General features: G+C 53.5%; 46 protein-coding genes, 1 tRNA gene and 2 pseudogenes (1 of these 49 running past the window's edge). 33 read left to right on the top strand and 16 right to left on the bottom strand.

The window, feature by feature from the left end; translation table 11 throughout:
- Both ACYQ15_RS21605 and ACYQ15_RS21600 read right to left on the bottom strand, forming a co-directional pair.
- Positions 1-334: hypothetical protein (locus tag ACYQ15_RS21605; protein WP_459939525.1), on the bottom strand; the 334-nt coding region annotated here is incomplete at its 3' end.
- Between the two features lie 41 nt (positions 335-375).
- Positions 376-600 (bottom strand): hypothetical protein, encoded by a 225-nt coding sequence (locus ACYQ15_RS21600; RefSeq protein ID WP_459939524.1) that lies wholly within the window; start codon positions 598-600, stop codon positions 376-378.
- A 35-nt stretch (positions 601-635) separates the two neighbouring features.
- Between ACYQ15_RS21600 and ACYQ15_RS21595 the strand changes: the two genes are divergently transcribed.
- The 3 genes from ACYQ15_RS21595 to ACYQ15_RS21585 all read left to right on the top strand — a co-directional run bounded on the left by ACYQ15_RS21595 (position 636) and on the right by ACYQ15_RS21585 (position 7,502).
- On the top strand, positions 636-3,341 hold the full coding sequence (locus tag ACYQ15_RS21595) for a PD-(D/E)XK nuclease family protein (protein WP_459939523.1): 2,706 nt from the start codon (positions 636-638) through the stop codon (positions 3,339-3,341).
- On the top strand, positions 3,338-6,487 hold the full coding sequence (locus ACYQ15_RS21590) for a UvrD-helicase domain-containing protein (protein ID WP_459939522.1): 3,150 nt from the start codon (positions 3,338-3,340) through the stop codon (positions 6,485-6,487). The genes ACYQ15_RS21595 and ACYQ15_RS21590 overlap by 4 nt, the downstream gene beginning before the upstream one ends.
- A gap of 175 nt (positions 6,488-6,662) precedes the next feature.
- On the top strand, positions 6,663-7,502 hold the full coding sequence (locus ACYQ15_RS21585; protein WP_459939521.1) for a GIY-YIG nuclease family protein: 840 nt from the start codon (positions 6,663-6,665) through the stop codon (positions 7,500-7,502).
- Positions 7,503-7,572: 70 nt separating this feature from the next.
- Here ACYQ15_RS21585 and tnpA (ACYQ15_RS21580) read toward each other — a convergent pair whose 3' ends face one another.
- The gene (tnpA, locus tag ACYQ15_RS21580; RefSeq protein WP_459939634.1) at positions 7,573-7,923 is read right to left on the bottom strand and encodes an IS66 family insertion sequence element accessory protein TnpA; all 351 of its coding nucleotides are present in this window, start codon (positions 7,921-7,923) and stop codon (positions 7,573-7,575) included.
- Between the two features lie 448 nt (positions 7,924-8,371).
- On the opposite strand from tnpA (ACYQ15_RS21580), the gene ACYQ15_RS21575 reads away from it, so the two are divergent.
- Complete coding sequence (locus ACYQ15_RS21575; protein WP_459939520.1) at positions 8,372-8,809, top strand: PD-(D/E)XK nuclease family protein; 438 nt, start codon at positions 8,372-8,374, stop codon at positions 8,807-8,809.
- A gap of 289 nt (positions 8,810-9,098) precedes the next feature.
- Here the strand turns inward: ACYQ15_RS21575 and ACYQ15_RS21570 are convergent, their stop codons facing one another.
- The 6 genes and pseudogenes from ACYQ15_RS21570 to tnpA (ACYQ15_RS21545) form a co-directional block, all read right to left on the bottom strand.
- Complete coding sequence (locus tag ACYQ15_RS21570; RefSeq protein WP_459939519.1) at positions 9,099-9,491, bottom strand: helix-turn-helix domain-containing protein; 393 nt, start codon at positions 9,489-9,491, stop codon at positions 9,099-9,101.
- An 11-nt stretch (positions 9,492-9,502) separates the two neighbouring features.
- A complete protein-coding gene (locus tag ACYQ15_RS21565) occupies positions 9,503-9,805 on the bottom strand; it encodes a type II toxin-antitoxin system HigB family toxin (protein WP_459939518.1) in 303 nt (100 codons plus the stop codon).
- A gap of 123 nt (positions 9,806-9,928) precedes the next feature.
- A pseudogene (locus ACYQ15_RS21560) lies at positions 9,929-10,873 on the bottom strand (ADP-ribosylglycohydrolase family protein).
- Positions 10,874-11,173: 300 nt separating this feature from the next.
- The gene (gene tnpC, locus ACYQ15_RS21555) at positions 11,174-12,760 is read right to left on the bottom strand and encodes an IS66 family transposase (RefSeq protein WP_459935680.1); all 1,587 of its coding nucleotides are present in this window, start codon (positions 12,758-12,760) and stop codon (positions 11,174-11,176) included.
- Between the two features lie 70 nt (positions 12,761-12,830).
- Positions 12,831-13,184 (bottom strand): IS66 family insertion sequence element accessory protein TnpB, encoded by a 354-nt coding sequence (gene tnpB / locus ACYQ15_RS21550; protein ID WP_459935681.1) that lies wholly within the window; start codon positions 13,182-13,184, stop codon positions 12,831-12,833.
- Positions 13,181-13,528, bottom strand: a complete 348-nt coding sequence (tnpA, locus tag ACYQ15_RS21545) for an IS66 family insertion sequence element accessory protein TnpA (protein WP_459935682.1) — start codon at positions 13,526-13,528, stop codon at positions 13,181-13,183. The genes tnpB and tnpA (ACYQ15_RS21545) overlap by 4 nt, the downstream gene beginning before the upstream one ends.
- Before the next feature lie 73 nt (positions 13,529-13,601).
- On the opposite strand from tnpA (ACYQ15_RS21545), the gene ACYQ15_RS21540 reads away from it, so the two are divergent.
- From ACYQ15_RS21540 to ACYQ15_RS21505, 8 genes are all read left to right on the top strand, one after another.
- Positions 13,602-15,788, top strand: coding sequence for an ATP-binding domain-containing protein (locus tag ACYQ15_RS21540; RefSeq protein WP_459939517.1), 2,187 nt, complete (start codon positions 13,602-13,604; stop codon positions 15,786-15,788).
- Positions 15,788-17,422: a DUF7017 domain-containing protein gene (locus tag ACYQ15_RS21535; RefSeq protein WP_459939516.1), complete on the top strand. Its 1,635-nt coding sequence runs from the start codon at positions 15,788-15,790 to the stop codon at positions 17,420-17,422. Before ACYQ15_RS21540 ends, ACYQ15_RS21535 begins: the two co-directional genes overlap by 1 nt.
- A gap of 351 nt (positions 17,423-17,773) precedes the next feature.
- The gene (locus ACYQ15_RS21530; RefSeq protein ID WP_459939515.1) at positions 17,774-19,321 is read left to right on the top strand and encodes a type I restriction-modification system subunit M; all 1,548 of its coding nucleotides are present in this window, start codon (positions 17,774-17,776) and stop codon (positions 19,319-19,321) included.
- On the top strand, positions 19,318-20,631 hold the full coding sequence (locus ACYQ15_RS21525) for a restriction endonuclease subunit S (protein WP_459939514.1): 1,314 nt from the start codon (positions 19,318-19,320) through the stop codon (positions 20,629-20,631). Before ACYQ15_RS21530 ends, ACYQ15_RS21525 begins: the two co-directional genes overlap by 4 nt.
- The gene (locus tag ACYQ15_RS21520; RefSeq protein ID WP_459939513.1) at positions 20,628-21,326 is read left to right on the top strand and encodes an AlbA family DNA-binding domain-containing protein; all 699 of its coding nucleotides are present in this window, start codon (positions 20,628-20,630) and stop codon (positions 21,324-21,326) included. Before ACYQ15_RS21525 ends, ACYQ15_RS21520 begins: the two co-directional genes overlap by 4 nt.
- Positions 21,323-22,057: an ATP-binding protein gene (locus ACYQ15_RS21515; RefSeq protein ID WP_459939512.1), complete on the top strand. Its 735-nt coding sequence runs from the start codon at positions 21,323-21,325 to the stop codon at positions 22,055-22,057. Before ACYQ15_RS21520 ends, ACYQ15_RS21515 begins: the two co-directional genes overlap by 4 nt.
- Entirely contained in the window at positions 22,054-25,779 is a 3,726-nt protein-coding gene (locus ACYQ15_RS21510) for an HsdR family type I site-specific deoxyribonuclease (protein WP_459939511.1), read from the top strand. Before ACYQ15_RS21515 ends, ACYQ15_RS21510 begins: the two co-directional genes overlap by 4 nt.
- 55 nt (positions 25,780-25,834) lie before the next feature.
- Positions 25,835-26,431 carry a hypothetical protein gene (locus ACYQ15_RS21505; RefSeq protein ID WP_459939510.1) on the top strand — a complete coding sequence of 199 codons (597 nt, stop codon included), beginning with the start codon at positions 25,835-25,837 and terminating at the stop codon, positions 26,429-26,431.
- A 9-nt stretch (positions 26,432-26,440) separates the two neighbouring features.
- Here ACYQ15_RS21505 and ACYQ15_RS21500 read toward each other — a convergent pair whose 3' ends face one another.
- Positions 26,441-26,524 (bottom strand): DUF4113 domain-containing protein, encoded by an 84-nt coding sequence (locus tag ACYQ15_RS21500; RefSeq protein WP_459939633.1) that lies wholly within the window; start codon positions 26,522-26,524, stop codon positions 26,441-26,443.
- A gap of 139 nt (positions 26,525-26,663) precedes the next feature.
- Between ACYQ15_RS21500 and ACYQ15_RS21495 the strand changes: the two genes are divergently transcribed.
- A complete protein-coding gene (locus ACYQ15_RS21495) occupies positions 26,664-28,490 on the top strand; it encodes an IS1634 family transposase (protein WP_459935669.1) in 1,827 nt (608 codons plus the stop codon).
- Positions 28,491-28,553: 63 nt separating this feature from the next.
- On the opposite strand, the gene ACYQ15_RS21490 is transcribed toward ACYQ15_RS21495, so the two are convergent.
- From ACYQ15_RS21490 to ACYQ15_RS21470, 5 genes and pseudogenes are all read right to left on the bottom strand, one after another.
- Positions 28,554-28,631: a DUF4113 domain-containing protein gene (locus ACYQ15_RS21490; RefSeq protein WP_459939632.1), complete on the bottom strand. Its 78-nt coding sequence runs from the start codon at positions 28,629-28,631 to the stop codon at positions 28,554-28,556.
- Positions 28,628-28,876: a DinB/UmuC family translesion DNA polymerase gene (locus ACYQ15_RS21485; RefSeq protein WP_459939509.1), complete on the bottom strand. Its 249-nt coding sequence runs from the start codon at positions 28,874-28,876 to the stop codon at positions 28,628-28,630. Before ACYQ15_RS21485 ends, ACYQ15_RS21490 begins: the two co-directional genes overlap by 4 nt.
- 50 nt (positions 28,877-28,926) lie before the next feature.
- Positions 28,927-29,060, bottom strand: a pseudogene (locus ACYQ15_RS21480) (Y-family DNA polymerase); the annotation flags it as partial.
- Positions 29,061-29,107: 47 nt separating this feature from the next.
- Complete coding sequence (locus tag ACYQ15_RS21475) at positions 29,108-29,803, bottom strand: DUF6946 family protein (protein ID WP_459939508.1); 696 nt, start codon at positions 29,801-29,803, stop codon at positions 29,108-29,110.
- Positions 29,804-29,831: 28 nt separating this feature from the next.
- The gene (locus tag ACYQ15_RS21470) at positions 29,832-30,161 is read right to left on the bottom strand and encodes a LexA family protein (RefSeq protein ID WP_459939507.1); all 330 of its coding nucleotides are present in this window, start codon (positions 30,159-30,161) and stop codon (positions 29,832-29,834) included.
- Positions 30,162-31,557: 1,396 nt separating this feature from the next.
- Between ACYQ15_RS21470 and ACYQ15_RS21465 the strand changes: the two genes are divergently transcribed.
- The 13 genes from ACYQ15_RS21465 (at position 31,558) to ACYQ15_RS21405 (ending at position 43,166) form a co-directional block, all read left to right on the top strand.
- Entirely contained in the window at positions 31,558-32,868 is a 1,311-nt protein-coding gene (locus ACYQ15_RS21465; protein WP_459939506.1) for a tyrosine-type recombinase/integrase, read from the top strand.
- Between the two features lie 98 nt (positions 32,869-32,966).
- Complete coding sequence (locus tag ACYQ15_RS21460) at positions 32,967-33,722, top strand: hypothetical protein (protein WP_459939505.1); 756 nt, start codon at positions 32,967-32,969, stop codon at positions 33,720-33,722.
- Positions 33,723-34,173: 451 nt separating this feature from the next.
- Positions 34,174-34,323 (top strand): hypothetical protein, encoded by a 150-nt coding sequence (locus ACYQ15_RS21455; protein ID WP_459939504.1) that lies wholly within the window; start codon positions 34,174-34,176, stop codon positions 34,321-34,323.
- Between the two features lie 23 nt (positions 34,324-34,346).
- Positions 34,347-34,757: a hypothetical protein gene (locus tag ACYQ15_RS21450; protein ID WP_459939503.1), complete on the top strand. Its 411-nt coding sequence runs from the start codon at positions 34,347-34,349 to the stop codon at positions 34,755-34,757.
- Positions 34,758-34,770: 13 nt separating this feature from the next.
- The gene (locus ACYQ15_RS21445) at positions 34,771-35,313 is read left to right on the top strand and encodes a hypothetical protein (protein ID WP_459939502.1); all 543 of its coding nucleotides are present in this window, start codon (positions 34,771-34,773) and stop codon (positions 35,311-35,313) included.
- 25 nt (positions 35,314-35,338) lie between these two features.
- The gene (locus tag ACYQ15_RS21440; RefSeq protein WP_459939501.1) at positions 35,339-35,695 is read left to right on the top strand and encodes a hypothetical protein; all 357 of its coding nucleotides are present in this window, start codon (positions 35,339-35,341) and stop codon (positions 35,693-35,695) included.
- A 109-nt stretch (positions 35,696-35,804) separates the two neighbouring features.
- Positions 35,805-38,357, top strand: a complete 2,553-nt coding sequence (locus ACYQ15_RS21435) for a phage/plasmid primase, P4 family (RefSeq protein WP_459939500.1) — start codon at positions 35,805-35,807, stop codon at positions 38,355-38,357.
- A 505-nt stretch (positions 38,358-38,862) separates the two neighbouring features.
- Positions 38,863-39,474: an ERCC4 domain-containing protein gene (locus ACYQ15_RS21430; protein ID WP_459939499.1), complete on the top strand. Its 612-nt coding sequence runs from the start codon at positions 38,863-38,865 to the stop codon at positions 39,472-39,474.
- Positions 39,413-39,733: a hypothetical protein gene (locus ACYQ15_RS21425; protein ID WP_459939498.1), complete on the top strand. Its 321-nt coding sequence runs from the start codon at positions 39,413-39,415 to the stop codon at positions 39,731-39,733. Before ACYQ15_RS21430 ends, ACYQ15_RS21425 begins: the two co-directional genes overlap by 62 nt.
- Positions 39,734-39,761: 28 nt before the next feature.
- Entirely contained in the window at positions 39,762-40,262 is a 501-nt protein-coding gene (locus ACYQ15_RS21420) for a hypothetical protein (RefSeq protein WP_459939497.1), read from the top strand.
- Complete coding sequence (locus tag ACYQ15_RS21415) at positions 40,240-41,667, top strand: phage terminase large subunit (RefSeq protein ID WP_459939496.1); 1,428 nt, start codon at positions 40,240-40,242, stop codon at positions 41,665-41,667. Before ACYQ15_RS21420 ends, ACYQ15_RS21415 begins: the two co-directional genes overlap by 23 nt.
- A 204-nt stretch (positions 41,668-41,871) precedes the next feature.
- The gene (locus tag ACYQ15_RS21410) at positions 41,872-42,651 is read left to right on the top strand and encodes a hypothetical protein (RefSeq protein ID WP_459939495.1); all 780 of its coding nucleotides are present in this window, start codon (positions 41,872-41,874) and stop codon (positions 42,649-42,651) included.
- Between the two features lie 299 nt (positions 42,652-42,950).
- A complete protein-coding gene (locus ACYQ15_RS21405; protein ID WP_459939494.1) occupies positions 42,951-43,166 on the top strand; it encodes a hypothetical protein in 216 nt (71 codons plus the stop codon).
- 92 nt (positions 43,167-43,258) lie between these two features.
- Here ACYQ15_RS21405 and ACYQ15_RS21400 read toward each other — a convergent pair.
- A tRNA-Arg gene (locus tag ACYQ15_RS21400) sits at positions 43,259-43,335 on the bottom strand.
- A gap of 302 nt (positions 43,336-43,637) precedes the next feature.
- On the opposite strand from ACYQ15_RS21400, the gene ACYQ15_RS21395 reads away from it, so the two are divergent.
- The 7 genes in view from ACYQ15_RS21395 to ACYQ15_RS21365 are tightly spaced (at most 34 nt apart) and all read left to right on the top strand, a layout consistent with a single transcriptional unit that may run on beyond the window.
- The gene (locus tag ACYQ15_RS21395; RefSeq protein WP_459939493.1) at positions 43,638-45,596 is read left to right on the top strand and encodes a HEAT repeat domain-containing protein; all 1,959 of its coding nucleotides are present in this window, start codon (positions 43,638-43,640) and stop codon (positions 45,594-45,596) included.
- Positions 45,593-46,447, top strand: a complete 855-nt coding sequence (locus ACYQ15_RS21390) for a CheR family methyltransferase (RefSeq protein WP_459939492.1) — start codon at positions 45,593-45,595, stop codon at positions 46,445-46,447. Before ACYQ15_RS21395 ends, ACYQ15_RS21390 begins: the two co-directional genes overlap by 4 nt.
- Positions 46,448-46,465: 18 nt before the next feature.
- Positions 46,466-46,882: a PilZ domain-containing protein gene (locus tag ACYQ15_RS21385; protein WP_459939491.1), complete on the top strand. Its 417-nt coding sequence runs from the start codon at positions 46,466-46,468 to the stop codon at positions 46,880-46,882.
- 5 nt (positions 46,883-46,887) lie between these two features.
- On the top strand, positions 46,888-47,655 hold the full coding sequence (locus ACYQ15_RS21380; protein WP_459939631.1) for a ParA family protein: 768 nt from the start codon (positions 46,888-46,890) through the stop codon (positions 47,653-47,655).
- Positions 47,652-48,368, top strand: a complete 717-nt coding sequence (locus tag ACYQ15_RS21375) for a chemotaxis protein CheW (protein ID WP_459939490.1) — start codon at positions 47,652-47,654, stop codon at positions 48,366-48,368. The genes ACYQ15_RS21380 and ACYQ15_RS21375 overlap by 4 nt, the downstream gene beginning before the upstream one ends.
- Positions 48,369-48,377: 9 nt before the next feature.
- Positions 48,378-48,743 (top strand): response regulator, encoded by a 366-nt coding sequence (locus ACYQ15_RS21370; protein WP_459939489.1) that lies wholly within the window; start codon positions 48,378-48,380, stop codon positions 48,741-48,743.
- A 34-nt stretch (positions 48,744-48,777) separates the two neighbouring features.
- Positions 48,778-50,701, top strand: the 5' portion of a protein-coding gene (locus ACYQ15_RS21365) for a chemotaxis protein CheA (protein ID WP_459939488.1). It continues 980 nt past the right edge of the window; 1,924 of the gene's 2,904 nt are visible here — the first part of the coding sequence; its start codon is at positions 48,778-48,780; the stop codon falls past the right edge of the window.

Raw genomic sequence — 50,701 nt, 5'->3', positions numbered from 1 at the left:
GCCGAATAATCTCCATCTGACTTTTCGCTCCTTCCGCGGCCCCGGTCATGCCACCTGACGTCCCGCCAACAGCCGCCCCCATTCCGGCGAACTCCCCTGCACGTCCAAAATATGATCCGACAACAAGTCCAAGCAGAGCACCGGCTCCGGCACCGATAGCGCCGCCGACTACTGTAGATGTCGCCGGTGAAACCTGTCTCGCATAGTTCTGGCAATCCCGCAGGTCCGCTTCATACTGAGCCGAGTTGACTCCCTGCATGTCCACGATGGGGCGGTAGGTTGCGCAGCCGGTCAGCATCAAGAAAGAGATCATAATAATCGTGGCATTTCGCATAACATCCTCCAGGGTTATGAAGATCTGTTTGTGGTATTGCCTCATCCGATTACGGCTTCCAGACGTACAGTTGAAAATGCCACGGTCTTTATTGACGGCATATGAAAACCATAGACCCATGCTGTTCCAGAAAATGGAACAGCGGCAATATTATTTTGTCCAATAGTTGCAGGATGATGAATAGTATTCCAAAAAACGGAATTGTATGGCGAAATCTTTGTTGGACTTTTCTTGAGGAAAGATACATCAAACAGATATTTGATCACTCCTGACATCCATAAACCCTTGCCTGGAGGCGTTGATGCAAATTGTCCTTGGCCATGGCTTTGACACAGGCGCATATCCTGACGCGCTGGAAGACAGTGAGGCAGTGGCCGGAAAAGTTGTCGTCGGTCCGACGGGGTTGCTTTCGATCCTGGAAATCAGGCTCGGGCTGAAAGGTCCTTCAGTTCACCCCGCTGTGCGCATCGGCCAGTATCTGGCCCGTCTCCGAGTGGCGGACAACGGGGAGCGGTTCTACTCCAGATCCTTTGAAGCGGATGCCTGGGCCACGGCCAATGAACTGCTGGGTTGGCGGGATGCTCTCGTCTTTGGCGGGTGGAACGGGAGGCCCATTCACGGCATGTCCGGTCGCCTCGCGGATCTGGCGGATGTGGAAAGCCTGGGCCAGCCGGAGCTTGCTCCAGGACTTGGCGAACGACTGAAGAGCATTGAGGCGGCCCTTTGCGGAGCCACGGCAGCACAGCTTGGCTTCAGCAGTCTGACACTGGCCGATCCGGAGCAAGAATGGCCCGATCCATGGCGGAACCTCTTTCGGTCCCTCAGCCAAGCTGAGGTCGCCAGAACCGTACTGGAGCCGGATTTTCCGGATGCTTCCGGCGATCTGGGGGCTTTGCAGCGGGCCTTTCATGCCAATTCCGGCTCGGGAGGAACAGTTGCCGGTGACGGCAGTCTGCTGCTCATTGCGGGACAAACCGAGACGGAAGCTGCCGAGGCACTGGCGGAGTGGCTGGCGGCGGACAATGAGGCCAACAAGGACGTGCTGATCATCAAGGGCATGGGGAGCAGGCTGCTGGACGAGGCCTTGCATGCCAGGGGGCTGCCCCGCCTGGGCAGCGACTCGGGGTCCCGGTGGCGGGCCGCGTTGCAGGTGCTGCTCCTGGCACTCAAGAACGCCTGGCTGCCGGTGAATCCGCAACTGCTTCTGGAAATCCTGACATCGCCCAGTTCGCCTATTCCATGGTGGGCCGGGCGGCATTTCATCAATGCTCTGCAAAGTCATCCCGGAATCGGCGGCGAACTGTGGATCAAGGCCAGGGAAACGGCCGTGCAGGAGATGCAGGCTCGCCTGGAGCAGGAAAAATTGGCTTCTACCAAGGCCGCGAAGAAGATGCGGGAGTTTCAGGCCAATCTGGATTTTTGGCTTGGTGGTCGGCGTCATGACCCGCAAACCGGCATGCCTGCCAAGGAAGCGCGAAGAATCTGCGCCGAAGTGGCCCGTTTGGCGGCCTCCAGGGGCGGACACTCGGGAGATCCGCTTCTGGTTGCGGCCATGAGCCAGGCCATGAATCTGGATGAGGCCATCAAGGCTTCCAGCCTGGAACAGATCACCCGGCCCCAACTGAAGCGCATGGTTGATGAAGTGCTCCAATTCTCAGGGACGACTCCCGGCATGGAAGCCGAGGCAGCCTCGTGGCGCAGCGTGAAGTATCCGGGCCAGATCTGGTCGCCGGCAAAGACCATTGTCTGGTGGCGGTTCCTGGACCAGGCCCAGTCCCGCGCCGCACATATCTGGACTCGGGCCGAGCAGAAGGCCTTGGCGGATGCCGGGGTGCTTCTGGAGGAGATGAACCGGCAACGGTTCCGGCAAGCCAGATCCTGGAGACGCCCGGTGATGTTGGCCGAACATCAACTGATCCTGGTCATGCACCGGACCGAAGCCGCGGACAAGACGACCATGCACCCTCTGTGGGATGAGATCAGGCAGGCTGTCGCACCTGAAGAGGCCCACGAACGAATCATTACCGTGGAGGCCGGGCTCTTGCGCACTCGTGAAAGCATGAGCTTTCTTGATCCGAGCTCCAGACTGATCCGCAGGCGAAAGCTTGCTCCTCTGCCCCTGCCGCGGCCCAGACCCGAATGGAACATTCCCACGAACACGATCAGCTTTCGGGCGCGTGAATCCGCATCCAGTCTGGAGATGCTGCTGGGCTGTCCTTTGGCGTGGGTGCTGAACTATCCCGCAAAAATCAGAATGGGCGCGCTGCTTTCCCTGCCCAAGGAGGCGCAGTTGACAGGCATCCTGGCCCATGCGGTGGTTGAACGCCTCTTCAAGTCTACAGGCCGGTGCGACCCGGCATTGTCGCGCAAACAAGCCGAACTGATTTTTGAACAGCTTTTGCCGGAAATGGCCGCCGGGCTTCTGCAGGACGGGCAAGCTGTGGAGCGCCAGCGCAACCGCGAACAAATCTCCCATGCGGCAGCCGCCCTGGCCGGCCTGCTTGATCAGTGCTGCCTGACGGTGGAAGGTTCAGAAATTTTCGTTACCAAGGCCAGCAGTGAGTTGAACACGGAGTTCGGCGGTTTCCTGGATCTGGTCCTGAAGAGCGGCAACGGGGAGAAGGTCATTCTCGACCTGAAGTGGAGCAAGACCAGCAAGTATAGACGCGAGGAACTCCAAGCCGGTCTGGCGCTGCAACTTGCCGTCTATGCCTGGCTGCTCGGAGAGACCGGCAAGCCGCTTCCCGCGGGATACTACATGCTGTCCCAGGCGGAATTGCTGACTTCGGACACCACCTGCTTTCCGGGTCAGACAGCGGTTGAAGGACCTTCCTTGTCCGATGTCTGGACATCCCTTGTTTCGCAAATCCGTGCCGCCATGACCACACTGGAAAATGGTCAGGCCCTGGCTCCTGGAGCCGAGCCTGACGCCGATCCGAAGCTCAAGTCCTGCACGTTTTGCCGTTATCCAAGCCTGTGCGGCGCACGCCGGGAGGTGGAAGCATGAACAGCGCCATTGAGATCGTCAGCGCCAGCGCGGGGTCCGGAAAGACTTACCATTTGACCCATGAACTGCAAAAAGCCATTGAAAACGGTGTCCGGCCCGAGGCTGTTCTGGCCACCACGTTCACCAAGAAGGCCGCTTCCGAACTCACTCAGCGGGTCCGCCAACTGCTGCTTGGCAGCAACTGGGAAGCGGCTCAGGGCGTTCTGGACGGCTATGTGGGCACGGTCAATTCCGTTTGCGGCAGACTACTGCGGGATTTCGCCTTTGAAGCTGGACTGAGTCCGGATCAGGAACTGATCCCGGAGGACGACGAAATGTCCGTGTTCAAGGCCGCTGCCGACCCTGTCCTGGAACGGCATGCCGCCATTCTGACGCCCCTGGCCGAAAGGCTGAGCTTGGAGGATTGGACAAAGGTCGTGCGCAGCGTGATCACCCAGGCCAGGGCCAATGTGCTGTCGGAGGCCGACCTGGCGAGTTGCGCGGACAGGTCCTGGCAGGGGCTCAAGAACGTCTTGCCCGAGCCGCTTGGCGACGATCAGGAGACACAGCTCGACGATGAGTTGCATCGCTGCGTGGCTACGTGCGTGACGCAACTCGAGAGCGGATGCGATGCCACGAAGACGACCAAAGGCGTTCTGGATTACCTGAAGGCAGTCCAGTCCAGGATAAATGCCAAAGGCCGGCTGACCTGGTGGGACTGGGCCAAACTCTCCAAGCTCAAGCCGGCCAAGGCCAGCGAAAGCACCGTCGCGCCCGTCATTCAGGCCGCCTCCATGCACGAATGCCACCCCAGGCTGCACCGGGATCTGGAACAATACATCAGGGCAATCTTCGCCTGTGCCGGCGAGGCCATGCAGGCCTTTGCCGATTACAAGCGCAGCGAAGGGCTGATCGACTATGTGGATCAGGAATCCCTGACCTATCAACTTCTGGATGATCAGGAAGTGCGCAAGCGGCTGGCTGAATTCCTGGACATCGTTTTCGTGGATGAATTCCAGGACACCAGCCCCATCGAGCTTGCCGTGTTTTTGAAGCTGGCGCAGTGCGTGGACCGGTCCGTTTGGGTCGGGGACCAGAAGCAGGCCGTCTACGGTTTTCGAGGCACGGACCCCCTGCTCATGGACGCTGCCGTGAAAAAGCTCCTGGATGCCGGACGCCCGCTCATACTCGAGGAAAACTGGCGGTCCCGTCCGGCTCTTGTCGAGTTCACGAATCATGTTTTTTGCCCGGCCTTCGAAGCCAAGGGTTTTTCAGCGGACCGGGTCCGTCTGAATCCGGTGCGTGCGGCGCATCCTGAACAAGCGCTGGCCCTGGAAGTCTGGAATCTGGACAGCAAGAAGCTGGATCATGACTATGCCTGTATCGCATCGGGCGTGGCGGCGCTATTGTCCGAGCCGGAGCAGTACATTGTCGAGGACCCGTCGACTAAGACGTTGCGCCCCTTGCGCGGCGGGGACATTGCCGTGCTCTGCCGCAAGAACGACGTCTGTCTGGAAGTGGCGAACGCACTGGAGCGATTGGGTGTCCGAGCTGCCACCAAGCGCTGGGGGCTTCTGGATACGCCGGAAGCAATTTATGCCATGGCTGCACTGCGCTATCTGGTAGACCCCAGAGACACCCTGGCCGTTGCAGAGTTGCTGCACTTCAGCGGCGAACTGGACTGGCTGAACCGCTGGCTGACCGAGGAGAACTTCTGGAAAAAGTGTTCCCCGGTCTCGGACCTGAATGATCTGCGGCAAATGCTCCCGAAGCTGACTCCCTGGGAAACGCTGGACTTGGCCATTTCGGCATCCAGGGCGGAAACCATTGCTTGCCGTTGGGGAAGGGTCGAGGTCCGGCTGGCCAATCTGGACGCTCTGCGTGGACTGGCCAAGGGGTATGAAGACATCTGCATGGCCAGGCGCACCCCGGCCACTGCCGCGGGCCTGGTGACCTACCTCGTTCTTGAGGTGAAAAAGAGTCCTCTGGATCTTCAAGGCCAAGGCGTGGACGAACATGCGGTGAACGTGATCACCTATCACAAATCCAAAGGATTGGAGTGGCCATTTGTGGTTTTGGCTGAACTGAACTGGTCGCGGGAAGTCAATCCGTTCAATGTCAGCGTGACGCCCAATGAGCAAGGCTTTGACCCGCTCGCTCCCCTGGATGGGCGTTGGATCAGGTACTGGCCCTGGCCCTACGGCAAGCAAAGTAAGAATGTCGGCCTGGATCAGCGGGTGGAAGGATGCGCGGAATCGATCCAGGCTCAGAACGAATTCTGGGCCGAGGAGGCCAGACTGATGTACGTGGGCATGACCAGGGCCAGGGACTATCTGGCATTGGCGATCAGGGCCGACGGCAAGAGCAATACGGCATGGCTGGATATCCTCAAAGATAGTGAAGACAATCTCATCCTGGATTGCTCTGACGAAGAGAAAAGGTCCATTCGGTGCCGCAACCAGGAGTTTGCGGCTGCCTTCAAGAGTATTGCGCCTCTGACCGAACCTGCGCAAGACCGGCAGGACGCATGCTTCGGAGCCGAACCGTTTCCCAAGCCCCTTCCCCAGCATCCCCCGGCCAGGTTCAGCCCAAGCGCCGCTGCTCCGGCTGACGAGAATCAAGCCCTGGTTCATGCTCCTGAACGATTCGGCCCCCGCATCCCGGTTGCAGGCGAACCGGACGTTAACGCCATGGGCGAGGCAGTTCATGGTTTTCTGGCTCAGGACAATCCCGTCCAAGACGCGGAAACCCGCGGAGCCAAGGCCGGTGAGATTTGCAAACGCTGGAACGTGGTCGGGATAGCGCCGGAAGATATTGTCGCTGCCAGCGACAGGCTCATTGCCCACCTGACAAGCAGATTCGGACAGGGCGAAGCGCTCAGGGAGCACCCCATGCATCTGAAAGTGCAATCGGGTTCCGGCAACCAGACTGCCTCCGGGTGGATCGACCTGGTCTGGCAAACCCCGGACGGGTACGTGATCGTGGACCACAAGACCTACCTGGGCAAGCTGGACACGGTGCGGCAACACTGCACAGCCTTCGTGCCGCAACTGAATGTTTACGCGGACTGCTTGCAAAAGGCCCTTGGCGAAAATCCACTGGCTTTGCTGGTGCATCTGCCCATGATCGGAATCATGGTGGAAATTGGAAGGAGGGGATATAAGTGAATGCTCCCGGAGGCCATGCCATGCCCTTGTGGAGTTGCCAAACCTTTTTTAGGGTCAATGGCCGTTTGAGGTTCAGTATTTCTAAACTCGGTTGCTGCGACCGAACATGGGCTCAGACCCTTGGGGTGCGAGGCTTCCAAATGAGCACGGTAGTTAAATATGGGCAAAAAATATTATGATCACATTGCATAAAATATTAGAAATCTATGGTGTTGATACAACCAAAGTGAGGATAGTGCGACACGGCAATAAAGAAATACCAATCCTCAGAACATTTCAGGAAAATTTGCGCCGACTCGAAGTATATCAGAGTTACCAACGGCCTCGAAAATTCGGAGATGCTAACACAATAGCAGTTTTTGCACCTTATTTTAAAACCACTGCTCTTTTTATTGGTTTGTGGGACATTCTCGGTTGCACAGATAACTCAAAATTTAAGGTTGATAATTTGCTGGAACTCCAACGATTTTCTTTACCTGAATGTTGGTATAATGATCATGTTAAATATGATCTTAAAAGAAACACTATACTGGATGAACTATCTGAGCGGATTGTCATTGAATGGGGAGCAGCTACGGTCTCTTGGGTTCAAAATAAGGACAAAGAAATTGTTGAATTAAAAGGAAAAAAAAGCATTGGAGACTTTCAATCTTTCGCTCAGGTACACCTGACTTATCAAGAATTAAAAATAATGACGCAGTATCCAGACACTAATCTTACTTGGATAAAAGCTCTTTCTTCTGTCAACGGTGTTTATATGATACAAGATACTCTCTCTGGAAAGCTTTACGTCGGCTCAGCATATGGAGATAAGGGCATTTATGGCAGATGGATAACGTATGCGCAAAATGGTCATGGAGGCAATTTGGAGTTACAATATCTCGACTCTCAAAATTTTGTATTTTCGGTTCTCGAAATTGTTTCGGCAACTTCGACAGCGGATGAGGTAATTAATTACGAAAATAGATGGAAAAAGAAATTAGGGACTACAAAATTCGGTTTAAATAAAAATTGATAGCGATCAACCACATTACGGAATCGGATGAATAATTTCATTTAATACCATTGACATCCGGCGTGCAAAGCTAGCTTTTTCCTTTCACTATAAGAGCATATGATTCTTCGACGTTGGACGTGGCTTGCGCTTTTTCCGGGGTTGGCGGGACGAGATGTTGCCGTGGCACAAGGACAGGAGAAAAAATAGGTTGTCGGCCACGTTCAAACCGACGCTTCCAGTACCCCAGCGATTTGAAGACAAAGCAGAACTTCCGACTATACTCTGCCTGAGAAAGACCGCTTGCCCATCGTTTGACTACATGTACGTGCCAGCAATTGGCCTCCGCGGGACCTGATGCTCTACTGATTGCTAACTGCTGCCATTTCAAATCCTCCTTGAAGGTTGATGAGAGGAACTCTTTGGCATAACCGTTGAGCATACGGACGAAGTTTAGTGTTAACCAAAGCCAGGGATTTTTCTGGCCTTTGCCTTCAGGGGCGATGGCACGATCAGCACAGTCTAGTTGGATGTTCACAAGGATGGGGGTGACAATCCTGTCTTGGATTTTTCAGATCCGGAAATGAAGTCCATTCGCTGTCATAACCATCAATTCCCGACAACCTGCAAGGGCATTGAACCATAAGCCGACCCCGCACAAAGCCGCCAGAAAGCATGCTTAGTCCCGAACCCGCTCTCCCAGACACTTCCCCTCAAAATGCTGCGGCCAAATTCAATCCCAGTTCCACCGCCGCGCATGATGGCGACCAAGCTACTGGTTCATGCTCCGGAAAGAATCGGTCACGCATCTCAGTTGTCGGCGAACCCGACGTCAATGCCCTAGGTGGAGTCATGCATGGTTTTCTGTCCAGGACGACACTTCGCAAGCGTTGGAAATCAGAACGGCCAAGGTCTTGGTCATATTCCAGCGCTGGAAGGTCAGCGGCATCGCGCAAGGTGACATTGTCATGGCCAGCAACCGGCTCACGTCTTACCTTCTCGATAGGTTCGGACAAGGCGAAGCGCTCAGGGAGCACCCCATGCATCTGAAAATGCAATCGGGTTCCGGCAACCAGACTGCCTCCGGGTGGATCGACCTGGTCTGGCAAACCCCGGACGGGTACGTGATCGTGGACCACAAGACCTACCTGGGCAAGCTGGACACGGTCCGGCAACACTGCGCCGCCTTCGTGCCGCAACTGAACATCTACGCGGATTGCCTGGAAAAGGCCCTTGGCAAAAAGCCACTGGCCCTGCTGGTGCATCTGCCCATGATCGGAGTCATGGTGGAGATTGGGAGGAGGGAAACGACGCAACAAATCCTCTGAGACAAGCAGGAGGACGATATGTTCTTCGTCGAAGTGATTGCCTTGGCCATTGTCATGTATTGTTTCTGGATTGTCTTTTTCGAGAAGAAGTAACCATGGAAAAGGAACTTCTATCTGTAACTACTCAGCTTCAGAACGGGATGAGGTTGGCTTTGCACAAACTTGTGACAAGCATGACCTGGATTCCCGCCTTCGCGGGAATGACTTGTTTTATGCCGTCTCCTGATCAGTCATACTCGCGAAGGCGGGTATCAGCCCGGTTTACTCGGATGAGCTGAGTAGTTACCACTCAGCTAACTGATGCAGGCTTTTGGGTACAGTCCTTTTCCGGTTGCTTGACCAGACTTTCAGCGGGAATGCCCAAGCCCTTGTGGAGTTGCCAAACCATTTTCAAGGTCAATGGCCGTTTGCGGTTCAGTATTTCATAAACTCGATTGCTGCGACCGATCATGGGCTCCAAATCTTTGGGGTGCAGGCCCATCTGGTCCATGCGAAACTTGATCGCCTCCACCGGATCGGGGAGTTCCATGGGAAAATGTTTTCGCTCGTAAGCTTCAACCAGGGTTGTCAGAATATCGAGACGGTCACCTTCCGGCGTGTTCATCTCAGCAGACATGAGACGTTCAATTTCCCGCAATGCTGACCGGTAATCTTGATCCGTGCGAATTGGTCTAATTTCCATGGGCATTATCCTCATATTGTCTGTGCGTCGACGGCATCATACTCTGCATGGGTTACGATAAATCGAATGTACACCACCCGATAGGGATAGTTGATCCATGCCACCAGCCGATATTTGTTCCCGGAGATATTGAAAACGACCCTGCCGTCCCGCAAAATACTGGCATTGCCAAAATCCTTCTTCACATCCGCGGGGCTTCCCCAGTCTGCCTTGAGTACCTGACGATACCAAGCCAGTGCTGATTCTTTTCCATCTTTGCGACCAGGCTTCTCGTCCCAATATTTTTTTAATGTGGACAAAGCTATGATGCGCATGAAAGGAAGTTTAGTCCCGATTTGGGACCAATGCAAGAAGCCTTCGCTAACGAGAACAACACATAAGGGGACATTTGAAAAATGTGCATATTTCCTGTCTTGGGTTAGTTAAATCTGAACACATCACGGCTGGTCATGGACCAGTTTTTCCGCCAGTTCCAGCGCATCCACCGGCCAATACTCTCGGGGACGCGGCTTATGCACGCCTGGGCGGCCATGCTCGGGACGGCAGTTCAGGATAATTTCACGCCAGCGGCGGGGAACGGCATTCAGTCCATGCACGGCTCCGAGGAGTGCGCCGCAAATGGCGGCGTTGGTGTCCGTGTCTCCGCCTCGGGAAGCAGTATTGACCACGGCTTCCTCCAAATTCGAAGCGTTCAAAAGTTGCCACACCGCGTTGCCAAAGGCGATCAGAACTCAGCCCTGCTGGCGAACATAATCATTGGGAGGCGCTTTGATGGACGCCTTGATCACTCGAAACACAATCTGATCCGCGTCCAGGTCCTGTGCCCACACCAGCATTTCGGCGACCAGGTCCTTGGGGCTGATTCCCGTTGCGATGGCATGGGCAATGGCCATGGCAAACAGGGCGTTGATCTGCTGGCAGACAGGATGGGGATGTGTTAACCGGGCGTCTTCCATGGCCCATTGCGCAACCTGGCGCAGCGGATATTTCGCGCCGAATATGCCCAGGGGACTGATGCGCATCAATGCGCCGTTGGCTTGGCTTTCGTGATTGGGAGTGCCCCGCAGCCCGCTGCTGACGGTCCTGCCGCAATCAAACGGCCCTGAGTCCAGCCAAGCCTGATATGCTTTTTGCGCGGCCAAAGCATTATAGGCATCATGTTCAACCAGTGTTCTGGCCAAGGCGAGAGCCATTTCGGAGTCATCCGTAGGTTGCCCGGCAATGGTGTTGAACGTCCCACCGTCCGCGAGATCGCGCACCCCATGCGGGTAGGTACGCAGAATTTGCCCTGGGGACTGGAATTCCACCAGACTGCCCAACGCATCACCGGCCAACTGGCCCAGAAGACACCCTTGCGCACGCTCCAATACTTCTGATTGCATCGTTATTCCTTTGGATTAGCCGTAATATTTTGAGAAACCAATGCTTGATACACTTGCCAGTCCACTCATTCATTCTCAATCATTCCAACAAGACGGCAAATCGATTCGCCGGCGTCTGCCGAAAATGAGGTAGTTGATCCTCTGCAACCCACTCATGAAATTCCTTGGACTTGTAGGGCGGATAATCCCAAGAGCCCATTTTAGGCCAGTCCTGGTTTTCCGGCGCTGAGTCGATACAGTACATATTCCCTCTACGTAAGCGTCAGAACGCCTACATCTTTTCCTGCCAAGTCATGAGGATTATGAAGAGGCAGGATTTCGGGCAGTCAATTCCTCAAGTTTCTGAGGTGTGAGATTTTGTGGGAGTAGCTGTCTGATTTCAGTGTTGGTTTTGGCTTGGGGCAGGGTGGTGAAGACGTGCAGGAGATAGAGGTAGGGATTGAGTCCGTTTGCTTTTGCGGTTTCTATGAGGGAGTAGATGATCGCGCTGGCATGGGCACCTGCCGGAGATCCGGCAAAGAGCCAATTTTTTCTGCCTACGGCAAAGGGCCGGATGGCGTTTTCCGCAAGGTTGTTGTCAGGCCGCAGTCGTCCGTCTTCGAGGAAAACCACGACGCGGCTCCACTGGCCGAGGGCGTAAGTAATGGCTTTCCCCAGCAGGCCTTTGGGCGGGGTAGTCAGGACCCGTTCATCCAGGATGGCCTTGATTTTATCCATGATCGGCCTGGTGTGCTCCTGACGCAAGGCCTTGATCTGATCCGGGTTCAACTTGTCTATCCGGGCCTGCTTTTCGATCTTATAGATCTTGCCGATCAGGTTGATGATCGTGACAGCGGTTCCATTTTTGTTTTTGGCTCCTGCCTTGATCACGTCCATGAACTTGCTGCGCACGTGGAACATGCAGCCAACATGAATGATGCCGGGTCTGGCCCCCACGGCATTGTAGCCGGCGTAGCCGTCGGTCTGCAGATAGCCTTTGAAGTCACCCAGGATGTACTCGGCGACTTTTCCGCCTCGACTTGGGTCATAGTGAAAGGTGACAATTGGACTTCCCGGCGGCCCTCCTCTGGCCACCCACATGAAGGATTTGGCGGTGTTTTCCCGTTCCGGTTCGCGCAACACCTGCACGGTGGTCTCGTCCATGTTAAGGATGTCGCCGTATCGGAGCTCTTCGATCATCATGTCCATAAGCACCTTGCAGGCATTCGCGGCAAGGATCATCCATCCAGACATGGTAGCTCTGGAAATTGCCGCGCCGATCCGGGCGAATATTTGTTCCTGGCGATACAGAGGCAGGCCGTCCACGAATTTGTTCACGCAGATGTAGGCCAGCAGCCCTGCGGTGACGATGCCCTGGTTGATGATCTGCGGGGGCATGGGAGCTATTTTTACGGTGGGCCCGTCATCTTCGACTCCTTCACAGGCCGGACAGGCGTATTTGAGTCGGATATGACGGATGACCTGGATTTTCTGGGGGATGACGTCCAGCTTTTCACTGACCTCTTCACCGATCTTTTTCAGGGCACAGCCGCAGGGGCAGATTTTCGCATCATCAGCAATGTCGTGAACCCGGTCGAGCCGAGGCAAGTCAGGGGAGAGAGGACGGCGCCCTTTTTTTCTGCGGACATGCGCATCGACCGTTTCCAATTCTTCAGCAGCTGAGCTTTCCTCTGCCTGCTTTTCGAGTTCCAATGCGGCCAGCTCCGCTTCATTGAACAAGCTGAGCTGGCCCTGTCTGTTGCGGAGTTTGGCTTTTTCGGATTTGAATTGGTAATGCAGCGATTTGAGCAGGCGGACTTGCTCCTCGAGTTGGGAGATGTAGGAGTCCTTGTCCGCGATGATGGCCTTGAGTGACTCGAGGTTATCTGGCAATGAAACTGCGTCCATGGCCTAGATAAATAGATAAAATCTTTATAAATGTCAATAAATTTATGCTAAATATTATATAATTCAGAAATTAGCTTAAATTTGAATATTTCAGCTCTGGATGACCAGAAATCTGCTTCAGATCGAGTCCGTCCAGCAGCCATTGAAGTTGGCGAGGTTCCATCTCCAGGACGTCTTGTTCGGAATTGGGCCAGTGGAAACGGTGCATCTCCAGTCGTTTCTGCCAGAGACAAAACCCGTTGCGGTCCCAATACAAGATTTTGATGATGGTTCTGGACTGATTGCAAAAAACGAAGAGATGCCCGGAGAAGACGTCTCGCTCCAAGTGGTCTGCCACTATTAGCGAGAGGCCGTTGATGGACTTGCGCATGTCCGTCGCTCCCAGGACCAGGTTGACCGTGGTTGCCGATCCCAGAAGCGTCATCGGAGCTGCTCCAAGGTGCGAACAAGCTTTTCCAGTACTGGCACGCTAAAGTCTCCGCAGATCTCCACCGTGAAGCGATGACCAAGGTGGACACGCAAAGCCCCCTCATCTTGCCGAGGGCTGGGCGGGACGAGGTGCTGCCGTGGGACGGGAACGATGACAGGAGGCAAAGAAGGCTGTCGGTCACGTTCGAACCGGCGCTTCCAATATCCCAGTGATTTGATGGAAACGCAGTTCTGACGACAGTACTCCGCCTGAGAAAAACCGCTTGCCCGCCACTTGGCTACATGCTCGCGCCAGAAATTGGCCTTCTCGGGATCTGACCTACGATTGCTGATTGCCATTTGATTCCTCCTCAAAGGTTGATGAGAAGAATCCTATGGCAGAAATGGAGGCATGCTGTAAGAAGTAGCTGTTTTGACGCTTACCATCGTAGAACGACTTGCTATCCCGTCGTACGTCCCGGCTGGAGAAAAACCCGAAATACTTGCCCCCACTACAGGCTCCAATGAAGGGACGAGTCTGAACGGCTTGGAGCTTGCCGAATGCCTTCAGCCGGTGGGACTACGAATTGACGAATTCATTAGGTCAGAAGCCCAAGCCTTGCTCGTATCCGGGATGGTCGGAACGGGTACCGATAAACTGATCAAGGACATTGTCTTTCGGGCTGCTTCAATTGGCATGAATTGCTTGGTACTCGCGCCAAATCGAAGAATGGCGGATAAGTACCCCGTCAAGGCCGAGAGCTTGTATTCACATATTTACTCGGGGCACCTTCGAGCCGAGAAAGATCAGTTGGTCAACGATCTCGCTGAGAACCATGACTCTGAAGGGCAGTTGTATGTTATCGGGGACTGTCACCTAGTCTCGGATTCAAAATTTGAGACAGACGTAATCCGATTCGGAACTGGGCAGCTACTGACTGATCTTCTCAGCTTTACAAATCTCGCAGAAACGAAGCGAAAGATCATCTTTGTTGGCGATCCTTTTCAAATGGCCAGGGGGAAGCTGGAGGAAACGGCACTATGCACAGAGCGCATCAAAGCGCTTGTCGAGGTTGAAGTTGCCCGAATTGACATTGACCGTTTGCTGCCAGAAACGGCAGATGATCCATTCATCAAAAATTGCGTCGAGCTCGCGGGGGTGATGCGCCGAGGTATATTCAATCGGCTTGAATTGAGCCTTGATGAATCGAGCTGCGTCGAAATGCCACGTGACCCTGGGCAACGGGGTGAGGTGGTTCGGAGGCTGATCTCGGAACTGCCGTTAGATAGTAAATTCATTGCGTTCTCGCATAGCGAAGTCAATCGTTTAAATGAATGGATACGAAAGCATGTGTTCAGTCGTCAGGGTTCGCTGACTACGGGTGATCTCATTCACGTTCACAATGGCTTTTATGCGACGTCGAAGGACGATTTCTCACAAAAGATCTTTATACCAAACGATTCTTTCGCTGAAGTTGTCTCTGTAGAAACCGTAGCCCCGATTGTGCAATCGCTCAGGGGGCGAAAGGACTCTGTCGTTGTGCCGCTATTGCGAGTTGAGGCCCGCGTTGATGGTCGCTCCGATGTCGTAGAGTTCCTTAGCCTCAAGAACTACCTGTACAGCGAAAAACCAGAGATTGATGGTGAATCGCTGCTTGCCCTTCGGGTGTTTGCAGAAACCAGGTATCGGCAGATGCATGTTAAGGAGTCAGTCTCAAATGGCGACAAACAAATAGACTTAGAAAACAAAAACGAAGAGATAACGAAAATTCCCCACAATCAGCGTGCTAAGTTTATGAGCAATGATCCGTTCCTCAATGCCGCGCGAATGAGATTTGGTTATGCGCTAACGCTACATCGTGCTCAAGGGCGTAAATTCGATACGGTTATTGCCAGTCTAAATACCGGGCAGGGCCAGACGAATGACGCGTATTTTCGGTGGCTTTATACACTCATAACGATTCCACTTCGGACGCTCTACTTGTCGAACGTGCCGAGTATTACGCCCCTATCAAAAGCTTCTTGGGATGCGAGTCGCGCTAGGCTTGACTCAGTAAGACCGACCAACCTTATCCCGTTTGACCCAAGCAAAGGCCTATTCGGTACCGAGGAGCTGAAATTTCCCATCGAGAAGGTAGAACTTCGAGCACTATATTTCTTTATCGACAAAGCAATCAAGAAAGTGGCAAGTCAGGTCGATTCGATAGAACATCATAACTATCAAGAATTGTACAGAATCCGTGGACCTAAAGGTCAGCTGTGCAGGCTACGGCTGTTTTTTAACAAGCGCTTCCATGTAACCCGAATTGAAACGGTCGATTCGATCCCAACGGAGTTTGCGACCGAAGTAATCGAGAAACTCACTGATGGACACAGGTTTGAAAATGATCTTCAATATGAATTGTACGCAATACTGCATAAGCGATTTGAGTCTTGCGGCATTTCCATCAAATCAATAGACCATGCCGCATATCAGGAAGTATATTACATTAAAACAGCAAGCGGTGACGTCAAGTTGCAGGTGCACTACGACGGCGATGGCTTTTTTACTAGGTTGCTTCCTGTCGCATATACGAATATTGCTGCGGTAGATGTCGTTCGAAATAGCCTGGGGTTCTGATGATATACCCGAACCAGGAAATCTCCAGTCTTCGAAAGGGTGGGCGCATCGACGAGGCTTACAAAAGAGGACAGGATCTGTTACGAGAGCATCCTAATGATAAGTACCTGAAGAATATTTTCGGTTGGGTACTTTACGACAAAATAAAGCTGATTGCCAATAGAGAGAATCAAAGTAAAGCTGGTTCTGCTTCCGGTGAAGTTAGGGCATTACTACGCGAATATGCGCGATTGGACCTTCCACGTCCAGATTTACTGTTCAGTCTGTTGCTTAACCAATCACTTCGTATACGAGATAAACTCGACTTTTTTCCTGCTTTCATGTCGTGGGCAGGGTTAGGCTGTTTCCGTCCTGAGGATTTACAAGCCCAGGAAGGAAAAAAAGGCGACGCACTCTACGAGCCACTCATTGAGAAGGCGGCTAGGGTGACGGCAAAATCCGTGCGTGGCGGGAAGGATGATTCACTAAAGAGCTTTGCCATTGAGCTATTGGATAAGGCAATTTCGGAGGGCGAAGTGCAGGGACTGTCCTGGCTGCACTACAACAAGGCGCTCTTGCTGAGAGAATTAGGACGAACAGACGACGCGAGAACTCTGCTGCATCCGTTCGTAAGAGAAAAGCGAACTAACTTCTGGTCCTGGCATGCCCTTTCGAAGATCGAAGAACAGGAGAACCCTTTGTTGGCGCTTGCGTTGTGCGCTAGGGCATGTCTGACTTGTAATGATGCCAAGTTTGGAGTGAAGGTCTTTGAGGATCTCGCGCGGTTCTCAGTCGCAGTGAATCGCTTTGACCTTGCCAGATGGTCGACGACCCGGGCAGTGTCAATCCGGCAGGAAAATGGCTGGGGTATACCCGATTCACTGAGGAACCTGACGGAAGCAGACTGGTATTCGTCGGCACCCGCTATTGATGATGCAGCAGGTGAACTGGAGAGCTACGCCTATATAGCGGACAGCATCGTCTATAGCGATTGCCCAAGAGTCCCTGCAAATTTCTTAGGGACGTTTAATTCAAAGACCGGAAAGCTGATGGCAAAGGTAGCATTACGAAAAGAAGCACTCTCTGTCGAGATGGCAAGTCCCTCGAAAGGTCTGACAAATGCCAAGATTTTTAGTATTGGCGAGCCAGTTACGGTAGGAATTTTTGAAGAAGAGCAACGGTCCACGATTATCGAGATAAAACCTAGGACCGAGGGCGAGTTTTTTGATTGTTTGGATAGTTTCTATGGTGTGGTTGACCACATGAATCACGAGAAAAGCCTTGCTTCTATTTATGTAACAGATACAAAATTCTGTCTACTCCCCTTCCAGGACTTCGATGCTGTGTCGGCATGGCAACCTGGCACTCCTGTAAGTATTTGGTGCACGCATTCGGATGATCGTCTAAGACCATATCGAGCGGAAATCACTGGCTTCCAGGAATCGGAATGGATATCCCTCGTCAGCGGCGAAATATCATTACATCCAGGGGGGTTCGCGTTTGTGAAAGATGTCTTTGTCCCCCCGCATCTAGCGAAGCTGTTCGAGGATGGACGTGAAGTTTCGATGGTGGTGGTTCGCAAGAAAAACAAAAAAACTAATTTACTCGGCTGGACGGCAATTTCCCTAGCATATTGGGAGGGGCACGAAATGTGAAATCGAAACATCGATGAACATTTGCACCCCCATAAGTTAAACGCTCCGAGCGACTTAACATAGTCCAAAACTCCTGTTTTTCAGTGGGATGCTGACTTATGATAACGAATTCCTTGCTTTTTTTAGGAGCAAATAAGTGTATGCCATTTTAGGGCGGTAAGTAAATCCTGCTCGATGGCCGCAACTGGAGCGAAATTTGGCAAGGGCGGTTATGCCTTGATTTATTCACTGTACTGCAAAGAGCTCCCGACGTGCATCGTTTGAGCGAACTTGCAACTGGAGTACTGGAGTCTATGGAGGCTCTGCGGATTGGGGCGGACCATTGATCACTTAATGCAATAAGGCAGGAACATGAATCGGAACGGAAGCAATATTGAAACGCGGCTCTGGGGTGCGGCGGATGAACTGCGGGCGAATTCCAAGTTGAAGTCTTCGGAGTATTCGGTCCCGGTGCTGGGGCTGGTTTTTTTGCGGTATGCGGATCACAAATTCCAGGTGGCTGCCAAGCAGCTTGAGGGTCAGGGTGGTGGGCGGCGTAAGATTGGGTCGCAGGATTACCAGGCCATGGGTGTGCTGTACCTGCCGGAACAGGCCCGCTTCTCGACGTTGATCCAGCTACCCGAGGGACAGAATATCGGTGCGGCCATCAATGACGCCATGCGGGCCATTGAGGCGGAAAATCCGGACCTCAAGGACGTCCTGCCCAAGACCTACAATCGATTTGAGAATTCCTTGCTCAAGGAACTGCTCAAGACCATGAATTCCGTGCCCATGGACATCGAGGGAGACGCCTTCGGCAAAATCTATGAGTACTTCCTGGGCAATTTCGCCAGGGCCGAGGGTCAGAAAGGCGGGGAGTTCTTTACGCCCACGGCCATTGTCCAACTCATCGTCGGAATCATTGAGCCGTATCACGGTCGCATCTTTGACCCGGCCTGCGGCTCCGGCGGCATGTTCGTGCAAAGCGCCCGCTTCGTGGAAGAGCATAAGAAAAATCCCAGCGCTGAACTCAGCGTGTTCGGACAGGAAAAGGTGGCCGAGACCGTGCGACTGGGCAAGATGAACCTGGCCGTGCATGGGCTGTCGGGAGACATCCGGCAGGGCAACGCCTATTACGAAGACCTGCACAGCTCCACCGGTAAATTCGACTTCGTGATGGCCAATCCACCGTTCAACGTGGACCGTGTGGACAAGGACCGGCTCAAGGACGATCCCCGCTTCCCCTTTGGCCTGCCTCGGACGGACAACGCCAACTATCTCTGGATTCAGATTTTCTACAGCGCCCTGAACGAGACCGGACGGGCCGGATTCGTCATGGCCAATTCCGCCTCGGACGCTCGCGGTTCGGAACTGGATATCCGCAAGCAGATCATCCAGGCCCAGGCCGTGGACGTGATGGTGGCCGTGGGCTCCAACTTCTTCTACACCGTCACCCTGCCCTGCACCCTCTGGTTCTTCGACAGAGGCAAACGCTCGACTCCCCGCGCCGACCAGGTTCTCTTCATCGACGCCCGCCACATCTACCGCCAAATCGATCGCGCCCACCGAGACTGGACCCCGGCCCAAATCGAATTCCTGGCCAACATTGCCAGACTCTACCGCGGCGAACATCCAGAAAACCTCCACGACAGCGCTGAACTGATAGCCGAATCGTTCCCGGATGGCCAATATGTCGACGTCCCCGGCCTGTGCAAAGTAGCCACCATCTCCGAGATTGAGGCCCAGGGCTGGAGCCTGAACCCAGGCCGCTATGTCGGAGTAGCCGCCAAAGCCAAGGAAGACTTCGACTTCAAGGAACGGCTGGAGGAACTGAACGAGGAATTGGAGGCCTTGAACGTCGAGGCCAGGGAGTTGGAGGAGCGGATTGCCAAAAACGTGGCGGAGATTCTTGACAGATGAGCGCATCGAACAAAAATATGAATAGTTATTTTTCTATTCCAGACGATTGGAATGTCGCAGCATTGCCAGATGTTGTCTTCTTTCAAGAGGGGCCAGGACTCAGAAAGTGGCAGTGGACTGAATATGGAATGAAGGTAATCAACGTCACCAACATACTTGGTGACGGTCGAATCGACACCAAGAATACGAGCCGATACATCTCCATCGAAGAATTCCAAAGGACCTATCAGCACTTTGCTGTCGATGCCGAAGACATCGTTATTGCCAGCTCTGGAAACACATATGGCAAGGTAGGTCGTATTTCGGAAAAAGACTTACCGTTAATGATGAATACGAGTGTAATTCGGCTCCGATCATCTGACAACAAACGATTGAACAGTGATTTTCTATACGCTTTTTTGCGCTCAGATGCCTTTCGCAACCAAATGGAGTCATTTGTAATTGGTTCGGCACAACCAAATTTTGGCCCAACACACCTCAAACGAATGGTAATGCCGCTCCCCCCTCTTCCAACCCAACGCAAAATCGCCTCCATCCTCTCCGCCTACGACAACTTGATCGAAAACAACCAGCGCCGGATCAAGATTCTGGAGGAAATTTCTCAGAACCTGTACCGCGAGTGGTTCGTCAAATTCCGCTTTCCCGGCCATCAAAAGGTGAAGTTCGTGGATTCGCCGCTGGGGAGGATTCCGGAGGGATGGATGGTTGTAAAAATGCCCGATGCTGTGAACATCCGCCCTTCTATTCCTATACCAAAGCATGAACGTTTTGTATTTGTTTCCATGGGGAACCTTTCTGAGAACTCAATGCTGATTAACGGCTTCGAATATCGCAATAAAGCTAGTGGTGCTCGGTTTCAGAATGGCGACACACTATTTGCTCGTATCACGCCATGTCTTGAAAATGGAAAAACAGGCTTTGTTCAGATTTTACAAAATGAGATGACAGTTGCTTGCGGATCGACCGAGTTTATCGTGCTGAGATCAAAAACAGTTACCCCAGAGTACGTTTATCTCATGGCTAGAAGTGATGATTTTCGAGACAACGCTATCAAGAGCATGACAGGTGCATCAGGACGTCAAAGAGTTAGTGAAAAATGTTTTGACGGTTTTCATTTGGCCCAGCCATCAAGTGACGTTTTATCATTATTTCAAGCCCATACCAGTCCACAGTTCAAACTCATTCATACCTTGAGCCAGAAAAACTCCACCCTCCGACGCACCCGCGACCTGCTCCTTCCCAAACTCATCTCCGGCGAGATTGACGTCTCTGACCTGGAAATTGCCGTGCCCGAGGAGGTTGAGGCATGAGGGTTGAGGAGCTGCTGAAGCAATCGGAGGGCAAGACGTTGGAGTTCAAGCGGGATCTGTCCGCGCCGAAGAACATCCTCAAGACCGTGATTGCCTTTGCCAATACTGCCGGCGGGACGTTGATTCTCGGGCGTGCTGATGACGGAACGATTGTCGGTGTGGAAGCAGTATTGGAGGCGGAAGAGCGTTTGGCGAACCTGATTGCCGACAGCGTCTCTCCTGGCATGATGCCGGAAATTGAAGCAGTGACCGTGGCGGACAGAACATTGCTTCTGGTCCGGGTGGCTCACTGGCCAGGGCCGTTTCATCTCAAAGCCCAAGGACCGGAGGATGGTGTCTATGTCCGGCTGGGCTCCACGAATCGAAAGGCTGATGGGGCCACGCTGGCAGCCCTGCGGCGGTTACAGGGCAATAAATCCTTTGATCAACTGCCTTGCGCTGAGGCAAACGAATCCGACCTTGATCAGGCCGCCCTGGAACGATGGTTTGCTGGCCGGGTGCGCCCACTGAACGAGCCTGCCCTGGAATCCCTCGGCGTTTTGGTTCGACAGGGCGGCAAACTTACTGTTTCCAACGGAGGTTTGATTCTTTTCGGAACGCTCGAAGCGCAGCAGCGCTGTTTTCCCGATGCCGCATATCCTGCGCCCGTTTCCGGGGGCGCGACAAAAGCGAATTCATTGACCGCCAGGAAATGAACGGCCTGTTGGATGCCTTGGTGGATGTGCCGAAGTTCATTGCCCGCAATACCCGACTGGCTTCCCGGATCAATGGCATGCAGAGGGAGGATGTTGCCGAGTATTCCGCTGTTGCCCTGCGCGAAGTATTGGTGAATGCCGTGGCCCATGCCGACTATGCCTGCTCGGGCATGCGCTTTTTCGTTTCCATCTTTTCCGATCGCCTGGAGATCCAGAGCCCAGGCATGTTTCCGTTTGGCATGACCCTGGAAAACTTCAAGGCTGGTGTCAGCCGGATCAGAAACCGGGTCATCTGTCGCGTGCTGCACGAAATGGGCTTGATGGAAGAATGGGGCAGCGGCTATCAACGGATCACCAGCGCCTGCCGCCAAGGCGGCTATCCTGAACCGGAATGGCTGGAACCCGGGGTGTGCGTTAGGGTTGTTTTTCCATCGCGCCCGGAATTATCCACTGGTGAGCCTGTACGGTCCGTTACCGCGGATGACACTGTAAGTGAGCCTGTAGGCGACCCTGTAAATGAGTCTGTAAATGAACGCCAAAAATGGTTTCTCGACCAACTGAAGCAGGGCGTTCCGGTGAAGGCCGAAGGTATCGTCCAGCACTGGGGTGTCAGCACGGCCACGGCCAAGCGGGATATTGCCGCATTGCGTCAACGCAAAATCATTGAGTTTTCCGGTGCGCCCAAGACCGGCGTTTACCGGCTCAAAACGAAAAAGGAACCAGCTCCATGAATCCGCCCATGGACTACACCGAAGACACCCTGGTCGAGAAGCCGGCCATTGCCCTGCTGGATGAGTTGGGCTGGACCCCGTTCAACGCCTATCATGAATTCGATGGTGGTCTGAGCAGCCTGGGCCGGGAAAACAAATCAGAAGTGCTTCTCAAGTCCCGGTTGCGGGAGGCCCTGCTGTTGCTCAACCCCGAGGCCGCGCCCGAGGCCATTCACGAGGCCATCGCCGAACTGAGCCGGGACCGCTCCCGCCTGAGCATGGCAGCGGCCAACCGGGAGGTCTACGAGCTGCTCAAGAACGGCGTGCGGGTCAGCGTTCCTAATCCGGAGGGCGACGGCGAGAGCGTGGAAGTGATCCAGGTTATGGACTGGGATGAGCCGGGCAACAACGACTTCCTGGTCTGCTCCCAATTCTGGATCACCGGCGAAATGCACACCCGCCGCGCCGATCTGGTCGGATTTGTCAACGGCCTGCCCCTGGTGTTGTTCGAACTCAAGGCCGTGCATCGCCGCCTGGAAACCGCTTTCACCGGCAACCTGCGCGACTACAAGGACACCATCCCCCAACTGTTCTGGCCCAATGCCCTGGTCATCCTCTCCAACGGCAGTCAGAGCCGAGTGGGCAGCATCACTGCTGGCTGGGAACACTTCGCGGAATGGAAAAAGGTGGACAGCGAGGACGAACCGGCCCGTGTCTCCCTGGAAACCATGCTGCGCGGGGTTTGCGATCCGGACAGGCTGCTGGACCTGGTGGAGAACTTCACCCTGTTCCAGGAAGCCCCCGGCGGACTGATCAAGCTGACGGCCAAGAACCATCAGTATCTGGGCGTGAACAACGCGATCGCTGCGCTTTTCGCGACCCTCTCCCCGGCCCTCTCCCAGGGGGAGAGGGAGAATAAGATCGATGAATATCCGGCTCTCTACCATGAAACCTTCACCCCGGACCTCTCCCAGAGGGAGAGGGGGAATGAGGATGGGGGGAATCCGGGCCAGAAAGAGAAAGGCAAGGGGCACTATCGAGGGGGGTATGATTTTGGCGGTCTTGTGAATCGCGCTCGGGAACTGAGGCAATTGCAGACACCAGCCGAAGAAATTCTTTGGGAACTTTTGAGAAATAGACAGTTTTTCGGGTATAAATTTCGGCGTCAGCATCAGATTGGTGATTATATCGTGGATTTTTATTGTCATGCCGCGAAATTGGTCATCGAGGTTGACGGCAGCATTCATGACGTCCCTGTAAAGCAAACCAAGGACAAGAAAAAGCAAGCTTACCTCAGGGGTCTTGGGTACAAAATATTCCGAATTCCAAATGCCTCCATTCTTGATTCACCTTCTCAGGCACTCAATTTGATTGCCTCAAATCTCCCCTCTCCTCCTGGGAGAGGGGCCGGGGGTGAGGGGAACACCGCCGAGAAGGCCAAAGGCCGCCTCGGCGTGTTCTGGCACACACAGGGCAGCGGCAAGAGCGTGTCCATGATGTTCTTCACCCAGAAGGTCTTGCGCAAGATTCCGGGCAACTGGACCTTTGTCGTGGTCACGGACCGCCTGGAGTTGGACGGGCAGATATACAAGCATTTCGCCACATCCGGCGTGGTCACGGAAAGCCAGGCCCAGGCCGAGAGCAGCCGCCATTTGCGCCAACTGCTGGGCGAGGATCACCGCTTCGTCTTCACCATCATCAACAAGTTCCGCACCGAACGCGGCGAAACGCATCCCGTGCTTTCCGAGCGGGAAGACATCATCGTGATCACCGACGAGGCCCATCGCAGCCAGTACGACACCATGGCCCTGAACATGCGCACGGCCCTGCCCAATGCCTCGTTTCTGGCTTTTACCGGCACGCCCTTGATCGTGGGCGAAGAGAAAACCCGGCAGGTCTTCGGGGACTACATCAGCGTGTACGATTTTCAGCAGTCCGTGGCGGACGGAGCCACCGTACCACTCTACTACGAAAACCGCATTCCGGAGCTGCAACTTACCAACAGCAACCTGAACGCGGACATGGAGCGCCTGCTGGAAGAGGCCGAACTGGATGAGGCCCAGGAGAAAAAGTTGGAGCGGGATTTCGCCAGGGAATACCATCTGATCACCCGAGAGGACCGCCTGGAAGCCATTGCCAAGGACCTGGTGAATCATTTCTCCTCCAGGGGCTTCCGGGGCAAGGGCATGATGATCTGCATCGACAAGGCCACGACGATTCGGATGTACGACAAGGTGCAAAAGCACTGGGCCGCGAAGATCGAGGAATTGCGGGGTCAGTTGGCCGGACAGGACGGGGAAGACCGGGCGGCCCTGGAACAGCGCATTGACTGGATGCGGGAAACCGACATGGCCGTGGTGGTCTCCCAGGGCCAGAACGAGATCGCGGAGATGGCCGCCAAGGGCCTGGACATCAAAACGCACCGCAAGCGGATGCTGGATGAGGATTTGGAAACCAGATTCAAGAAAGCCGACGATCCGCTCAGGCTGGTGTTTGTCTGCGCCATGTGGATCACCGGTTTCGACGTGCCCAGTTGCTCCACGCTGTATCTGGACAAGCCCATGCGCAACCACACCCTGATGCAGACCATCGCCAGGGCCAACCGAGTCTTTTTCGGCAAGGTCTGCGGTCTGATCGTGGACTACGTCGGCGTGTTCCGCAACCTGGAAAAAGCACTGGCCATTTATGGTGGGAGTTCCGGGACGGACAAATCAGAAGACAAAAAGCCGGTGGAGGACAAGTCCGCCCTGGTTGCCGCGCTGCGTCACGCCTTGGCAGAGACCGCAAGCATGTGCCGAACTCATGGCGTCCACCTGGACGACATCCGAGCGGCTGAAGGGTTCGAGTGCGTCGGCCTGCTGAAAGATGCCGTGGACGCCCTGGTGGGGACCGAGGAAATCAAACGCGGCTACCTCGATCTGGCCAACGTGGTCCAGCGGCTCTACAAGGCCGTTCTGCCCGATCCTGAGGCGAAGGAATTCGCGGCCCAGGTCATGCCAATTCAAGTCATCGCCGAAAAAATTCGTGACCTGACCCCGCCGGCGGATATTTCCCTAATTATGGATCAGGTGGAGGGCCTGCTGGATCGCTCCGTGTCCGCGGAAGGGTATATCATCCGCGAAACCCCGGGTGATTTCAGCGAAGAGCACTGGATTGATCTGAGCGGGATTGACTTCGACGCCCTGGCCGAGAAGTTCAAGACCGGCCGCAAGCGGACCATCAATGAAAAACTCAAAGGCACCCTGGCCCGCAAGCTGATGGCCATGATCCGGCTCAACCCCACGCGCATGGACTATCTGGAAAAGTTCCAGGACATGATCGAAGCCTACAACGCCGGCAGCCTGAACGCAGAGGAATTATTTCACCGCCTGAAAACATTCGCCGGAAATCTGACCCAGGAAGAACAGCGGGCTGTCAGCGAGCAACTGACCGAGGAGGAGCTGACCCTGTTCGATCTGCTGACCAAGCCGAATATGGAACTCAACGAAAAAGACAAGATCAAGGTCAAAGCCACTGCCCGCGAACTCCTTGCAGCCTTGAAAAGAGAGAAACTGGTCCTGGACTGGCGCAAACGCCAACAAGCCCGCGCCGAGGTCCGTGTGACCATCGAAAAAGTCCTGGATGCAGGTCTCCCCAGGATCTATACCCCGGAACTTTTCAACCAGAAAAGTTCAGCCGTGTATCAGCACGTCTATGATGCATATTTTGGTGATGGGGGCAGTGTGTACGGGTCTGCGGTGTGAGCGAGGTGTGGCTTCTATGGATTGGTGGATATTGAAACAACTCCGGGCACAGGTCATGAACGATCTGCAAAACTTGATCCCGAAAGACTATTTTGAGTGCGAAGCCAAGGATATGAAGTTTGATCCGAGTTTTGATAACGCGAAACATCTCTCGGCGGAATTTCGATGGGGTTATCTTGCGGGAAAACTTGGAAGGGACTTGTTCTTCGAGGGACCATTCAACATGACAGCCCGACAAGTCTCCGCCTCTGAAGTGCTCATGAACCTTGGCATGTTGGCTTCATCCCAAGCTGTGCTGGCCATATCCCGACAGATTTCCCAACGCGCTGCTGAACTCAAAATTCCTGACGGCAATGCTGGAAAGGTTGCTGAGCAGGTTGAAACCGAACATATCCCTACCTTCGAAGAGAACATCAAGGGCGCATTATCACAGTATTTGAGTCATCTCGGGACAGATGAAGCTCAACCTTTTCGGTCAATGGTAGATACAGATTGCGACATGGAACGATCTCGCCGACGTGCTCCCAGTTTAAACGAGATCATCGAGTTGAAACCCAACTTTTTTGGCGTAGGCCTCAATCTGAACGTGGTCATTGGCTCGATAAGTGAATACTCCACTTACATGAGGCGCTGGTTCGGAATAAATGGCTGAAGGCGACCACTATGTAATCCTCGGCAATTCCTTCCAGTCCGTCGTGTATCTCGGACTTAACCCAAGTTTACTAATTGCTGGGCCCAAAACCATTTTTTCGGGTCATTTTCAGGCAGACTCCGAATGTAAGCATTTAATATAATTAACATGAGCTTCCAGGAAAGGTCGTTGTAGTGCCCATATGGATAGCCTTGGGGGTTGCCAAGCCTCGTGAGTATGCTACAATGGCCCGATGTTTATCCGCGAAAAAGTCAAACAAAACAAAAACCCGAAGAAAGTTTATCATGCTCACTTTCTCGTAGAGTCCATCAGAACGGTCAATGGCCCAAGGCAGCGAACAATTCTCAAGCTGGGAACGCTCTCGTTGCCCAAGGAGAAATGGAAAGCTCTGGCCAATCGGATCGAGGAGATTTACCTCGGATCCCAAAACTTTTTACAAGTCGATCCTGAGGTTGAACCACTGGCGAGCCACTTTGCCAGGCTCCTGATCCAACAAAAAATCGCCGAGAAACAGCAGGCTCCGCAAGAAGATAAGGGAGGCCCGGATTATTTGACCGTAGATGTCAGTGAACTCTCCTCTTCACCGGCGAAGTCGGTCGGGGCGGAACATGTCGGCGTGCATGCCATGCAACAGCTCGGTTTTTTTGATCTCTTCAAAGAACTTGATTTAACGAGAAGGCAGTCCGACTTGGCGACCTTGTCCATCGTAGGCCGACTTGTTCATCCCTGCAGCGAGAACGAACTCAAACGCTTTGCAAAAGAAAACAGCGCGTTAGACCTGATCCTGAATACCGATTTTTCAAGAATCGGCCAAAATGAACTCTACAATGTTTCGGATCTGCTCTTTGAAAACAAAGAGCACATTGAATCCTTTTTGCGCAATCGCGCCAAGAAAGTGTTCTGTCTTAAGGAAACCATCATCTTATACGACTTGACGAACACGCATTTTGAAGGCGCGGTCAAGCAATGCTCCAAGGCTCATCGAGGACGATCCAAGCAAAAGCAGCATCAAAGGCCGCTGGTGACGCTCGGCCTGGTCATGGATGAACTTGGTTTCCTCAAGTCCAGCAAAACCTTCGACGGTAACGTCGTCGAAGCTCATACTTTCCAGGAAATGATCAAGGATCTTCATCAACAATCCCAAGGACTACGACCGGTTTTACCGCTTTACAAGCCTACGGTGGTCATGGATGCCGGAATCGCCACCGAAGAGAACCTTGCTTTCCTCAAGGAACAAAATTTTGCGTATATTGTCGTATCTCGCAAGAAATACAAAGAAATTCCTGAAGGAGAGGCCGTCTCCGTTAAAGACGGCGTCACGGTCAAATCCTTCACTCAGGATGATGAGGTGATCCTGCATTGTCAAAGTCAATCCAAAGAACAAAAAGAACAGGGTATCGTCACAAAAGCTAAAGACAAGATGGAAGCCGAACTCAAGGCGTTGCGCGAGGGCCTGAGTCAGAAAAACAAGCTCAAAAAATACGTCAAGGTCCTGGAAAAGATCGGTAAGCTTCGCAAACAGTATTCGCGAGTCTCCAAAGCCTTTGAAATCAACGTCACACAAGATGAAGACTTGGCCGTGGATCTCGTATGGACCTATGATCCGAAAAAACTGGGCAAACCCTACGACGGCAGCTACTTTCTGCGTACAAGTCGCACCGACCTCGATCCGGCCCGGATATGGGAGGTCTACATCATGCTGACGATTCTGGAGGGAGCCTTCCGTCACATGAAGAGCGAACTTGGCCTGCGTCCGAACTTCCACCGAAAAGAGGACCGCATCGAGGGTCACATGTTCATAACCGTGCTGGCCTACCACCTCTTGCATTGGATCGGGTACAGGCTCAAAAAGGCGGGCATGTGCAGTTCGTGGACAGGGATCAGGGAAACCCTTGATACCCATCGTCTTCTGACCACCAGCATGCCCGTCAAGGATGGTGGAATTGTGAGTATTCGGCACTGCACAACTCCAACGGTCGAACAAGCGAAAATCTACAACGTCTTGGGCGCTTCGGGGATGCCAATCAAAAAAACGAAGGTGGTCACGAAACAAAAGTAGTGCCTACGAGATGCCGCAAATCCAACGTAACACGCTAAAATAAAATGAATAATCTTCAACGCATTAGTAAACTTGGGTTAAGTGCGCCTGCCTCATTACCCACCGCTTGCCCGTACCTTCCGCCGCTACCCGCATAGTCATAGCCCCCACTTGGCGTTAACCCGGTCTATTACGTCTATCACGGCTTTGCATCTCGCACGTTCTTCAGGCGGCGGTTCGAACAGGCTCAGCCTGCGCCCATGTTCCTTCTTGATCCCAAAAACCATCACCCCAGCCTTGCGGTATTCGTAGCCAGTCTTGAAAATCTGCTTCAGGGCTTTCAGAGACGCCCGAATAAGGTCCCGCGTTATGACTTGAAGGCACGGCCAGTGAAACGATGGCCGCATTGCTGTACTGCGGCCTGTCCAGACGGAGCGATCCGTCAGCACAAAAAACTGATACCCAAGGCTTTGGCCTCATTGGACCGGGTAACACACAGCCATCGTTGTTGGAAAGGACCACGATGGGCCTGCCCCGCATCTTGGGGATGAACGCCCGCTCGTAGAAAGCGTAAAAATTGTTGCAGTCCATCAGGGCGAAAAAAATGGATTACTTATCAAAGATGCCATTTGAGCCTTCTATTGTTGCCCCCGAAACTTCTGACCCCCACTGCACCACCCGATAAACAGCGGCAGGTTGCGGCGGATACCGAGGGCTGACAGCGTATCTATCCGGGTCTGAACACCCAAAAGAGCGGCAAAAGCCGCAAAGTCATCAAACCATTTGTTGGTCGGGCTAAACGAGTGCACCAGCATGACTGCCGCCTTGGCCGAGAACTGTTCGGCGATGAGCAGGGCAGAGACCGTTCGGTGAAGCAGCTGATAGCGGATATTGCCGGGGATTGGTTCCGTGAGACCCAGCGATTCTGCTAGGAATTGCAGGCGGATGTGAACGCCCCTGGAGTTCTCGGCGCGTTTCTGCTCAACTGTCGGACCGAAATTTTCATCCACCTTCCCTTCCACGGCAATGGCCACAAGCCCCTCACTGCCCCGCGCCAGAACCAGCAGATCGGTCTGCGAAGCCCTCTCCCCACCAGGTAATGCCACTTGGTATTCCGGGATGGCGATAAGCATGGACAAGCCCTGCAGGACGGGATTGGCGGTCATGGCGAGGGTGGCCACCACTTCGGGCGGAAAACCCTGAGGGGCAGCCGCTTCCCATGACCGGGCCAGAGTCATAGCGGAATACCCTGCCTTCCAGTGAAGGTCCGGTTGGGCAAGAAGGCACTGCCAGTCCTGGTATGATTGTGTTGGAACGTAAATGCGCTTGGGCAAATCAGTCTCCTTGTTCACCCCGTAGGCATCACCCCATCTTCCTGATCACACTCACCACCACACCCCAGACCTCGCACTCCATCTCGAGAGTCACCTCAATCACCGGGTAGCCGGCATTGGTCGGGACCAGATACGTCCTCCCGTCCTGCATTTTCAGAGTCTTCACCGTGAACTCGCCGTGGATCAGAGCGATCACGATTTTGCCGTCAGCGGCCTGGAGCGACCGGTCCACCACCAGCATATCCCCATCCAGAATCCCGGCATCTTTCATCGAGTCGCCGGACGCCCGGACCAGGACCGTCGCAGCCGGGTTCCGGATCAAGTGCTCGTTGATGTCCAGACGCTTATCTGGGAGCATTACGCGTTTATGACACAATTCTACGTTCGCTGAGGTATGTCGCCCTTACAGGGTTCTTTCGCTTTCCCATCGTTGTCCCAGGGCGTTGCCCTGGGCTATAACATGTCGCCCCTTTGGGGCTGAAATCAAGCCCTGAAAGGGCGAAACAGAATTTAATACCACCCCCGCCCTTCGGGCACGGGGTTAAGAATTCCCCTCCTTTGGAGGGGTGGCAGGCGAAGCCTGACGGGGTGGTGCCGAAGAGAAGTGCAAAAACGCTACATGTCCTTACTTTTCAAACTAAACCACCCCGCCCTACGGGCACCCCTCCGAAGGAGGGGAATTTAAAACCACCCCGCCCTACGGGCACCCCTCCGAAGGAGGGGAATTTAAAACCACCCCGCCCTACGGGGCACCCTCCGAAGGAGGGGCAAATATAGCCCAGGGCAACGCCTTGTATATCAATGAGTTAGTTTATCCAGCCCTGAAGGGGCGATCTAAATGGGTGAAGCTCATCAAAAAATGCGTAATACTGCGCATCCCGATTTACAGAAACGCGTAATGCTCCCCGCTTATCCAGATAATCGTCGGCAGGAGACGGGAAGCCCGCTGCTACCGGACAGAGGTAGAGAGGCAGACTGACTGTTCTCTTGGTGAGGCGTCCTGGATGAGCCGGTCGATATTTCGCTGGATGATATGTCATGTGGAAATCCTTGATTTAGTCGATAGCCAGAAGCGACTGCGGGAACAAGCCAGCCTCGCCGCATTGCCCCACCATCTGTACACTTCATCTGTTCGCAAATCAGGCCGCCTGTCCTTCTGGGACGGACGGCCTTGGTAATTCTGGCGCGGGCCACCCTGCGAGTCGCGAGGATGCCCTGTGTGTGATCTTGCATACGGCTGGCTGGGTTCAGTGTGCCCTGGAACGGGATGGACGAGTAGCGGCGATTGGGATCGGGGGGGCGAGCGTGTTTGGTATGAGTAGTCGCAGTGTGTGGTGGCATGCCGGGTCCGGACCAAGTGACCGAAACAGCCTCGGCACTGGCGTGGGCGGTCTGGGCGAGACGGATGCGCGGCTTGGATACACGGTGGATGGGGGTGAGGTAGATCCTTCCTATTGAATCAGCAAATTATTTTTGGCAATCTTTTGGCAATCTTTTGCTTCATAAAAAGAAAAAGGGTTTACGATTTTACTCGTAAACCCTTGATTTTTATGGTGCGCCCGGCACGATTCGAACGTGCGACCTACGGATTCGTAGTCAAATAGTAACACCCTTCACATACGCACATATTTCAACACAAAGCGCTTGACATTATTCACTTTTCATGGTCTAAGATCATCACATACCGACACGGGAAAGCCCGCTGTTTCAGCTTAAAACTGGTGGCCAACTGGTGGCCAACTGGTGGCCAACTGGTGGCCAGAAAAAACCGGGGGATGATCATGGCGAAGAAATGGGTCACGACAGAAATTCAAGGTCTAAGGTATTACGTCCACCCTACCCGCAAGCGTAAAAAAGGCGTGAAGTGGGAATATGATGTTTTCTACAACTACCGACGCACACTGAACGGACGGCGCTTCGAAGAGGGCTTGGGCTGGCTGTTCGAGGGCATGACGCTACAAAAGGCGATTGCCAAAGTTCACGAACTGAACGAGAACGCCAAGCTGGGCAAGGGACCGGCAACGCTGGCTGAAGCGCAACGCATAGCCGAGCAGGAACGGCGGGCCGCTGAAGAACAGGAAGCAAGTGAAGCGCGGGCCAAGATCACCTTCAATGATGTTTGGAAAAAATACTATCCGCAAGCGCAAGTTGACAGGGGCGAGAATGCGTTGATCCGTGAAGAGTGCATCTACCGACTGTGGATAAAACCAGTTATCGGAAACCTGCCTTGCATTTCAGTTGCGCCCTTCCACCTGGAAAAAATCAAGGCGAACATGACCAAAGCTGGACGGGCACCGCGATCAATCCAATACACTTTCGCCATTATGCGGCAAGTTTTCAATTACGCCATTTCTCAAGACCTCTTTACCGGCACCAATCCAATCAAGCCAAAAAAGAAATTCGCCGTTAAGCTGCCCAAGTTTGACAATAAACGCACACGATTTTTGACCAGGGAAGAAGCCGACAAGCTACTTGATGCCCTGCGTGAAGTATCCACAGAGACACATGACCATGCACTGATCAGCCTACATACCGGCATGAGGGCCGGGGAAGTTTGGAACCTGACATGGGGCGACGTGGACTTTTCCCAAGGAATACTGACCTTGCGCGACACGAAGAACGGTAGCACCAGGGCGGCATATATGACCGGGCAAGTTATGGCCATGCTGAAGGCGCGACGACCGGCAACTTATGATCCATCGGCGCTTGTGTTTCCAGGGCGTGGCGGCGTAAAGATCACGCAAGTTTCCGACACCTACAACCGGACGATCAAGAAGCTGGGCTTCAATGACGGGATCACTGATGCACGGCAAAAGATCACGTTTCACACTTTGCGCCATACCTACGCAAGCTGGCACGTCCAGAACGGAACAGATATTTATGTACTCAAGGAACTGTTAGGGCATTCGACCATCCAGCTTACAGAGAGATATGCCCACCTTGGAAAAAACAACATGCAAGCCGCTGTAAAAAACTTGGATCAATGCCTTTGCAACCCTACCACCACCGGCACCGGCATTGATGACGCTGCAAGCAAAATTTTGAAGCTGGCTCAAGCTGGCTAATATAGAATTTCCCGGCTCTAGGCTGATCACCGAAAACCGCCTTTCCCTGGGCGGCTGGGCCGGGATTACCACAGGGGGCAATGATGGGAGATTGTAAAATGGAATCCAAGGTGGAAGCATTATCACTTGAGGTAGTGAATCAAAAATTAAAATATGAAAACATTGAAGAAAATCTTCATTTTCAAAGATTATCAAGAACATTCCGGGCACCTGATTTCACCCTGTGGACAAAAAAAGATGCTTGGGTATTACATCACGCTATTGCCCTAATCAATGGAATTGATCCTGAATGTTTTTATTCAATGGCCGATTACCTTTATTACTTGAATAACATGGATAGAATTTTTCCTGACCAACTAAAAACACTGGGCGATTTAGTGCCCTACCTTGTGAAATTCGAGAAGATATTTCTTGAAGCGCATGACTGCCATCTTGCGGGAACCCTGCAAACAGTTTGCGGATGGAAAAACCATGCAAGAGTATTGATCAAGCCATGGGTATTCCTGCAATGGGCCGAAAAGCACGGCCACCATATCCCGGAAGAGTTGCGCGGCATTGAACCACATGTGGAAACAGTGGCCACCGTCACCACAGGTGGGGATGATCCGGCACCGGCTACCGTTACTATTAACATTGAAGGCATTGACCTTGAAAATTTTGATCCAGAGAACGAAAAAACGCTTGCCACGATGCGGGCCATGAGTAAGGAAAACCGGGCCAGGATTGCAAAGAGCATGAATCAAGCCGGGAAAACTCGAAAAGAAATTGCTGAAAAAGTATTCTGCTACAAGTTGCACGATAAGACCGCAACTCTAAAAAGCTGCATGCGAAACGTCACCGATCTGCTAAAATAAACGCCACCCTGGATTTTTATCCACCCTAGATGAAAGCCGTCCACCCCCTGGACGGCTTTTTTTGTTTCATCTTCCATATCCAACTGCCTGAAATATCACTTCAAAAAGTTTTCAAAAAACTTTCCCCACCGCTTGATCATCCACCCCCTGGATCATTCATCATATAGACCAACACAACGAAACAACGTGGAGGTTAATCTGATGAGTGAAAATTTATCCGTATCATGGGAAGAGGTGGCCGCAACGTGGCGCGATCCTTTTCTATTGAAAGACGCAAGGGACCAAAAGAAAGCACCGGGCTTTCCGTATTCGGGCGGCTACTTGCGGAACCTTTGCACGGGTAAAGATGCTGACCCGTACCTTTCGCGGCATGTTTTCCGTATCGGCAAGTATCCGGCGATCCGAAAAGCTGTTTTGATCGAATGGCTGAACGCAAGAACGAGATATCACCATGCAAGATCGAAAGAGAATGTCACAGTTGCGACAAGAGTATGAACAGGAAATGGACCGGGTACCCTACCCTGTGGATATGGCCGGGTATCTGGAAAAACCCACCAGGAAGCGCATGAAAAAAAAGTGGAACCGTGGCCGCAAGGCATAATCTATAAAAAGCGAGAAAATGCAATGAAATTCACAGAAAAAGAACTTCTTGAAAGAGTTGATCCGAACATTACCAACGGGCTTGTATTTACTAAGGATTGCGTAACAATGCTGACTGATTTTCTTGATCCGCACATGCAAAAAGATAAATCAATTTACGATGCAGTTTCTGATGTTTTCGATTTTGAAAATTTCTTTCTTGCGCAATTGAAAGAAGTTTCTGAAGAAGAGGTAAAGACCGTTGAAACGATTGAAGACGCTGCAAAATTCCTTAACGCTAAGAAGTTTCTTTGTATTGAATCTGGAATGAGGATCAGCAAAAAATTATTGGACATTATCGAAGCGCATAAACTGAACTTTCCTGAAGTGCGGAAAATTCAATGGATGATCAAGAGCGTATTTGACACAGAAACACTTAATCTTGGCAACTGCTAAAGGAGAAAGTTACATGATGAAAATGAAAAATGATCGTTTTTTGTTCGGTCGTCTGTTCAGCTTGCAGACATCACTTTGCAAGATCGAACCCCAAGGACGTGAAACAGTAGGCCAATGCGTTGAATCTTTGAAGTCATTTCTGAAATTGCTTCAACATGCAAAAGAAACAACACCGAATGAATTTCATGATGGGATCATGGGAATGATGGGGCAAGTTTTCGGACGTATCGAAGACTTGCTTGAAAAGAAATGCAACTTCGAAGAGCAACCACAGGAAGAAGAAAGCCAGGATCAAGGCGATGATGAAGACTATCAAACGGAATACTTTGTGACGGCGCGTGAAACTTGCATTCACTGTGAAGGAACGGGCACCAGCATCAAGTTTGGTATCACCTGCAATTGCTGCGACGGTTACGGCCACCGCAACGAATATGAAATTCCGTTTGAAGAGGCAATCAACGAAAACAACCTATTCAATAAACTGTGGGATACAGTTGAAACGATGCAAGAGAAGATCAACGAACTCGAAGGACACATTAAACGGCTTGGCGGCTGATCCTGCAAACAATGGAGAGTGAGAAATGGAAAACAATTTCAAGATTACAGACGATTTTCACGAGCCAGTTGCAATGTTCTATGATGGAGTTTCCAAAATCCAAACAGCAATTTTTCTTATAAAGATGCAATTGAAAAATATGCCTGTGAACGTTCAAAATGAACTGTCAAAAATGGAATATCTTTCGAATGAAGTTAAGAATGGTATTCTTCAAATTTCTGTAAAAGAGAAAAATGATCTGTTATGTTTCCTTGAAGAATTCAACCAACATATTGAAGAATTTTGTAGTATCCCACATGACAACATCACCAAAGTGGCAAGGATTTTTTCCACACTTGAAACGCTGCACAATGGTTCAACGTGGAAGGGAACACCATTCTAATTGCTGATCCTGTGGATACAAGAAAGCCCTGATCAGCGATTGAGCAGGGCTTTCAAAGAAGGAATGACCGACACCAGATGCAAGCAAACCCTGACACAAAGAAAAGTCTATGTCAACAATAGAAATTCCCGATATATTCGAGCAACAAGCACGATATGCCGCGATCCCTGGCGAAACCAAGACGTTTCGGCAATGGGTAGCCGCGAAAGTTGCACCGAATCCGGCGAAGCCACACGCCAAACCAAGGAAACCACCGATCAACGTCCACAGTGGTCAAGGCGCAAGCACCGGCAACCCGGCAACCTGGGCCACCTTCGATGAAACGCGAGAATTTCTTGATGAGTGGAACGGCACCGATCACACACACGTTGATCAGGAGATGGGCGAACTGACCGGGCCGCTTGTTTGCCCTGGCTTCAATGTGACTAGCAACGATCCTTATTGCTTCATCGACCTTGACGGCTGTTTTGATGCTTCCGGCACCCTGGAACCATGGGCGCGGGCTATCGTGGAAAACATGGCCGCTTACACTGAAGTTTCCTTGTCAGGGCGTGGCTTGCACATCCTGATCCGTGGCCGCAAGCCTGGAACATCCTGCAAGCGCAAGATCAACGACCATGGCGGCGAAATCGAAATCTATGATCAAGGGCGATATGTGGCGATCACTGGAAACATCTTCGAGGGCCGCGACACGATCCACGACCGGCAAGCCGAGCTTGATTCACTCTATCAGCAATTTTTCAGCACGAACGGCGCGGGTAGTGTCCACAGTGGGGAAGATGAAGCGCGGGCCACTGATTCGACCGTTACCGCTGAAATTGTCATGGCGCGGGCTATGCGATCCAAGCAAGGGCCGAAACTTCAAGCGCTACTCCAAGGAAATGATGCTGGCCATAACGACGACACAAGCGCTGCTGATCAAGCTGCATGCAACATCCTGGCTTTCCACTGTGGGCATATTCCCGACAATCAAGCGGAAGCGATCATTGATGAGATTGTCAGGAATTCAGGGCGCTACCGTCACAAGTGGGATCAGCCACGGGGGGAAGGCACTTATGGTAGCCTGACGATCCGGGAAGCCCTGGCCAAAGTTACCGACCGATGGACCGGCACCGGAGAACGAAAGCCGACCAGGGCCACCGGCGCGGCTGAATTGATGGCCATGCACCGCATTACCCTTGAGGACGCAATCAAGGCGGCTTTGACCGGGCAAAAAGGCGCTGCGGAAATGTTCATCACCTTGAACCGTGGGGTTTTCTGCTTCGATCACGCTTCCGGCAACTGGTATCAATTCAAAGATCATTTCTGGGAGGCTGAAGTTATCGGCACCCCGATCAAAGCCCTGGATGACGTTCAAGCGATCCTGAAACGTGCCGAGGCTGACCTTGACGGGCAAATTGTTTTGAATGGGAACGAGCAACGCCAAAACGACGATCCCACCACCAAAGAAAATCTCAAAACACAGCTTGCCAGTTTGGAAAAGCAACGAAAGGCCGTGGCTCAAGCTGTCCATTCCTTGAACCACCTGCATTTCCGTGAACAGGTATGCAAGTTTTCAGCCGTGGGACCGGGTAGCCTGGGGATCACCGGCGATGAATGGGACGGTCACCCGTGGTTACTAGCAACACCTGCCGGGATCATCGACCTGAAGACCGGCGCAATCCGACCAGGGCAACCGGATGACATGATCAAGTCACCCTGCCCTACTGCCTACGATCCCGGCGCTACTTGTCCGACATTCGAAAATTTCATTTCCACAGTGTTCGAGGATGACCCGGAGCTTGTGCGTTTTGTCCAAAGAGTATTTGGCGCGGCTTTGATAGGGCAATCCACCTACAAGCAATTTTTGATCATCCTGCATGGTCAGGGCCGCAACGGGAAAGACACCTTGCTTTCCATCATTGCCCACGTCCTGGGCAACCACCTTGCCGGGACTATTGCGGCTGAACTGCTGCTGGATTCCGGGAAGTTTGGACGACGATCCAGCCAGGGACCAAGCGCGGATATTATGCGGCTTCGTGGGCTTCGCTTGGCTTTCGCAACTGAAACGAGCGATGGCCGGCGCTTTGATTCGGGCATGGCCAAGATGCTTTCCGGCGGGGGATCACTCACGGCACGGCCACCATACGGGCGGCGCAATATCGAATTCGAGCAATCCCAACTGATCTTCCTTTTGACCAACCATCGACCACATGCACCCGTTGACGATTACGCATTCTGGAAACGTGTCAAAAACATTCCTTTCGTTCTGTCATTCGTGGACGATCCGCAACAACCACATGAACGCTTGAAGATTGCCGACATAGCCGACCAGTGCAAGGCCGAGGCACCCGGCATCCTGAATTGGATGATCCAGGGCTGCCTTGACTATCAACGCAACGGACTACCCGAACCGGAAGCCGTCAAAGCCGCAACTGAACAGTATATCAAGGATGAAGACCTAATTGGGCACTTCATTGAAGATTGCTGTTTCACCGGGCAACAATTCTCAGTCAAAGCCGGGGCACTCTATCACAGGTACAAGGAATGGGCCGTGGAGGGCAACACGCGACCAATGACCGCAACGGCATTCGGGCGATATATGGGCAAGCGTTTCCACAAGGATGAACGTAAAATCTATTATGGTCTTGCCCTGCAATCTGATCGAGAGGAAACATTTTGACAACGGCTTTCAATAAGTTGTCCCAGTTGTCCCAGTTAGAGCTTTTTTCTGTAACTTTCCTAAGTAATGAATTTTGATTTTTCTATATAGGGAAGTTTAGGGAAAATGGTCCTAACCGGGACAACCGGGAAAGATTGGAATGGAACCCCTGTGGAAACGTACAATATCCCGTACAAAAGACCGACACGATTATTCTAAAAAACGTGTCATTTCCCGGCTAGGATGCACTTACAAAAGCCAGTTTCGATAAAAGCCCGGAATCATTCACCTACTGTGGATATTATGCGGGCAAAAGCGGAAAGTGTTTGATAGTTAATCAAAAGGTCTGAAGCAGAAACAAGCAATATATTCAACACTTACGAAGAACAAAATAACGAGGTCACAAAATGAACCACCAGAAAGCCACCACCGGCACCGAAAAACCGGCGAAACATCGAACACCTATCAAGGCGATCCGGGCGAAGTGTTTGGATTGTTCGTGTCACTCCACCTTGGAAGTCAGGGAATGCCAAGTCAGGGAATGCGCTTTGTTTCCGTATCGCATGGGCAAGCGACCGACAACCAGCAACGGCCACCAGGGGGCGCGGCAATGATCATCCTGCGAGATAGCCGGGAACAGCTTGGGTATAACTTTGACCGTTTTCCGGGCGTCACTGTCCACCGGGCGGCGCTGGAATCGGGCGACTACAGTTTACCGGGCCTGGAACATATCGTGGCCGTTGAACGGAAGGAATTGAATGATCTGATCAATTGCCTATGCCATGACCGCGACCGTTTCAAACGAGAATTGCACCGGCTTCGACCGTACCAACTGAAAGCGGTAGTCGTGGAAGCTGCTTTGGAAGATGTGGCGCGTGGCCGTTACAAGTCACAAATGAAGCCACAGGCGGCGCTGCAATCATGCTTTGCATTCATGGTCAAGTATGGCGTCAATTTCATTTTCGCGGGGAACAGGAACGGCGGCGAGTACGCAACGCATGCCCTACTGTGGAAATATCAGCAAGAGTTGGAAAAGCAACTATCAGCAATCACAAAACAGACAAAGGGGATTCAGAATGGAAACGATGACCAACCAGGGCCGGAACGACAAGTGGGAAGCTGCAAGGTCACAATTTAACGATGTGGAAATTGACATTGCTGACTGCATACATGCCATTGAATACTTGGCCAAGAACATCAACGATCAAGCATTGAATGACGATCTTCAAAACATCGGCGGCAAAGCTGAACCATTGGACCGCAAGCGCGTTGTTCGGGATTCATACGCAATAAGCTACCTGATGCGTTGCATAACATTGAATCTTCAAGAGCAATACAACCTGATCAGCACAACATGCAATGAATACGACAACGCAATATCAAAGGGGGAAAGCTGAAATGGGCCGAGGCGATACGAAAGAGAAAATGCCCTTCAAGCCTGGGGAAGTGGCCACCACTGACCGTGTACGGGATGAACGTGGGCGCTGGCTACCTGGGCAAAGGAACACGGCATGGCGTTGCGACAAGACACGGGAACCGAGTGAAGATGACATTGCACTTATCGAAAAAATGGCCGCTGAAGGTCACGGGCAATATGGAATATGCCGGGCGATCCCGATCACCTACCCGGTATGGCAACGCTGGCTGAAGGACTACCCGGAAGTCAAGGAAGCATGGCGGCGCGGGCTGGCTGAAGAGGAACACTTCCTTGTGTCCCAATTACGGCAACAAGCCGAAAAAGGGCAAGCCGTGCCCTGCATTTTTTTACTGAAGGCCAAACACGGATACCAGGAAGGCCAAGCACCGCAAACAGATCAACGGGTACAGATAGCCGTCACATTGCCCGCTGCCCTTCCTGCTGATCAGTACAAGCCGGGGATCACGGTCAACACCCTGGCGCTTGATGGAGGGGATCACGATGGATGAACTGAAGCCCACACCATTTCAGCAACGAGTCCTGGCGATCCCGGAAACCTTCGATCTTGCTTTGCTTGGTGGCAGGGGCGGCGGCAAATCCTTTGCCCTGGCATTGCTGATCTTGCGCCATGCCGAGCAGCACCGGGAAGGGGCACGCATTCTGTACCTTCGTAAGAGTTACAAGGGCATTGCCGACTTTGAAAGCCTACTCCGGGAAATCTTCGGGGCGATATACGGCACGGCGGCGCGTTACAACACACAGGAACACCTGTGGCGACTTCCTACGGGATCATATCTTGAACTTGGCCAGTTGGAGAGTGAAGCCGACTATGTGAAGTACCAGGGCCGATCCTTCAACCTGATCATTGTTGATGAGGCGGGCCAGTATTCGGAACCCGACTTGCTTGACCGGCTTCGTTCCAACCTTCGGGCACCATCGGGAATCCAGCCACGTTTCATCCTTGCGGCGAACCCTGGCGGCGTGGGCCATGCCTGGATCAGCAAGCGCTACGTTTTCAAGGCGTCACCCTGGGAACCATTCGAGGAACCACAATCGGGCCGCATGTTCGTTCATGCACCAAGCACCTACCGGGACAACACCGGCATTGATCAGGGCGAATACTTGAAGAACTTGAAAGCCTCTTGCCCTTTCGATCCTGAATTGCTGCGGGCCTGGACTGATGGTGATTGGAGCATAGCACGGGGCGCTTTCTTCGCTTCCTGCCTGGGGGATCATAATTTGATCGAGCCATGGGCGAAAATTCCCGACGTATCGACCGGCTATTTCAGGAACAAATCAAGCCGCTGGGGAGATCCATATATTTCTCACGATTGGGGAACGAGTGCGCCAAGCGTTACGTTGCTGATGGTTGAATCTGATGGACGCAACGGGCCGGACGGGAAATTTTACCCGAAAGGATCAATCCTTGTTTTGGATGAATACGCAACTAATCAGCCGGGATCATTGGAAAAAGGCATGGGCTACACTGTGGATATTCTGGCCGACCGGATCAAGGAAATGTGCGCGAGTTGGGAAGTATTACCGCAAGGCGTGGCTGATGATGCGGTATTCAGCAAGACCGGCATTTCCAGAAGTGATTCTGTTTCAGTCAGTATCGGGAACGAGTTTCGGCGGCATGGCGTTTATTTCACTGAAGCCAAGAAGGGATCAAGAGTTGCTGGCTGGGATCGATTGCGGCGCTTAATGGCCGACGCTGGCAAGCTGGATGTTCCGGGCCTGTATATTGCGCGAAACTGTGAATATCTGTGGGCTACCCTGCCATATTTGGCACGCGATCCACGAAAGAGCGATGACGTTGACACCAGGGGACCGGATCACGGCGCGGATTGCTTAAGATACGGATGTTTGAGGCAGAAGCGGACCACAACCGTTTCGCATGTTTCATCAATATGACCAGGGATCGACTTGAACTGATCCGGGCCATTGTCACAGAGCGAAGGAAGGAAGATCGAAGCCGATCACCACCACCTGTGGAAATGGAAATGGAATTTTTACCGGCTGAAAAGGACGATCCCGACGAGTTGAAGGCGCTTTTTTCATGGCGCGGCTGGATCGAAACCGACGAAACAACATTTTAACCAAAAGAGGTAATGACCTATGGAACGGAAAGAAGTAAGTGAAATGACGGCTGAGGAAATCCGCGTTTTGCGTAATGAATTCAAGTTGTTGAATTATGGATTCATCGAAGCACCACGGGGCGACTTGTCCGGGCTGGGCCTGGAAAACGAACTGGCATGGCTGAAGGATACGGCGCGGGAAAACTTGGAGATCGTGGAGAAAGCCCAACGTGAAGCAACGAAGATCAGAACGGATGCCGACCTTTCCGACAAGGGAAAAGCCCGGAAGTTGCAAGAGCTGATCGAAAGTTTCAAGGACAAAGTGAAGGCGGCTCTTGATGCTCAGACAACCGTTTTTTCATCCAGATTGGTTCACGAGGGCAAGTTGATGGATGCCGTGGCCGCTTCCGCTTATGGCGGGCCGAGAACGGATGCCGAAAAGATCACGGATGCACTTGAACAAACAATGATCCGTCAAAAGCTGATGACGATGAAACAGGGCGACCGGCTTTCCACCTACCGACAAGCCAGTGAAAAGGGCGACGTGAATCTTGTACGGGCTTTCGAGAATGCCCACAGTATCTTGGGCCTTGTGGAACCGGAAGCCGTGGAGCTTGTGCGATACGAGAGAACGGCCAGGAATCACCCGCAACTTGTCGCGGCTGTGGAGGGCGTGAAGGACATTCACACCTGTTTCAAACATAATCTTTCCCGGCTGGATTCGCTTTTGACCGAAACCTTCCCGAAAACCTACGGGCCGGAATTGCGGGAATCCTTGGGATTGCCTGTATCCAAGCAGGAGATTTTCCCGGAGAAGTAAAACGGCCACCATTTAGCCACCATTCAAGCCGCTTCCATTTTCAACGGGGGCGGCTTTTTTTTGGTGCCGGGAACCTGGCTTGAGTGCTACCTATCAATTTTCAGGAATAGCATTCAATGGACACCGATCAGCAAAGCATGAAACATGCCAAAGCAATTTAATTGAATAATTTGAGACAACACGAATCAAAGCCGTAACACCCACCACCTGTGGGCACGAATCATGCTTTCAAGTAGAACGTGTTACCACAGGGGAGGGAACCGGCGCGGCGAACTTACGGACCACCAGGAGAAACAGAAATGTTTTCGAAAGATGACTTACTACGGGCAATATCATTTTCATTGCGGGCTGATGCTGACCGCGATCATTCCGGCGCTTGGACACTGACGGATGAAATGGGCCAAGTATTCCGGGCCGCGATCATGGCCATGGATCAGGATGAATATTTTGCGATTGTCCATGAAGCCATGCAAATCCTAAACTTGCTGCATACGGAAGGGAAAAGCAGTGGCTGAAAACTGGTGGCCAACTGGTGGCCAAACAACCACCAGTAACACCGAGGACAAGAAAAAAGGGCTTACAGTTTCCTGTAAACCCTTGATTTTCTTGGTGCGCCCGGCACGATTCGAACGTGCGACCTACGGATTCGTAGTCCGGCACTCTATCCAGCTGAGCTACGGGCGCGAAAGAGGTGTTTGTATTGAATTAGACGGCATTTTGTCAAGCACATTGGGATTTTTTTTTGAGCCTGAGAATCCACGCGGGTTTGCGGATCGGTTGCGGGAGGTATTTGCCTCACACCGTCGAGACAGACTTTTCACAGCCGGCGAAAACTTGACGACAAACGTTGCATAATGCTTTAAGAAAGCCGAGCAGAGAACAGTGCCGAGAACAGTGCCGGAATATGAATGCGGAACAGGATTCTCGTCACTTTTGCTCCTTGTGATACAACTTGGCTCACCCTACAACTTGCTCAAGAGACTGCCATGTCGGATTGTGTCCAGATTATCCAGCAATTTCGGTCCAACGATCCGGAAGTGTTGCGTGAGGCGGCTCAAGATGCCGGGGATTATGGTTGTTCAGAAGCGGTACCGCTTCTGATATCCTTTTTGCAGAGTCCGAACCTCGGCGTACAGGAAGCCGCGGACCTGGCCTTGCGCCAGCTGGGCGGATACGAAGCAGTGCAAGGTCTTTGTCCCTTGCTGCGGATCGAGGATGCCCAGGTGCGCAATCTGGCCATGGATATCCTTCGTGAAATCAGCGACCAGGACATCAATACCATCTTTTCCCTGCTTGACGATGAAGACGTGGACATTCGCATCTTCGCCTCCGACATACTCGGCTCCACGAAAAACATCCTTGCGGTGCCCCATTTGTGTCGAGCCTTGCTGCACGACACGGATGTCAATGTTCGGTATCAGGCTGCCGTCAGTTTGGGTGCGCTGGGCTTTGCCGAAGCCGCTCACTGCCTGAATCAAGCCATGAACGACGAAGAATGGGTCCAGTTCTCGGTAATCGAAGCCTTGCTGAAAATCCGGGACGACTCCTCCATTGACGCCCTGATCAAGGCCATGCCCCATTCCACCGATTTGGTGGCCTCCATGATCGTCGACGCCCTGGGTGAAATGGGCAACCTCAAATCCGTTCCTCTTCTTCTCAAACGCCTGGAAGAATCGCCGCAAGCACTGCGCAACAAGGTTGTCAAGGCCGTGGTCCAGATCATGGGCGGCCGGACCTTGTCCCTGCTTCCGGCTCTGGAACAGGCCAACTTCCGAATATACCTGCTTTCAGCGCTCAGCGACGAGGACGTGGAAATCCAGGATGCGGCCATCTCGGGGCTGGCATCGTTGCGCGTCGAGGAGGCTGCGCTTCCGATCATTACACTGGCGGCGAAGCTGGATCCGGATTCGGATGCCGACCTGGATCGTCTCGAGAAAATCGCCGCGGCCCTGGCTGAAATCAAGGCCATGGAGCCGCTGCGCCAGACCATCCTGGGCGACGATCCGGCGTCCCTCTCCCTGACTGTCAAGACGCTGCGCCGCCTGCCCGGACCGGAGTCCAGCCGGCTGCTGATGGACGTTTTCTGGAAGCACAACCGGGATGTGCAGCGCGACCTAGTCGACGCCCTGCTGCGCGTGGCCGGCGAGGAAGCCTTCGCTTTTTTCACCTCGCTGCTGGACAAGCACAACGACGGTCATGTGTTGAAGCAGGCCATGCGCTTTTTAAGCGGTCCCAACGGCAAGAGCCAGGACCCGGCCCAGACCGCGGTCAGGATCTTCGCCCTGCTGGATCATCCCTATCCCGACGTGCGCGAGGTGGCCCTGGAATGCTGCATTGCCCTGGACCATGAATCGCTGCTTGAGAAATTTCAGCAGATGTTTTCCTCGCCGGACCCGTCCAAGCGCGCCATGGCCATTCTTGGCCTTGGCAGCCTGGGATGCGACAGCCACCTGGACCTGATCCGCACTGCCCTGGAAGATGAATCCACTGCCGTACGCAAGGCCGCCCTGGAGGCAGGCATCAAGTTGTGCGGCCTGACGGAGGACATCTTCGCTCTTGTTTCACAGCGCCTTCATGACGAGGACCGGGAAGTCCGCCTGACCCTGGTCACCCTGCTGGGCGTCTGTGTCTGCGAGGTGGTCGACGTGGTGCCCATCCTGAAGTTGGCCCTGCTCGACAGCGACGACTGGGTCCGGGTGCGCGCCGTCGAAGCACTGGCCGGTCGCCGGGTGCTGGACGCCGTGCCTGACCTGATTGCATTGCTGCAGGAACAAAACACGATTCTTTCCATCAAGGTCATCGAGGCTCTGGGCCGGATCGGAGGCCAGGCAGCCTTTCAGACCTTGCTCGCCCTGCTCGGCTCCGATGACCACGAACTCGTCGCCGTCGCGGAAGAAGCCGTCATCATGCTGCAGGAACGCGAAGAGGAGCAGTTTGGCCAATGAGCGGAGCAGTGAATACAGCCGTGAAGGATTCCGAGTTTCAACAGATGCGGGACTTCATTTATGCCCAGTGCGGCATATTCATTCCCGACAACAGAAAGTACCTGCTCCAGAACCGCCTTTTCAACCGCATCAAGACCCTGAATCTGAAAGATGTCGGCGAATACCTCTACTACCTGAAGTACGACAGCGGGCGACGACAGGAACTTCCTCGGCTGTTCGAGGTCATCACGACCAACGAGACAAGCTTTTACCGCAACCCGCCGCAGCTCAAGGTTTTTCAGGACATCGTCCTGCCCCGCATCCTGAACGGTCTCCGGCAATCCGGCAGACGCAACCTGAATATCTGGTCCGCGGGCTGCTCCACCGGGGAGGAACCCTATACCCTGGCGATCATCATTCATGAAGTCCTGAAATCGGAGATTGGGTCCTGGAACATCCGCATCACCGCCAACGACCTGTCCGAGGCGGTATTGCGCACGGCCCGGCAAGGCGTCTATTCCGATTATTCGCTTCGAAGCACCCCCAAGGAAATCATTGCCAGGTATTTCGTCGAGGAAGCCGGTCGCTACAAGGTCTGCCAGAACTTGAAAAAACTGATCACCTTCGGACAGCTCAACCTGAATGACCGCGCCCAGGTCAAAATGGTACCCCGGTCCGAAATCATCTTTTGCCGCAATGTGATCATCTATTTTGACGATATCATGAAAAAAAGAGTTATCGGCAAATTCTACGACAACCTTGTTCCAGGCGGCGCCCTGTTCATCGGCCACTCCGAATCGCTGCACCACATATCCCGAACGCTCAAGCCCACATATCACACCGGCAGCATCGTCTATTTCAAAGATGCTTAAATCACCCATGGAATTCTCATGCAAAACGAACTGGAAAAACGCGCCCACGACCGACTGGCCAAACCGTTTGAAGTCAAAATCAAGGCGTTTGCCTTTCCCCTTCGTGCCCAGCAATCCTATGAAGTGCACAGCGTGGACATCAGCGAGGGCGGCTTGCTCGTCCACTGCTCACGACGATTTGATATCGGAGAGAAACTCCAGGTCACCATCTTCATTCCCAGCCTGAACAAATTCCATCCCGGCTTTTTCAAGGTGTTCGAAAGCGATGCGGACCAGCACCTGACTGCTGTGGCCGAAGTTGTCCGGGTGGAGAGTGGCGGATTCGGGAGCGACCATCTCCTGGGATTGAAATTTCTCGACATTTACGAGGATGACTGGCAGGCCCTGAAGAACTTGATCCTCAAGGAACTGCGCAATCAGCAGGACGCGACGTGAATCCAATGATCCTGGCGGTGGCCAACCAGAAAGGCGGCGTGGGCAAGACCACAACGGCCTTGAGCCTGGGGGCCTGCCTGGCGGAAATGGGGCGGCGGGTCCTGGTCATGGATCTCGATCCCCATGCCTGCGCGAGCATCCACCTCGGGTTCTATCCGGAGGAAGAGCGCGTCACGCTGTACGACCTGTTTCTGGAACAACGCAAAGAGAACCGCGCCGCCATCCTGGACAAGCTCCTTTCCCCGGTTGCGTCCGTGGGTTTCGACTGCGCGCCGAGCCATATTCGGCTTTCGGAGCTGGAGATGGATCTCCGGGACAGGCCGGGCAAAGGGGTCATCCTCAAGCAGTCCATCGAACTGCTGCGGCCCCGCTATGACCATGTGATCCTGGACTGCCCGCCCCATGTCGGCATATTGCTGGTCAACGCGCTTGTGGCGTCCGATCTGGTGATCATTCCCATGCAGACGGATTTTCTTGCCCTACATGGGGTGCGCCTGATTTTCGCCACCATGAAGACCCTGAACAAGGCCCTGCCCAAACCCATCGAGTTCATGATCCTGCCCACGATGTACGATCGCCGGGCCGGAGCCTGCCAGCGTGTTCTGCGCCTGTTGCGGCAAAAAGCCGCCGGCAAGGTGTTCGAGACGGTGATCCCGATGGATACAAAATTTCGGGAAGCCAGTGGAATGGGCAAGACCATTCTTGAAATCGCGCCATCCTCGCGGGGAGCGCAAGGCTACAGACAACTGGCCCGGGAGCTGAAAAACAAATGAAAACGCTTGAACAGTACTTCATGGACCAGCCGTTGCTGTCCGAAGCCGGAAGCGGCGGTGCGGCGGACTCCACGGAGCCCACGGCCGCTGAACTGGCCTTCTTGAACAAATACCTCGGCATTGACGATCCGGCCCGGGTTCAAGGCCCTGCAATCAAGGCCGTTGATCCGGAACAGATCATGACCGGCCCAGCCGCTGTCGCCCCCTCTCCAGGCCCGGAACCGGCGACTCCCGGCGCCGTGCAATCCACCACCGTCGCTCCGCCCATGCAGAGTCTGCGGGAACAGGCCATCCTGCAGCTGATCGGCTTCCGGCTGGCGGACCAGGATTATGCGCTACCCATCGAGGTGGTGCAGGAAGTCATTCGGGCCGTGGAGGCGACCAAACTTCCGTCAGCTCCGCCTTTTCTCTCCGGCGTGGTCAATCTGCGAGGCAGAGTGACGCCCCTGATTTCCCTGCGCTTGCTGCTCAGACTTCCCGAAGGCGAGGACAAGTTCGTCATCGTCTGCCGTCACGCAGGCCTGCAGGTCGGGCTGCAAATCCAGGCGGTCTCGACAATGCACCGTGTCGCCCAGGACCGCATCGACTGGGGCGTCGAATCATTGCTCGGCGTGCAAAACGACATGATCGCCGGCCTGATCCGCGCTGAAAACAGACGCCTGATCAGCATTCTTTCCCTGGATCACCTGGTTCAATCCCTGCTCAAACCATGAGGCTCTCTTGTGAAGCACATTCTCATCGTCGACGACTCCAAGACAGTACGCAATCTGGTTGCCTTCATCATGAAACGGGAAGGTTTTCGAGTGACCATGGCCGAAGACGGCATGGACGGCCTGGAAAAACTCTTTTCCGCAACCGATCTCGATTTAATCATCAGCGACATCAACATGCCCCGCATGGACGGCTTTACCTTCATCAAGAACGTCCGCGAGCAGGAGAATTTTCGGGACATCCCGATCATCGTTCTCTCCACCGAGGGTCAAGAAGCAGACATCCAGAAAGGTATCGGCCTGGGAGCCAACGTCTACATGGTCAAGCCGGCTCAGCCCGAAAAACTGGTCCGCAACGTGAAGATGCTGCTCGGCTGATCCTTTTTCCCCATCCGCTCCAAGAGGTGCGCGCATGAGCCAAGAGTTCTCTGATCCTGAAATTTTCACCGACTTCATCATCGAGGCCAAGGAGCACCTGGAAACCATCGAGCCGAACCTGCTGCTCCTGGAGAAGCAGCCGCGGGACATCGGCCTCCTGGACGCCATTTTCCGACCGATGCACTCCCTCAAAGGCGCTTCCGGCTTCCTTGGGCTGCCCCAGATCAACGACCTGGCTCACAAGGCCGAGAACATCCTGGATGAACTGCGCAAGGGCAAACTTCTGGTCAATCCGGACATCATGGACATTATTCTGGCGACCACCGACGCCTTGCGGACCATGATCGACAACCTGGAGACAAGCGGGCAGGAAGGCAACCTGAACACCCAGGGCATCAAGGATCGAATCAATGAAGTCATGGACGGCGGCTCCCACTCGCCTGCCTCTGTTCAGCCTCCCATATCAACGCCTCAACAACCGACCTCGCAGGTCGCGGCACCCACCACGCCGACGCCGTCGGCTTCCGACCAGTATCCCTTGAACGCGGTCAGTGCCGAGCACTTGGCGGATTTCCTGGAAGAAGCCCATGAGATTGTCACCAACCTGAATAGTTCCCTGCTGGAGTTGGAGCGTTCTCCGAGCGGAAAGGACGAGCTGATCAACGACATCTTCCGCTACATGCACAACCTCAAGGGCAACAGCGGCTTGTTGGGATTTACGGAACTCAATGCCCTGGCCCACGAGGCAGAAAGCCTGCTGGGCATGGTGCGAAAAGGGGAAATCTCTCTGGGGCGTGACTTGATCGACTTGTTGCTGACCGCCACGGATCAGGTGGACAGTCTGGTGGCCAGGGTCGATGCCCAGACCATGACCGTCACGCGCATGGACGCCCAGCCGATGATCGCCAAACTGCAGCAAGTCCGACTTGGCGAAGCCTCGGCGAAGCAAGCCCGTCTTGAGACATCGGACCCGGCTTCGGTTCCGGCTTCGGCTCCGGCTTCGGATTCGTCTGCCGAAACCGTGTCGTCCGGCAACCCGGACCAGCCGGAACACCGCGTACCGGATCAAGCACCCCAATGCGCAGTGATGGACAATCCGGACGGGGTCGATTCCGAGGACCTGGAAATCTTTACCAGCACGGCTCGTCAACAGCTGGACAACATGCGCCTGGCCCTGAGCATGCTGGCCCGGGACAGCACTCAGCGAGACACCGTGGACGGCCTGTACCGCTCCCTGCTGACGCTGCAGAACTCCGCCAACTACATGGGCTTTGACGAACTTCATGTTTATGCGGAACGCACCGCCAAACTGGTGGATCAGGCCCGCAACGCGGACATGGGGTTTGACATGTTTCTGGATCTGCTGAACCAGGAACAGGAGATCATCGCGGACATGGTCGAAGCGGTTTTGCACCGCAATGCACGTCCTTCGCCCGAACCGGAGGCACAACCAGCGCCTGCCGATTCCAGCCCTCTCTTTCCGCAAGAAGCTGTTCAGCCCGAGGCAACAGAAAAGGCAAGTTCGGCCCCGTCTGAGCAATCCCTTGCAAAGCTTCCGCAAGAACCCCAGGACCAGGCCTCCCCGGTTGAACACCCCACTACCCCTCAGACAGCTGACCAGCCTGTCGCATCTCCCTGCCCACCCTCCTCCGCCACCGGTACGGAAACTGAGAACGGGTCACAGGACACGGGAACGTCCCAACCCGCGGCGGCCGCCAAGGCCAAGACCTCCACGACCATTCGGGTGGACCATGAACGGCTGGACCATCTGATGAACCTGATTGGCGAACTGATCATCAACCGCAACCGATTCTCCATGCTTTCCAAGTCCCTTGAGGAGAATCCGGACCAGGTGGAACAGGTGGCCCAGCAGTTGACCGAATCCACTTACGCCATGGCCAGAATCTCGGACGACCTTCAGGACACCATCATGCAGGTCCGGATGGTCGCGGTCAGCG

The organism is Desulfonatronum parangueonense (genome assembly GCF_054656975.1).
This window is presented reverse-complemented; position numbering and strand designations above follow the sequence as displayed.

Coding starts and splice junctions, on each gene's coding strand:
- ACYQ15_RS21410 (WP_459939495.1), top strand. CDS start 41,872: ATGGAACGGAAAGAAGTAAGTGAAATGACGGCTGAGGAAATCCGCGTT.
- ACYQ15_RS21595 (WP_459939523.1), top strand. CDS start 636: ATGCAAATTGTCCTTGGCCATGGCTTTGACACAGGCGCATATCCTGAC.
- ACYQ15_RS21495 (WP_459935669.1), top strand. CDS start 26,664: ATGTTTATCCGCGAAAAAGTCAAACAAAACAAAAACCCGAAGAAAGTT.
- ACYQ15_RS21445 (WP_459939502.1), top strand. CDS start 34,771: ATGATGAAAATGAAAAATGATCGTTTTTTGTTCGGTCGTCTGTTCAGC.
- ACYQ15_RS21590 (WP_459939522.1), top strand. CDS start 3,338: ATGAACAGCGCCATTGAGATCGTCAGCGCCAGCGCGGGGTCCGGAAAG.
- ACYQ15_RS21390 (WP_459939492.1), top strand. CDS start 45,593: ATGAGCGGAGCAGTGAATACAGCCGTGAAGGATTCCGAGTTTCAACAG.
- ACYQ15_RS21585 (WP_459939521.1), top strand. CDS start 6,663: ATGATCACATTGCATAAAATATTAGAAATCTATGGTGTTGATACAACC.
- ACYQ15_RS21450 (WP_459939503.1), top strand. CDS start 34,347: ATGAAATTCACAGAAAAAGAACTTCTTGAAAGAGTTGATCCGAACATT.
- ACYQ15_RS21380 (WP_459939631.1), top strand. CDS start 46,888: ATGATCCTGGCGGTGGCCAACCAGAAAGGCGGCGTGGGCAAGACCACA.
- ACYQ15_RS21470 (WP_459939507.1), bottom strand. CDS start 30,161: ATGCTCCCAGATAAGCGTCTGGACATCAACGAGCACTTGATCCGGAAC.
- ACYQ15_RS21565 (WP_459939518.1), bottom strand. CDS start 9,805: ATGCGCATCATAGCTTTGTCCACATTAAAAAAATATTGGGACGAGAAG.
- ACYQ15_RS21505 (WP_459939510.1), top strand. CDS start 25,835: ATGAACGATCTGCAAAACTTGATCCCGAAAGACTATTTTGAGTGCGAA.
- ACYQ15_RS21435 (WP_459939500.1), top strand. CDS start 35,805: ATGTCAACAATAGAAATTCCCGATATATTCGAGCAACAAGCACGATAT.
- ACYQ15_RS21520 (WP_459939513.1), top strand. CDS start 20,628: ATGAGGGTTGAGGAGCTGCTGAAGCAATCGGAGGGCAAGACGTTGGAG.
- ACYQ15_RS21500 (WP_459939633.1), bottom strand. CDS start 26,524: ATGGTTTTGGGCCCAGCAATTAGTAAACTTGGGTTAAGTCCGAGATAC.
- ACYQ15_RS21395 (WP_459939493.1), top strand. CDS start 43,638: ATGTCGGATTGTGTCCAGATTATCCAGCAATTTCGGTCCAACGATCCG.
- ACYQ15_RS21570 (WP_459939519.1), bottom strand. CDS start 9,491: ATGGAAATTAGACCAATTCGCACGGATCAAGATTACCGGTCAGCATTG.
- ACYQ15_RS21510 (WP_459939511.1), top strand. CDS start 22,054: ATGAATCCGCCCATGGACTACACCGAAGACACCCTGGTCGAGAAGCCG.
- tnpA (WP_459935682.1), bottom strand. CDS start 13,528: ATGGCAATCAGCAATCGTAGGTCAGATCCCGAGAAGGCCAATTTCTGG.
- ACYQ15_RS21430 (WP_459939499.1), top strand. CDS start 38,863: ATGCCAAGTCAGGGAATGCGCTTTGTTTCCGTATCGCATGGGCAAGCG.
- ACYQ15_RS21525 (WP_459939514.1), top strand. CDS start 19,318: ATGAGCGCATCGAACAAAAATATGAATAGTTATTTTTCTATTCCAGAC.
- tnpC (WP_459935680.1), bottom strand. CDS start 12,760: ATGGACGCAGTTTCATTGCCAGATAACCTCGAGTCACTCAAGGCCATC.
- ACYQ15_RS21415 (WP_459939496.1), top strand. CDS start 40,240: ATGGAGGGGATCACGATGGATGAACTGAAGCCCACACCATTTCAGCAA.
- ACYQ15_RS21460 (WP_459939505.1), top strand. CDS start 32,967: ATGGAATCCAAGGTGGAAGCATTATCACTTGAGGTAGTGAATCAAAAA.
- ACYQ15_RS21425 (WP_459939498.1), top strand. CDS start 39,413: ATGGAAACGATGACCAACCAGGGCCGGAACGACAAGTGGGAAGCTGCA.
- ACYQ15_RS21385 (WP_459939491.1), top strand. CDS start 46,466: ATGCAAAACGAACTGGAAAAACGCGCCCACGACCGACTGGCCAAACCG.
- ACYQ15_RS21490 (WP_459939632.1), bottom strand. CDS start 28,631: ATGACTATGCGGGTAGCGGCGGAAGGTACGGGCAAGCGGTGGGTAATG.
- ACYQ15_RS21530 (WP_459939515.1), top strand. CDS start 17,774: ATGAATCGGAACGGAAGCAATATTGAAACGCGGCTCTGGGGTGCGGCG.
- tnpB (WP_459935681.1), bottom strand. CDS start 13,184: ATGACGCTTCTGGGATCGGCAACCACGGTCAACCTGGTCCTGGGAGCG.
- ACYQ15_RS21405 (WP_459939494.1), top strand. CDS start 42,951: ATGTTTTCGAAAGATGACTTACTACGGGCAATATCATTTTCATTGCGG.
- ACYQ15_RS21455 (WP_459939504.1), top strand. CDS start 34,174: ATGCAAGATCGAAAGAGAATGTCACAGTTGCGACAAGAGTATGAACAG.
- ACYQ15_RS21420 (WP_459939497.1), top strand. CDS start 39,762: ATGCCCTTCAAGCCTGGGGAAGTGGCCACCACTGACCGTGTACGGGAT.
- ACYQ15_RS21440 (WP_459939501.1), top strand. CDS start 35,339: ATGGAAAACAATTTCAAGATTACAGACGATTTTCACGAGCCAGTTGCA.
- ACYQ15_RS21485 (WP_459939509.1), bottom strand. CDS start 28,876: ATGCGGCCATCGTTTCACTGGCCGTGCCTTCAAGTCATAACGCGGGAC.
- tnpA (WP_459939634.1), bottom strand. CDS start 7,923: ATGCTCAACGGTTATGCCAAAGAGTTCCTCTCATCAACCTTCAAGGAG.
- ACYQ15_RS21515 (WP_459939512.1), top strand. CDS start 21,323: ATGAACGGCCTGTTGGATGCCTTGGTGGATGTGCCGAAGTTCATTGCC.
- ACYQ15_RS21535 (WP_459939516.1), top strand. CDS start 15,788: ATGATATACCCGAACCAGGAAATCTCCAGTCTTCGAAAGGGTGGGCGC.
- ACYQ15_RS21375 (WP_459939490.1), top strand. CDS start 47,652: ATGAAAACGCTTGAACAGTACTTCATGGACCAGCCGTTGCTGTCCGAA.